We start from the raw sequence: 56,982 nt of genomic DNA, 5'->3' as shown, positions 1-56,982 counted from the left end.
GCTGGGTGCCCAGCTGGGAGCCGTCGATGGCGCCCACGATGATGACCTTGGCACCCTTGGTGACCATGGCGCTGACCTGGTTCTGCTGTTCGGACACGCCGCCGTTGGCGAACTGCACGTCAGGCTTGAAGCCAGCCTCGCTGAGGCCCTCATTGAACAGCTTCTCCGCGAGGACCCAGTTTTCACTGGTCTTCTGCGGAAGTGCGACGCCAATGGAGGCGCCCTCTTCGAATCCGCCAGCACCCTCGGTCCCGCCGCCCGTGCCGGTTTCCGAACGGCCGCAGCCCGTCAGCGCCAGTGCTGCGATGGCAGCTACCGCTGCGGCCTTTCCTGCTTTACCAAACATACGCATTGTTGGTTCTCTTTCTCTTTTGTGGTGAAACGCTATTCAGGCTGTAAGGCTCAGGCTTCCCGGGCGATTGCTTCCTTGGTGGAGGTGGTCTCGTCCGGCTGGAGGGGGTTGCTGGGGCCGCCACCGGAGGGGCGGTTGAAGTTTTGGGTGAGCAGGCCGATGATCGACTTCTTGCCCTGGCTCTTGTTGTAAACGTCAAAGGCGACGGCGATCAGGAGCACCAGGCCTTTGATGATCTGGGTGAGGTCCGCGCCAATGCCCAGGAGCTGCAGGCCGTTGTTCAGGACTGCCATGACCAGGCCACCGATAATGGATCCGACCACGGTGCCCACACCGCCGGTGACAGCTGCACCGCCGATGAAGACTGCGGCGATGGCGTCAAGTTCCCAGCCGACGCCGTCGAACGGTCCGGATGCGGTGGACCGGCCCACGAAGATCATGCCCGCCAGGCCGGCCAGGATGGACATGTTCATCATGACCAGGAAGTTGACCTTCTTGGACTGGACGCCGGACAGTTCGGCCGCGTGACGGTTGCCACCCACTGCGTAGACGTGGCGGCCCAGGACGGTGCGGGAGGAGATGAAGCCGTAGATCAGGACCAGGACTGCCAGGATGAGGCCGGGGATCGGGAACGACGTGCCGGGCCGACCGGTGGCGAAGAGGTATGTGGCGTAGAGGATGGCGGCCGCGATCAGGACCAGTTTCAGTGCGGTGACCCACATTTCCGGGACCTCCGCGCCGAGGGCCTTGGCGCGTGCACGGGACCGGAGTTCGCCCCAGACCACAAATGCAGCGGCGGCGATGCCCAGCAGGAGGGTGAGGTTGTTGAACCCGGTGTTCGGGCCGACTTCGGGAAGGTAGCCTGCCCCGAGGTACTGGAAATCGCTCGGGACCGGGATGGTGTTGGACTTGCCGACGAACTGGTTGAAGCCGCGGAAGAGGAGCATGCCGGCGAGCGTGACGATGAATGCGGGTATCCCCACGTAGGCGACCCACCACCCTTGCCAGGCGCCGATCAGCGCCCCGAGCGCCAGGCCCAGGAGCACGCCGGCGTACCAGGGGATGCCCCAGTCCCTGATGGCCAGGGCAACGGTGACCCCTACGAAGGCTGCAATGGAGCCCACGGAGAGGTCGATATGCCCGGCGATGATGACCAGGACCATGCCGATGGCCAGGATCAGGATGTAGGAGTTGCCGTTGAAGAGGTTGATGACGTTGCCGGGGGTGAGGGTCCGGCCGTCGGTGGCGATTTGGAAGAAGACGATCAGTGCCACAAGGGCGAAGATCATGCCGAACTGGCGGGTGTTGCCGCCAAACAGCTTTTTGAGGGCGTTCATGGTGTCAGTCCTTGTGTCCGGAAGGTTCTGGGATGATCCAGAGGGTCAGGCGGCTTCGGCTTTTCGTGCGGAGGTCATTAGTTTCATCAGGCTTTCCTGGCTGGCCTCGTCTTTGTTGAGGACGCCGGTGATGGCGCCTTCGAAGATGGTGTAGATGCGGTCGGACAGGCCCAGGAGTTCGGGGAGCTCCGAAGAGATGACGATGACCCCCTTCCCCTGGTTGGCGAGCTGCTGGATGATGCCGTAGATCTCGTACTTGGCGCCAACGTCGATGCCGCGGGTGGGTTCATCCAGGATCAGCAGGTCCGGATCGGTGAACATCCACTTCGACAGGACCACCTTCTGCTGGTTGCCGCCGGAGAGCTTGGCAACCCCTTCCTCCACGGACGGGGTCTTGGTGCGCAGCGACTTGCGGTACTGCTCAGCCACCGTGAATTCCTGGTTGGGATCCACCACGAAGTTGCGGCTGATCTTCTTCAAGTTGGCAGCCACCGTGGTGGTTTTGATGTCGTCCAGCAGGTTCAGCCCCAGGGACTTGCGGTCCTCCGTGACGTAGCCCAGCCCGGCGTCAATGGCCTGGCGGACGGACTTCAGGGTGATTTCCTTGCCGTCCTTGTAGATCTGGCCGCTGATGAACCGGCCGTAGGAGCGGCCGAAGACGGAGCGGGCAAGCTCGGTGCGGCCCGCGCCCATGAGCCCGGCGAACCCGACGATTTCGCCCCGGCGGACGAAGAAGCTGGAGTTCTTGCAGACCAGCCGGTCCTGCACGTTGGGATGCCCCACGGTCCAGTTCTTGACCTCGAAGAACACCTCGCCGATCTTGGGCGTGTGGTCCGGGAACCGGGATTCGAGCGCGCGGCCCACCATGCCCTTGATGATGCGGTCCTCATCCACGCCGTCGGCCTTCACGTTCAGCGTTTCGATGGACTTGCCGTCACGGATGATGGTGATCTCGTCGGCAATCTGCTCAATCTCGTTGAGCTTGTGGGAGATGATGATGCTGGTGATGCCCTTGCCCTTCAGGCCCAGCATCAGGTCCAGCAGGTGCTGGGAGTCAGACTCGTTCAGCGCTGCAGTGGGCTCGTCCAGGATAAGGATCTTCACGGACTTGTTCAGGGCCTTGGCGATTTCCACCAGCTGCTGCTTGCCGACGCCGATTTCCTTGATGGGGGTGTCGGGGTCCTCGCGCAGGCCCACCCGGGCCAGGAGGTCCAGGGACCGGAGCCGTGCTTCCGCCCAGTCAATGACGCCGCGCTTGGTGGGTTCGTTGCCCAGGAAGATGTTCTCCATGATGGACAGTTCCGGGATCAGCGCCAGCTCCTGGTGGATGATCACGATGCCGGCGTGCTCGCTGGCCCGGATGTCCCGGAACTGCTGGACCTGCCCCTGGTAGACGATGTCGCCGTCGTAACTGCCGTAGGGATATACCCCCGAAAGGACCTTCATCAGGGTTGACTTGCCGGCGCCGTTCTCACCGCAGATCGCGTGGATCTCTCCCGCTTTAACCCGCAGGCTTACGTTATCCAACGCCTTCACGCCGGGGAATTCCTTGGTGATGGACCGCATCTCCAGGATGATCGGTTCGTTTTGCCTGGCCTGGGACGTCATAAGCCCTAACCCTCCAATGCAATGACTTCTTTGTCCGGCCGGCAAAGCGCAGGGCCGTCTGATGAAAAAGTAAACTGGATCACAGCTGTTGTCGTCAAGTCTTGAACGCAATTGCCGGATAACGAAACGGTCTAGCTTTTCCTGATTCCGGCATGCTGGAACACCAGCGCCGCCGCCCCAAGCGCTTCGGCACGGTCCCCGAGGGAGGACATGGTCAGGGTGGTGGTTTCGCCGATCACCGGCACCGCGTGCCGCACGAGGCCGCGGCGGATCGGATCCAGCAGCAGGTCGCCGAGGCCCGCCAGGGGCCCGCCCACTACGATCACTTCCGGGTTGATCAAGTTGGCAACATTGCCCAGGGCGCGGCCCACGGACAGACCTGCGTCGTCCACGACGCGCAGCGTCGCGGGGTCCCGGTTCAAGGCCTTCCGGACGATGTCTGCAGGCGTCAGGGGCCGGTCCTCCCCGCGGCTAAGGAGCTCGATCATGGTGGTGGTGGAGGCGATGGTTTCCAGGCAGCCACGGTTCCCGCAGCGGCAGACAAGGCCCTGCTCGTGAATGGTCGCGTGGCCTATCTCGCCGGTGATCCCAACGTTCCCGTAGTAGGGGGCGCCGTTGAGGATCAACCCTGCGCCAATGCCCGAACCGATCTTCAGGAACATCAGGTTGCTGACCCCTGTGTGCTGCCCCCAGGTCACCTCCGACCACGCGCCCAGATTCGCGTCGTTGTCAACAAGTACGGGTATTCTCAAGGTTTCCTCAATGTGCTGGAGGATGTTGATACCCACCCATTCGGGAAGGATGGCCCCCTGCGCCACGGTTCCGGTCCGGCGGTCGATGGGTCCAGGAATTCCGACGCCGGCACCCACCACGGCGGACCGTTCAATGCCGCTGTCCTGCAACAGTTTGTCCAGCAGGACGACGGCGGCCTGGATCCCCTCCTCTGCCTGGTGGCCGAGGGGAAGCATCACCGATTCCTCCGCAATGATGTGGTAGCTGAGCGAAGCGAGGACCACCCGCAGATGCCGCCGGCCAAAGTCGATCCCCACCGCCACGGCACCGTTGCTGTTGAGCCTGACGTTCAGCGCCCGGCGGCCGGAACTGGTGATCGGTTCCGTGGATGCGAGGCCCGTGTCCAGCATGATTTTGACGATGTTGGACACCGTTGCGGTGGAGAGGCCCGTCTGCCGGGCAAGCTCTGCCTGGGTGGACGGACCGCCCATCAGGCTCTCGATGATCCGCTGCTGGTTCAACTGCCGCAGGGCAGACTGGGAACCCGGATTTTTTGGCTTGCTCCTCGTTGAGCGCGGGGTTGCGGACATGCTAAGAAGATTGCCCTATCCGCAGTCTTGGCGTCAAGAAGTTAACGCATTACTGCTGCAGGGCCGCATGCGGAGGGCCGGGACGATCCGGCCGCCTAGATTCGCCCTGCGGTGCAAATGGCCCCGCCCTTTGCCCGGCCCCTCTGGCTACGCTGGGAAGAGCGGCCCGTCACGCGGCCGCTCCAACGATGGAAGGTGGTAGCGGTGCTGCTGGCACTCTTGCAGGCAAACTCTGCAGTCCTTGATCCTGAGGCCAACTGTGCCGTCATCCATGCCGCCGCCCGGGAAGCAGCAGCGGCCGGCGCCCGCGTGCTGGTCACCCCGGAGCTTTTCCCGGTGGGGTACGCCCCCCGGAAAGTCCGGTCCGGGCTGGATCCGGCAATCCTCCCCGTGCTTCGCGAAAGGCTCGCCGCCACCGCCCGCCATCACGGCATCGGGCTGGTCTACAGCCTTCCCCGTGTCACGGCCGAGGGGGACTGGCAGATCAGCGCCACCCTGCTGGCTGCGAACGGGGACGTGCTGCTGGAGTACGGGAAAATCCATTTGTTCGGACCCGACGAGCGTGCCGCCTTCAGTCCGGCAGCAGAGCGTCCCGCCGTCGTGGACTTCCAGGGGATCCCCACGTCCATGGTCATCTGCTACGACGTGGAATTCCCGGAAGCCGTGCGCGCCGCGGCGGCCGGCGGTGCCGAGCTGCTGTTGGTGCCCACGGCACTGGCCCATGGGTTCGACGACGTCCCCCAGGTGCTGCTGCGGGCCCGGGCACTTGAAAGCCAGCTGACCGTCGCGTACGCCAACCATTCGGGAGTGGAGGACGGGTGCAGGTTCCTCGGCGGCAGCGTTGTGGCCGGGCCGGACGGGAAGCTGCTGGCCGCAGCGGGGGAAGGGCCGCAATTGCTCTTCACGGAAGTGGATGCGGAAGCGGCGAAGCGTGAGCGGGCCGCCGTGCCCTATCTGGACGAGCGCCGCCCTGACCTCTACCGCGCCTGGGAAGCCTAAGTACCTGTATCGCCGGCTGGCGCTCCGCTGCCTGGCAACGCCGCGAAGTCGGCAAACTGCAGGGCGATCCATAGCTCGGCCCGCGTTCCGGCGTGCGCCAGGTCCACATCCAGGATTTCCGCCAGGGCGTTGATCTGCCGGCGGACGCTGTTCCGGTGCAGTCCTGTGTCCTTGGCTGTCGCGTCCCAGTTGCCGTTCGCGCCCAACCATGCACGGAGGACCTGGAGCTGGGCTTGGCGGCGCTCCGGCTCCTGCCCAAGAACAGGCGCCAGCAGGCGGGAAGCCAGCATCCCGCCTGCCTCACCGCCCAAAAGGCCCGTGACGGACCACGTCAATTCTTCTTCCCGGACGGTGGTCCCGGTGGCCTGGACCCGGGGACGCAATGCCGAAGCGCTGCGGTAGGCGGCGGCAAGGCCTGGCAGTTCCGTGGCCCGGCCCACCACCAGCCGCCAGCCCAACTGCTCCACCTCGGCCAGCAGCTGGTCGTCCACCTTCAGCCGTGTCACGGCGGCAAAGCCGTAGTCCGTAAGTTCCACCATTTTCGTATCGAACAGCCGCCGCCACTGCAGCAGTTCGCGCACAGGACCGTCGGCGGCAGCCGCTGCCTTGGGCCGGGTTCCCTGTACCACCCGGACCAGCCCGTTGCGGGTGCCCCCGACGCTCTGCGCCAGCAGGTCCCTCATGGTGTCCAGCTCCGTGGTGCTGGCCCCTGCAATGCTTTCCGGATGCAGGAGCAACGCCGTGGCCAGCTGGCTGGGAGCCAGGGAACCACTGGTCCGCTGCCGGACCAGGAGTTCCAGCAGGCCCACTACCGAGGAGACCACGTTGTTCTGCGCCGGGGTCAGCGGCTTGTCCGTGCCAAGCAGCAGGCCGCCCAGGGTGGCGTCCCTGGTGCTCCGCAGCGGGTGGCCGAACACCAACGCTGATCCTGGAACATCAAAGGCTTCGGTCTCCACGCGTGGGCCGCTTCCGGTGAGGAGCCTTTTGACCAGCGGCTGGAGCGTGGAAAGTTCGACGGCGGTGCCCGCCCGGGCGCGTACCCTGCCGTCCGCGCCAACCAGGATGGCCCATGCCGGAACCCGCTCTGCCAGGGCCGCCAGCAACTCGTGCTCCGGCCGTGGCGACAGGACCGCCCGCATGAGATGGCGGTTGGTCTCGGCGAGCTGGCGGAACACCTGGGCGTTTCCTGATTCCAGCAGCTTGGAGAACTCGAGTCCCAGCGCAGCGAACGGGATGCTGGCGGGCACCGCCACCAGCGTCAGGCCGTGTTTCCGGCAGGCCGCCACAACATCACCGGGCACAGCGTCGAAGTACGGTTCGAGGCCGAACCCGAGTGCCGCGACTCCCGCCGCGACGAGGCGGCGGACGTAGGCGTCGGCGTCGGCCCCCTCTGCGGATCCCTCGCTGCCGCGGCTCGTGCCGCCGTCGTCACCGGGGCCGCTGCCCCCACGCCTGAAAGGAAGCCCGGCGGTCAGCACGAACTCGCCATCAAGCAGGTACGGCGTAGGGTCCTCAAGTTCACTGGGCTCCACCCACCGCAGGGGAGTGTGGCCGTTGCCGGCATCGTGCAGCATCGCCACCCCGGCCGGCAGCCTGGCCAGGAACTGGTTCAGTGTCACCGCGTCCAGCTGGGCAGGCAGCCCGCCGGAAGCGGACTCGCTCTCTGGTGCATTGCGTCTCATAAGTGAAGACTATAGGGCATTTTGCACAGCTTGAGATGCGGCTCACACCCCTACGCTGGGTGAGGGGAAAACCAGTCCAACCATCCACCGACACGAACGGACGTCAACGATGACTGTGCCTACACTTTCGGGCCAGGTACCTGCCCGCGCGGCCGCCCGCCCCACCCTTGGAGCGCAGCTGCTGCGCCGTAAGCCCATCGCCCAGATGGTCAACGAGGCCGAGTCCGGACAAGGCGGACCCCGCCTTGTCCGCAGCTTCGGCGTCCTGCAGCTGACCATGATCTCCGTGGGCGCGACGCTGGGCACCGGCATCTTGGTTATCCTCGGTGAATCCGTGCCGCTGGCCGGTCCGGCCATCTGGATATCCTTTGCGATCGCCGGGCTGGCCGCGCTGCTGTCAGCGGTGTCGTATGCGGAAATGGCCGGCCTGGTGCCCGTGTCCGGCTCCAGCTATTCCTACACTTACGCCACCATGGGCGAGGGCATGGCGTGGATCTGCGGCTGGTGCCTGGTCCTTGAGTATGCGGTGTCCGTAGCCGCCGTGGCCGTTGGCGCCGGGCAATATGTGAACGAAGCCCTGGCCGTGTTCGGTACAGCACTGCCGGACGCCTTCTCCCAGCCTCCGGGCGACGGCGGCATGGTCAACATCCCCGCCATGGTCATCGTGGTGCTGGCCACCGTCCTGCTGGTCCGCGGCGCCAAGGAAAGTGCCTGGATCAACACCGCCATCGTGGTGGTCAAGGTAGGCATCCTGCTCTTCTTCTGCGCCGTCGCCTTCACCGCCTTCAACGCAGGCAACTTCGAACCGCTGCTGCCGATGGGCGCCGCCGGGGTTTCCGCCGCCGCGTCCCGCGTCTTCTTCTCCTACATCGGCTTCGACGCCGCCTCCACCGCCGGTGAGGAAGCCCGCAATCCCAAGCGGGACCTGCCGCGCGCCATCATGCTCTCCATGCTGATTGTCACCACCATCTACGTGCTGGTGGCAGTGGCCGCAATCGGCGCCCGCCCCTGGGGCTGGTTCGACGGCACCGAGGCGGCCCTGGTGAAGATCCTGGAAGAGACCACCGGCCAGCCGTGGATTGCCCTGGTCTTCGCCGTGGGCGCCGTCCTGGCAATCGCCAGCATTGTCCTGACCGTTCTCTACGGCCAGACCCGCATCCTGCTGTCCATGTCCCGCGACGGCCTCATTCCTGCCGTCTTCGGCCGCGTCTCCCGCCGTACCGGCACCCCCGTGGCCGGAACGCTGCTGGTGGGCATCGCCGTCGCGCTGACCGCCGGACTGGTGCCGCTGGGCGCGCTCGCGGACGCCACCAGCATCGGTACCCTGTTCGCTTTCGCCCTGGTGAATGTGGCGGTCATCTACCTCCGCCGCACGCGGCCAGAACTGGAACGGACCTTCCGGGTTCCGCTGTTCCCGCTCACTCCCATCCTTGGCGCGCTGATGTGCGGCTACCTGATGGCCAACCTCGGCGCAGACACCTGGGTGACCTTTGCCGTGTGGATGCTGGTGGGCCTGGCCGCCTACCTCGCCTACGGACGGCGCAACTCCAGGGTGGCGGCCCTGGATGAGGGGGAATACCGTGAATTGTCCGCCATGTCCCCTAACAAGTCCTGACCGCCCCTAGCCGCTTACCGACGCCCCGAATCAACAAAAGGCAGACCTTCCATGACCATCGCCACTGAACTTCCGGCCTCCGACCCGTCCAGCACCTCCACCCTGACAGAGGACGGCGTCAGCCGGCGCCCGGAAGAGCAAACCGCGCCCATCACCATGCTCAATCCGGACTTCCCGTTCAGCTACGACCACTACCTGGCGCACCCGGACGGGCTGGGATCCGTTCCGGAGGACATGCTGGGCACCGAAGTTGCGGTTATTGGTGCGGGGCTGTCCGGCCTGGTGACGGCATATGAGCTGATGAAGCTGGGCCTCCGCCCAGTGGTCTACGAAGCGGACCAGATCGGCGGGCGGCTCCGCACCGCCGCCTTCCCGGCTGCCCCGGGTGTGGTTGCGGACCTGGGCGGCATGCGGTTCCCGGTCTCCGGCAGGGCGTTCTACCACTACATTGACCTGCTGGGCCTGGAGACGCAGGATTTCCCCAACCCGCTGGCCGAGGCCACCTCCAGCACGGTGATCGAACTTGCGGGCAAGAAGCACTACGCGGAGAAGCCCACCGACCTTCCGCCCTTCTTCCGCGAGGTTGCGGACGCGTGGAAGTCGGCAGTGAACGACGGCGCCAAGTTCGCGCAGATGCAGGACGCCATTCGTGCGCGGGACACGGCCCGGATCAAGGAGCTGTGGAACGAGCTGCTGCCACTGATGGACGAGCAGACGTTCTACGGGTTCATCGCCGCCAGCGAGTCCTTTAAGGAGGCAGGGTTCGCGCACCGCGAGGCATTCGGGCAGGTGGGCTTCGGCACCGGCGGCTGGGATACCGACTTCCCCAACTCCATCCTGGAAATCCTGCGGGTGGTGTACACGGACGCGGACGACCAGCACCGGCTCATCTGCGGGGGAGCCCAACGGCTGCCCGAGGCACTGTGGCAGCACGCGCCGTCGGGCATGAGGCACTGGCCCGAGGGCACCTCGCTGGCGTCACTGCACTCCGGCTCGCCCCGCGGCGCCGTCGGCAAAATCAGCCGCGACCCGGACGGTAACCTGCGGGTCCGCGAACGGTGGGGCCGCGAAGCCAGCTACCCGGCCGTGGTGACAACGTGCCAGTCCTGGCTGCTGTCCACCCGGATCCACACCGAGGAGGCGCTGTTTCCGGCGGAGCTGTGGACTGCCATCGAGCGCTCTCACTACATGCAGTCGTCCAAGACGTTCGTGATGGTGGACCGGCCGTTCTGGAAGGACATCGATCCGGAAACCGGCAACGAGGTCCTGTCCATGACCCTGACCGACCGGCTCAACCGCGCCACCTACCTGCTGGACAACGGCCCGGACCAGCCCGCCGTCATCCTGCTCTCCTACACGTGGAACGACGACGCGCTGAAGTGGCTCGCCCTGGACGCCGACGAGCGGGTGGAACTGATGCTGCACTCGTTGGAGCAGATCTACCCGGGCGTGGACATCGCCAGCCACATCGTGGGCCAGCCAATCACCGTGTCCTGGGAGGCGGACCCCAACTTCATGGGTGCCTTCAAGGCCAACCTGCCGGGGCACTACCGCTACCAGCAGCGGCTGTTCACGCACTTCAAGCAGGACCGGCTGCCCGAGTCCCAGCGCGGCATCTTCCTCGCCGGCGACGACGTCTCCTTTACCGCCGGCTGGGCCGAAGGTGCGGTCACCACGGGCCTGAACGCGGTGTGGGGCGTGGTGAACCACCTGGGCGGTTCGTCGGCGCCGGCCAACCCCGGCCCGGGCGAACTGCTGGACGCCATCGGCCCTATCAACCTGGACTGATTCAGGACTGAAGCTGCCGGTGCTGGGCCGCGAGCTCGACGTACCGGGCAGCGTTGGCGCGCACGCCGTCGTACTCCTCATCAGTGAGTTCACGGCGCACCTTCCCCGGAACGCCCGCCACGAGCGAGCGGGGCGGGACCACGGTTCCTTCCAGGACCACGGCGCCGGCCGCCACGAGCGAGCCGGCGCCGATCACCGCGCCGTTGAGGACCGTGGCGCCCATGCCGATCAGGCAGTCGTCCTCCACTGTGCAGCCGTGCACGACGGCGGCGTGCCCCACACTGACGCGCTCGCCTACCGTGCAGGGGAAACCGGGGTCGGCATGCAGCACCACGTTGTCCTGCAGATTGCTGCCCGCGCCCACCGAGATGGCAGCGGTGTCGGCCCGCACGGAGACGCCGTAGAAGGCGCTGGCGTCAGGGCCCAGGCTGGCGTTGCCGATGATGGACGCCGTAGGAGCAACGAAAGCTGATTCGTGGACTGCCGGGCTGCTGCCGGCGAAAGGGTACAGGGGAGCCATGGCAACACCCTAGGCCACTCCCGGGCGGGCTGGCTTGTGTGCCCCAAGTATGACTCTGTCGTCCGCGCCTAGTTGGGGGAGCTTGGGGTGCGGAGGACCAGGAACTGGTAGTGCTGCGTCCAGGCGCCCCGTCCCGGCCCTGAGTCGTCCCCGGTTCCCTCCGGCCAGGTACGGAAGTGTTCCACCTCGCCGTGTTCGCCGAAGATCCGGCGGACGGAAGCGTCGCTCCGGCGGCTGAAGAACCTGCGCGGCTCCTCGTCGTCTTCCGGGTTCAGGACTTCTTCATCGTCCCCGGACCAGAGTCCGACGGCGATGGGCGAGCCAGGCGCGCAGACCCGCACCAGCTCGCTGGCGACCTCGTGGATAAGGCTGTTGGGCACGTGCAGCAGGGTGCTCATGGTCCAGCCGGCAGCGAAGGAGCCATCCGGGAACGGCAGGCTTCGTCCGCTGGCCACACTGGCGTTCAAACCTTTGGCGGCTGCAAGGCGGACGCTTTCGCCGGACAGGTCCACGCCGCAGTAGTGCAGGCCGGCACGGACAAACTCAAGGCCCTCGACGCCCGTGCCGCATCCGAGTTCGAAGACGGAGTCCCGGTGTTCGTCCTTCAGCAGCCGGATGAACCACTCCCGGCATTCGACACGGTTGGGTGTGGCAGCCCGGGTGTTGCGGACCCTGGCCTGCCGGTCATAGAACAGTGCCAGGTCGGCCTCGTGGTCCGCGTGCTTCGGTGCGTCAGCCATGGCTTCAGCCTAGGGCCGGGCGGCTGGTTCCGGAGCTAGTTGAAAACCACCGTCCGGTTGCCGTCCAGAAGCACCCGGTGTTCAGCGTGCCACTGCACCGCCTGGACCAGGGTGCGGCCCTCGACATCGCGGCCCATCTGCACAAACTGCTCGGGGGTACGGGCGTGGTCCACGCGGATGACTTCCTGCTCGATGATGGGCCCCTCGTCCAGTGCGGCCGTGACGTAGTGGGCGGTGGCGCCGATCAGCTTCACGCCGCGGGCGTGGGCCTGGTGGTACGGCTTGGCACCCTTGAACGAGGGCAGGAACGAGTGGTGGATGTTGATGGCCTTGCCCGTCAGTTCGGTGCACAGCTCATCGGACAGGATCTGCATATAACGGGCCAGGACCGTCAGCGCGACGTCGTGCTCGGCGATCAGGGCCCGCAGCTTGTCCTCGGCCTGGGCCTTGGTGTCCTTGGTCACGGGGATGTAGTGGAACGGGATCCCGTAGAAATCGGCCAGCCCGGCCAGGTCCTGGTGGTTGGAGACGATGGCCGGAATCTCCACCGGCAGGGTGCCGGAACGCTGCTGGAACAGAAGGTCGTTCAGGCAGTGGGCGGACGTGCTGGCCATCACCAGGGTCCGCACCTTCTGGCCCACGGCGTGCAGGCCCCACTGCATGCCGAAGGCCTCAGCCACCGGCTCAAGCGCCGCACGCAGCTCCGCTGCGGATGCCGCCGTCGTCACTTCCACGCGCATAAAGAAGTTCCCGGTGGCGGGGCTGCCGTACTGCTGTGAGTCCAGAATGTTGCAGCCTGCCACCAGCAGGGCACCTGCCACGGCGTGGACGATTCCGGGCCGGTCGGGGCAGGACAGGGTTACTACATACGCTTGGTTCAGCTGCTGTTCACTCACGCGTACAAGCCTACCCGCGCGGCGGGCACCGGTTTTGGTAGGCTGGAAGGGTCGCAACTGGCGTTGGGTGGCTAACCACCAGGGAGCGGCAATCACGAAGACCACGGATCGTACGCCTGGGCCGAGGGTCATGTCTTGCCGGAAGTGGGGCTGCACTTCGTCCAGTGCTGCAGCGCCATGCCCCGCGCTTTCACGCCCGTTCATCAACGCGGTGCGAAGACGCGCCAGCCGGTAGCCTGACCTAAGCAGTGCCCAATCCCTAGCCAGGAGTTCTCCGTGACTACCACAGCCACCTCAACCACAGCCGTCAGCAACCAGCCGCTGGCCGAGCTGGACCCCGAAATCGCCGCAGTCCTGGACCAGGAGCTTGGCCGCCAGCGCGGCACCCTGGAGATGATTGCCTCCGAAAACTTCGCGCCCCGCGCCGTGATGGAAGCCCAGGGCTCCGTCCTCACCAACAAGTACGCCGAAGGCTACCCGGGCCGCCGCTACTACGGCGGCTGCGAGTACGTTGACGTCGCAGAGCAGCTGGCTATCGACCGGGTCAAGGCCCTGTTCGGCGCCGAATACGCCAACGTCCAGCCCCACTCCGGTGCGCAGGCCAACGCGGCAGCCCTCTCCGCCATGATCACCCCCGGCGACAAGATCCTGGGCCTGTCCCTGGCCCACGGCGGCCACCTGACCCACGGCATGAAGCTGAACTTCTCCGGCAAGCTCTACGAAGTAGCGGCCTACCAGGTGGAGGAAGACACCTTCCGCGTCGACATGGACAAGCTCCGCGAACAGGCCATCAAGGAAAAGCCGCAGGTCATCATCGCCGGCTGGTCCGCCTACCCCCGCCACCTTGACTTCGCAGCCTTCCGCTCCATCGCCGATGAAGTGGGCGCACTGCTCTGGACGGACATGGCACACTTCGCCGGCCTGGTTGCCGCCGGCCTGCACCCGAGCCCGGTCCCGCACTCCGACGTCGTCACCTCCACCGTGCACAAGACGCTGGCCGGTCCGCGCTCCGGCGTGATCCTGGCCAAGGAACAGTGGGCCAAGAAGCTGAACTCCAACGTGTTCCCGGGCCAGCAGGGCGGACCGCTGATGCACGTCATCGCCGCCAAGGCCGTGGCCTTCAAGATCGCCGGCACGCAGGAATTCAAGGAGCGCCAGGAGCGTGTCCTTGAAGGCGCCCGGATCATCGCCGACCGCCTGAACCAGGCGGATGTCGCCGAGGCTGGCGTCTCCGTCCTGACCGGCGGCACCGATGTGCACCTGGTCCTGGTGGACCTGCGCAACTCCCAGCTGGACGGCCAGCAGGCCGAGGACCTCCTGCACTCGGTGGGCATCACCGTCAACCGCAACGCCGTGCCGTTCGATCCCCGCCCGCCGATGGTCACCTCCGGCCTCCGGATCGGCACCCCGGCCCTGGCCACCCGTGGATTCGGCGCAGCCGAATTCACCGAGGTTGCCGAGATCATCGCCACCGCCCTGAAGGCCGGCAGCAGCGCCGACGTCGAGGCCCTGCAGACACGCGTCGACAAGCTGGCCGCGGACTTCCCGCTCTACCCGCAGCACGAGCAGTGGTGACCCATGCCTGAAACCACAACTGCACAGATCCTCGACGGCAAGGCTACCGCCGCTGCCATCAAGGCCGAGCTGACCGAACGCGTGGCCGCACTCAAGGCCAAAGGCGTCGTTCCCGGCATCGCCACTGTGCTGGTGGGCGCGGACCCGGCTTCGCAGCTGTACGTCTCCATGAAGCACAAGCAGTCTGTGCAGATCGGGATGAATTCGATCCAGCGCGAGCTTCCGGCAGATGCAACCCAGGCGCAGGTGGAGGCCCTCATTGATGAACTCAATGCGGATCCCGCCTGCCACGGGTACATCGTGCAGCTGCCCCTGCCCAAGCATTTGGACACCGACGCCATCCTGGAGCGCATCGACCCCGCCAAGGACGCCGACGGCCTGCACCCCACCAACCTTGGCCGGCTGGTGCTGAACGTCAACAGCGAGATCACCTCGCCGCTGCCCTGCACCCCCCGGGGCGTCATCGAGCTGTTGGAGCGGAACGGCTACAGCCTTGCGGGCAAGCACGTGGTGGTGGTTGGCCGGGGCGTCACGATCGGCCGGTCCATTGGGCTGCTGCTCACGCGCCGGAATGTCAACGCCACAGTCACCCTGACGCACACCGGCACCACGAACCTGTCCGGGCTGCTGCGGCAGGCCGACGTGATCGTGGGCGCCGCAGGCGTGAAGCACATCGTCAAAGCGTCCGACGTCAAGCCTGGCGCGGCCCTGCTGGACGTCGGCGTCACCCGGGAAACCGATCCCGAAACGGGCAAGAGCAAGGTCCACGGCGACATTGACCCCGCCGCCGCGGAGGTGGCGGGCTGGATTTCGCCGAACCCCGGCGGCGTTGGGCCCATGACCGTGGCGCTCCTGATGACCAACGTGGTGGAAGCCGCGGAACGCCAGGCAGGCATCACAGCCTAGTTCCCTTCCAATGCGCGCGACGGCGGCGCGGCACCTTTCGCACGAAAGGCGCCGCGCCGCCGTCGTCCGTTAATCCCCTCCGGCACGCCGGAACTGCAAGTCCCCTTCCACATCCCCTGGCCCTCCACTAGTCTGCGGAGGGTGCACAACGAAGCCATCCTGCCCGCGGGCGCACGGGCCGGCAGCCCGCCGCCGCGCGGCACAGTCATCGCGGCCGAAAACCTGACCAAGACGTACGGCGACGTGGTGGCGGTGGACGGCATATCGTTCACGGTCCCGGCGGGCGAGTCCTTTGGCCTGCTGGGTCCCAACGGTGCGGGCAAGTCCACCACCATGAAGATGATCGGCGGGGTCACCGGGCGCACCTCCGGCAGCCTCAGCATCATGGGCCTGGACCCGGATTCCTCGGGGCCGGAAGTGCGGGCGCACCTGGGCGTGGTGCCGCAGCAGGACAACCTGGACGAGGAACTGCGCGTCCGGGACAACCTCATCGTGTACGGGCGCTACTTCGGCCTGCCGCTGAGCTACCTGCGCCCCAAAGCCGACGAACTGCTGGAGTTCGCCCAGCTGACGGACAAGGCGAAGTCCAAGGTGGACGCCCTCTCCGGCGGCATGAAACGGCGCCTCACCATCGCCCGCTCGCTCATCAACGAACCACGCATCCTGCTGCTCGACGAACCCACCACAGGCCTGGACCCGCAGGCCCGGCACGTCCTGTGGGACCGGCTGTTCCGGCTCAAGGAGCAGGGCGTCACGCTGATCCTCACCACGCACTACATGGACGAGGCGGAGCAGCTGTGCGACCGGCTCATCGTGGTGGACAAGGGACGCATCATGGCCGAGGGTTCCCCGGCCAGGCTCATCCGGGAGCATTCCACCCGCGAGGTAGTGGAACTGCGGTTCGGATCGGAACGGAACGCCACCATCGGCGCGGAGCTGGACGGCATCGGGGAACGGCTGGAAGTGCTGCCGGACCGGGTGCTGATTTATGCGGACGACGGCGAGGGCGCGCTTGAGCAGGTGGCGGCCCGCGGCCTGCGGCCGCTGACCTCGCTGGTCCGGAGGTCATCACTCGAGGACGTCTTCCTTCGGCTTACAGGCAGGAGCCTCGTTGACTGAGCAGGGGCTGCCAGGCCCTTCCGCGCTGCGGGCGCACGGCCCTGAAGTCGCCGCCGCCAAGGCCCGCCGCTGGGGTGCCTTCTATTTCGCAGAGCAAGTGCTCCGGGTCATGAAGAACTACGGCTGGTCCATCCTGATGTACAGCGTGGGCCAGCCGGTCGCCTACCTCTTTGCCATGGGGGTAGGACTTGCCACGCTGGTGGACGGGCAGGGTGCCGACGCTTTCGGCGGAGTCAGCTACCTGACCTTCATCGCGCCGGCGCTGCTGGTGTCCGCCGCGGTGATGACGGCCGCCAACGAGTTCACCTTCCCGGTGATGGCCGGCTTCAAATGGCGCCGGACCTACTTTGGCCCCCATGCGTCCCCGTTGACGCCGGCCCAGATCGCGGCGGGCCACATCATGGCCGTGACGCTCCGCCTGCTCCTGCAGTCCGCTGTCTACTTCGCCGCCGTCGCGCTGTTTGGCGCCGCCCCGTCCGGCGGCGCGTGGGCAGGCATCCTGGTGGCAACACTCGCCGGGCTGGCCTTCGGGCTGCCGCTGATGGCCTATTCCGCGTCCATCACCGAGGACAAGGGCCAGTTCGCCCTGGTGATGCGGCTGATCGTGATGCCGCTGTTCCTGTTCTCCGGCACCTTCTTTCCGCTGGACACGCTCCCGCTGGCGGTCCGCTGGATCGGCTGGATCTCACCCATCTGGCACGGCACCGAACTGGGGCGCGTGGCCAGCTACGGCTACCAGGAACCGCCGCTGCTGACACTGGTTCACGTGGGGGTCCTGGCGGGCCTCGCCGTGGTGGGCTGGGTCCTGACCCGGCGCCGGTTCGCGGCAAGGATGGGCCAATGAGCCGGACAGCACCTCCGGCAGGGGGACGAAGCGCCACTGAGGAAGCCCTCAACAGGCCTTTCGGCAGGCTCTATTCGGGCAACGCCAGGGCGGTCATCTCGCGCGGGCTGATGGCCACCCGGAGCAGCAACTGGCTGGTGATGCTGTCCGGGTTCTTCGAACCGGTCCTGTTCCTGGTGTCCATGGGTGTGGGGCTGGGAGCCATCGTGGGGACGGTGGAGGGCCCGGGCGGCGGCGAGATCAGCTACGCGGCCTACATCGCACCGGCCCTGCTCGCCGTCTCGGCCATGAACGGGGCGGTGTACGACTCCACGTGGAACGTCTTCTTCAAGATGCACTTTGCCAAGCTGTACCAGGGCATGCTGTACACCTCGCTGGGACCGCTGGATGTTGCCCTGGGCGAGATCTTCCTGGCGCTGCTGAGGGGGATGCTCTACGCCACCGGGTTCACCGCCGTCATGGGGGTGATGGGGCTGATCACCTCGCCCTGGGCGCTCCTGATGGTCCCGGCCTCGGTGCTCATCGCGTTTGGCTTCGCCAGCATGGGGATGGGCATCACCAGCTTCCTGAAGACCTTCCAGCAGATGGACTGGATCAACTTCATCCTGCTCCCCATGTTCCTATTCAGCGCCACGTTCTATCCGCTCAGCGTCTACCCGCAGCCCATCCAGTGGTTCATCCAGGCCATGCCGCTTTGGCACGGGGTGGAACTGCTCCGCCAGATCAGCGTGGGGACCTTCACTGCCGCAACACCCCTGCACATTGGCTACTACCTGGCGATGACCGCCGTCGGCATGCTGCTGACCACGCTGCGCCTGCGGGCCTTGTTCCTCAAGTAGTCCCCGGGCCCAACCAAGCCGCGCCAACTGTCGTTTTGGCGCCCCGTAACGACAGTTGGCGCTAATGGGTTGGGGGAGGGAGGCGCTGTTCGCCGGAGGTGGAAGCGGGCGGGAGCACACCCCGGGGTTTGAGAGAATAGGTTCATGCAATCTCTGGGCAGCTCCAAGTCATCCGCCAAACCCGCCAGGGGCGGTTTCTCCTTGTTCCGCATCAGCGGTCCCGGGCTGATGGTCCTGGTGACGGCGTTCGTTGTGGCCGTCATCTTCGCGGCCAACCAGAACGACGTCGTGGGCTGGGTTGTTGCCGTGATCGCCTTCTTCTGGCTCCTGCTGGCCTGCTTCGTGGTGTTCAGCATCCAGAAGGCTGCCAAGAAGGCCGGAGCCAAGCTGACTGAAGCCCAGAACGCCTTCACTACGGCAGCCGGCCGCGGCCCGTCGTCGTCCGCGGTCAACCATGGCGGGACGCGCGTGGTGTCCGAACGCAGCGAGGCGGACGAGGTCCGCGACCTTAAGCTGGACCACTCGTTCAAGATCGTGCAGGTGCAGGTCCGCGTGGTGGAGGATGAGCGCGCCAAGGGAGCCGCGGCCAACCAGGACACCATTAACCGTGCCCTGGAAACCATCGAGATCACAGCCACCAACGCCCGCGACATGATCAAGTCTTCGGGCGGCAGCGGAGAACCGGTCACCGGCACCATCATCGACTAGAGTGGAGCGGGTGAGCTCGGCATTGAAGAAGGACCACCTTCGCATCGCATCGGTCAACGTCAATGGCCTTCGGGCCGCCTACAAGAACGGCATGGCGGCCTGGCTGGAACCGCGCGAGGTGGATATCCTTTGCCTCCAGGAGGTCCGGGCCCCGGACGCGGTAGTGCGCCAGCTGCTGGGTGATGGCTGGCACATCCTGCACGCTGAGGCGGAAGCCAAGGGCCGCGCAGGGGTGGCCATCGCCTCGCGGGAAGAGCCCCTGGCCACCCGGAACGGCATCGGTGACGACTACTTCGCTACCGCGGGGCGCTGGGTGGAAGCCGATTTCCGGCTGACCGACGCTGCCGGTGAGCGCGTGCAACTGACTGTCGCCAGCGCCTACGTGCACTCCGGCGAGGCGGGCACGCCCAAGCAGGATGACAAGTACCGCTTCCTCGACGCCATGAGCACCCGCCTGCCGGAACTGACCAAGCACAGCGACCACGCCCTGGTGGTGGGGGACCTGAACGTGGCCCACACGCCGTTGGACATCCGGAACTGGAAGGGCAACCTGAAGAAGGCGGGCTTCCTCCCGGAGGAACGCGCCTACTTCGACCGGTTCTTCGGTGAAGACATCGGCTGGTACGACGTCCACCGCACCATGTCCGGTGAGATGGACGGGCCCTACACCTGGTGGTCCTGGCGCGGCAAGGCCTTTGACAATGACGCAGGCTGGCGCATCGACTACCACATGGCGACACCCGCGCTGGCAGCCTCGGCGATCTCCGCCGTCGTGGACCGCGCTGCCTCCTACGACACCCGCTTCTCCGACCATGCACCCCTGGTAGTTGACTACCAGCTCTAAGCCCGCAGCTCCAAGCCCCGAAAGTTTCCTTCCCATGACTAGCCAGACCTCCCCGGCCGCAAAGAAGCGCATCCTCTCCGGTGCCAAGCCCACTGCGGACTCGCTGCACCTCGGCAACTACATCGGTGCCGTCCGCAACTGGGTGGACATGCAGGCGGAGTACGACGCCGTCTTTTTCATTCCCGACCTGCACGCCATCACCGTCGACTTCGATCCCACGGACCTGGCCAGGCGCACCCGGATCGTGGCCGCACAGTACATCGCCGCCGGCATCGATCCGGACAAGAGCATCTTCTTCGTCCAGTCCCACGTGCCCGAGCATGCGCAGCTGGCATGGGCGTTGAACTGCATCACGGGCTTTGGTGAGGCCTCCCGGATGACGCAGTTCAAGGACAAGACCCAGAAGTCCGGTGCGGACGCCGCCACGCTCGGGCTTTTCGCGTACCCCACCCTGATGGCAGCGGACATCCTGCTCTACCAGACGGACTTGGTACCGGTAGGGGAGGACCAGCGCCAGCACCTGGAACTGACCCGCAACCTGGCCCAGCGCTTCAACACACGGTTCGGGACAACGTTCACCGTTCCGGAGGCGACGATCGTCAAGGAAACCGCGAAGATTTACGACCTCCAAAACCCGAGCGCCAAGATGTCCAAGACCGGCGAGTCGCCCAACGGGGCCATCCAGCTGCTTGACGACCCCAAGATCGCGGCCAAGCGCATTAAATCCGCAGTGACGGACGCGGGCACCGAGATCAGGTTCGACCGCGAGGAGAAGCCCGGTGTTTCCAACCTGCTGACCATTTACTCCTCGCTGACCGGCAAGTCCATCGCGGAGCTGGAGGCGGAGTACCAGGGCAAGATGTACGGCCATCTGAAGGTTGACCTCGCCGAAGTGGTGGTCGAGTTCGTCACCCCCCTGCGGGACCGCACCAATGAGCTGATGTCCGACCCGGCAGAGCTGGACCGGCTGCTGGCCCTCGGTGCTGAACGTGCCCGTGAGATTGCCTCGGTCACCCTTGGCCAGGTGTATGAGCGCATGGGCTTCCTGCCCTCCCTGAGCCTTGCGGGAGTCCGCTAGCGCCATGGCATCCAGCGTAGGCGTCATCCTGGGGTTCCCTCCTGACATTGCGGAGGAGCTGCAGCGCTGGCGGGCGTCCTTCGGCGACCCGCTGGCGGATGTTGTGCCTGCCCACATCACCCTGGTGACCACCACGCCCACGCATGACTGGGACGCCACGTGTGAGCACGTGCGCGAGGTGGCGCGCCGGCAGAGCCCGTTCATGGTGACGATCGCCGGCACGGGGACTTTCCGACCCGTTTCACCGGTGGTCTTCATCAACGTGGAGGAAGGGTTCGAGGACTGTGTTGAGCTGCACGGGAAACTCCAGCAGGGCCCGCTCCAGCGGGAACTTCCCTTTGCCTACCATCCGCACGTCACCATAGCCCACGACGTCGCCCCGGAAAGCCTTGATGAGGCGGAAACGGCGCTGAAGAACTACAGGGCCACCTTCCCCGTGGTTAGCATGGGTCTTTACGAGCACGATGCAGACGGCATTTGGCAGCTACGGGAAGAGCTGGACTTTGGGAGCGAAACTGACAACCACGCCGGCACCAGATTCGCGGAAGCCGCCGCGGAAGCCGCAGCCAAAGCAGGCGGAGCAGCAGCCTCTTCCCACTGAACGTGCCCAGCTGAAGCTTGCCGTCATCCAGAAACGGATTGACTGGGGAAGGGCACGCAGGTCCGGCGGAGGCCCCCTGGCCGCACTGATGGCCATGTTCCAGTGGATCCTGGCCCGGCTCAACGTATTTCGGCCGATGCGCGCGCTCCGGCACTACACCCTTCAGCGCGGCCCGCTGATGAGCGCCGGCATCGGCTTCAACATGTTTTTCTCCATCACCGGCCTCCTCACCACCGGCTTCTCCATTGCCGGCCTGGTCCTGCGGGGACAGCCGGCCCTCCTGGAGACGGTGATCAGCAGTGTGGCATCGAGTGCGCCCGGGCTCTTGAAGCTCAACGGCGGCCCCGGGCTGGTGGATCCGCAGGACCTGCTGAACCCGGATGGGCTGGGCTGGACAGCTGTGATCGGCTCGTTGGTCACGGTGGTCACCTCGCTGCGCTGGATTTCCGGTATCCGGGAGGGGCTGCGCGGCGTCCTGCAGCTGGCGCCGCTGACGGTCAACCCCATCCTCCTGAAGCTGCGGGATGCCGGAACGCTGCTGCTGCTGGGTGTTGCGCTGGTGATCAGCGCGGGGGCTTCCCTGGTGTTCGGAGCCGCTGCGGGGTGGGTCTCGGACTTCCTGCGGCTCGATGACGCGCTGGCGGGGCCGTTGACCACCTCCGTCAAGATTGCTGTTCCCCTGGTCCTGGGCTGGGCAACGGCGTTCATCATGTATAAGGTCGCTGCGAGCCTCAAACTGTCCCGCAGGGCACTGCTGGAAGGCACCGTCCTGGCGGCGCTGGGCACCGGCGTGCTTCAGATCTTCAGCACCGAACTGCTGGCAGGCGCCAGCCGCAACCCCATCCTTGCGCCGTTCGCCATCATCATCGGCCTCCTGATCTGGTTCAACCTGGTGAGCCAGGTGTACCTGATCTCTGCAGGTTGGGCTGCCATCCGGGAAGCAGACCTTCGGCACGGCCCCTCAGGTCACGACAAGGGCATGTGGGGTGCACGCCAGGTGCAGCCGGGTAAAGTACCGGTCCAGCCCGGGAAGGCCCCGCTCTACTCCGAGGACGGCAAAGCCGCTACTGCCCGGCGTCGAGGTACTGGTCGGCCCACGCAGCGATAATCCGTGCGGCCCGTGCCGCCTGGCCCTTGCCCGTCAACAGATGGTCGCTGCCCTCCAGGGACACAAAATTGCGCGGGTGGCGGGCCGTCTGGAAGATGGTGCTGGCATTCTCGATTCCCACGGTGTTGTCCGTGGGGGAGTGGAGCACCATCAGTGGCTTGTGCAGCTGCCGGATGCAGTCTGTGAGGTCAGCCCTCTCCAGGTCCTCCACGAAGTGCTTGCGGATCTCCACCCGCTTGCCGCCAAGGTCCACCTCGGCGCTGCCCTCACTCAGGATCTTGTCCAGTGCAGCGTCAAAGACATGCGCAACGTGCTTGGGTGAGAAGGGGGCGCCGACTGTTGCGACGGCGTCGAGCTCCGGAATCTCCCTGGCGGCGGCCAGCACTGCGGCGCCGCCGAAAGAGTGCCCCACCAGCAGGGAAATCGCCTTTCCTTCATTCCGCATGAACTCGGCAGCCTTGACCGTGTCCGCCACCTTATGGCTGAACGAACCCGCGGCCCACTCCCCGCCGGAACCGCCAAGGCCCAGGTTGTCGAAGCGCAGCATGCCTACGCCGCTGTCCGCCAGGGCTTTGCACATGCGGGAAGCCGACGGTGCATCCTTGCCCAGGGTGAAGCCATGCGAGAAGACGCCCCAGCCCTTCACCGGGCCTTCCGGCACATCGATGATGCCGGAGAGGATTTCCCCCGTGGAGCCGGCGAACGAGACTTTTTCGGAGCGGGACACCGCGTCCCCTTTCTGTCGTTGATACGACGACGGCGCCGCTCACCGTACGTTTTCCGTACAAGTGAGCGACGCCGTCGTCCGCTTGATCCCTGGTCAGATCTTGCGGGAAAGAATTGCCTGCTTGACCTCGGCGATCGCCTGCGTCACCTGGATGCCGCGGGGGCATGCCTCGGAGCAGTTGAAGGTGGTGCGGCAGCGCCACACGCCTTCCTTGTCGTTCAGGATTTCCAGGCGCATGTCACCGGCATCATCGCGGGAATCGAAAATGAAGCGGTGTGCGTTCACGATGGCCGCCGGGCCGAAGTACTGGCCGTCGGTCCAGAACACGGGGCAGGAGGACGTGCACGCGGCGCACAGGATGCACTTGGTGGTGTCATCGAAACGCTCTCGGTCCTCGGCGGACTGCAGGCGTTCCCGGGTGGGCTCGTGGCCCTTGTTGATAAGGAACGGCATGACCTCGCGGTAGGACTGGAAGAACGGCTCCATGTCCACGATGAGGTCCTTCTCCACCGGCAGGCCCTTGATGGGTTCCACCGTGATGGGCTTGGACGTGTCCAGGTCCTTCAGCAGGGTCTTGCAGGCCAGGCGGTTGCGTCCGTTAATGCGCATGGCATCGGATCCGCACACGCCGTGGGCGCAGGAGCGGCGGAAGGACAGGCTGCCGTCCATCTCCCATTTGACCTTGTGCAGGGCGTCCAGGACGCGGTCCGTGCCGTACATGGTGAGGTGGAAATCATCCCAGGTCGCTTCTTCGGAGACTTCCGGGTTGTACCGGCGGACGCGCATGTGCACATCGAACGTCGGGATCTCGCCGCCACCGCCGACGCCGGCAGGCAGTTCAATCTTTGAGGCTGGCTCAGCGATTTCAGCGGACATCTTAGTACTTCCTCACCATCGGCTCGTAGCGGGTAAAGACAACCGGCTTGGTGGCGAGGCGGATGCCGGCAATTGCTTCTGCCGATCCGTCAGCCGGAGCGTGGTCGTCCTTGTACGCCATGGAGTGCTTCATGAATTTCTCGTCGTTACGTTCCGGGAAGTCCTCGCGGAAGTGTCCGCCGCGGGATTCCTCGCGGTGCAGCGCGGCCACGGTCATTACCTTGGCCAGTTCCAGCAGGAAGCCGAGCTCAACGGCTTCGAGCAGGTCCAGGTTGAAGCGCTTGCCCTTGTCCTGGACGTTGATGCGCTTGTACCGCTCCTCGAAGGAGGCGATATCCTGCAGCACCTGGTTCAGCGTTTCAGCGGTACGGAACACCTGCATGTTGGCGTCCATGGTGTCCTGCAGTTCCTTGCGGATCTGCGCCACCTTTTCGTTGCCAACGCCGTTGCGGGCAATGTCCAACAGCTCGGTGGTGTATGCCACCGGGTTCTCCGGCAGTTCCACAAAGCTGGCGGTCTTGGCGTACTCGGCAGCGGCGATGCCCGCGCGCTTGCCGAACACGTTGATGTCCAGCAGCGAGTTTGTGCCCAGGCGGTTGGAACCGTGCACGGACACACAGGCCACCTCGCCGGCGGCGAACAGGCCGGGGACAACGGTGTCGTTGTCCTGGAGAACTTCGGTTTCGATGTTCGTCGGAATGCCGCCCATGGCGTAGTGCGCCGTGGGGAACACCGGAACAGGCTCGGTGTAGGGCTCGACGCCAAGGTAGGTGCGGGCGAACTCGGTGATGTCCGGAAGCTTGGCGTCGATGTGGGCCGGCTCCAGGTGGGTCAGGTCCAGCAGCACGTAGTCCTTGTTCGGGCCGCAGCCGCGGCCTTCACGGACTTCGTTGGCCATGGACCGGGCCACGATGTCACGGGGTGCCAGGTCTTTAATGGTGGGGGCGTAGCGCTCCATGAAGCGCTCACCCTCGGAGTTACGCAGGATGGCACCTTCACCGCGGGCAGCCTCGGAGAGGAGGATGCCCAGGCCGGCCAGGCCGGTCGGGTGGAACTGGAAGAACTCCATGTCCTCCAGCGGAATGCCCCGGCGGAAGGCGATGCCCATGCCGTCACCGGTGAGGGTGTGGGCGTTCGAGGTGGTCTTGAAGACCTTGCCGGCGCCGCCGGAAGCGAACACCACGGATTTTGCCTGGAAGACGTGCAGTTCACCGGAGGCGAGGTCGTAGGAGACCACGCCCGCCACGCGCTTCTGCTTGTAGGGGGTGCCGTCCTCGCGGACCGCGTCCTCTTCAACCGTCAGGAGGTCCAGGACGTAGTACTCGTTGTAGAACTCGACGTTGTGCTTGACGCAGTTTTGGTACAGCGTCTGCAGGATCATGTGGCCGGTGCGGTCCGCGGCGTAGCAGGCGCGGCGGACGGGCGCCTTGCCGTGGTCGCGGGTGTGGCCGCCGAAGCGGCGCTGGTCGATGCGGCCTTCGGGCGTGCGGTTGAACGGCAAACCCATCTTTTCCAGGTCAAGCACGGCGTCGATGGCTTCCTTGGCCATGACCTCCGCGGCATCCTGGTCAACCAGGTAGTCGCCACCCTTAACGGTGTCGAACGTGTGCCATTCCCAGTTGTCTTCCTCGACATTGGCAAGGGCTGCACACATGCCACCCTGGGCCGCACCGGTGTGCGAGCGGGTGGGGTAGAGCTTGGTCAGTACTGCTGTGCGGGCACGCTGACCTGATTCGATCGCGGCGCGCATGCCAGCGCCACCGGCACCGACGATGACGACGTCGTACTTATGGACCTGCATACCAGATGCTCTTTCTCTCAAAATTCGCTATGGAACAACGGGGCGGCGTTGCCTGCTCCGCAAAACAAGGCCCGCGGGAAAGCCCGCGGGCCCGGGGTGGTGCCGGTGCTAGGCAGGGCAGAATCCGCCCGGCAGGGGAACGCCGTCCACGACGGGGCACGGATCGAAGGTGAAGATCACCAGGGTGCCCAGGACGATGATGACCACGGTGGCGGAGTACAGGACAGTCTTCAGCCAGCGGCGGGTGGTGTCCTTCTCTGCGTAGTCATTGATGATGGTGCGCACGCCGTTGGTGCCGTGCAGCATGGCCAGCCACAGCATGGCCAGGTCCCAGAACTGCCAGAAGGGATCCGCCCACTTGCCGGCCACGAAGCCGAAGTCGATGGCGTGGATGCCTTCGCCCACCATGAGGTTCACGAAGAGGTGTCCGAAGATGAGGACTACCAGCACCACGCCGGAGAGGCGCATGAACAGCCAGGCGATCATTTCGAAGTTGCCGCGGGTGCCGCCGTTGCGCCGGTACTGGGGGGCGATCCGCCCGCTGCGGGGGCTCTCGATGGTTGCAGACATGGCTTAGTGGCCTCCGAGGGCGAGGGACAGGTGGCGGATGGAGAAGGCGACCATGGTCACGACCCACAGGCCCAGGACTGCCCACAGCATCTGCCGCTGGTACTTGGCACCCTTCTTCCAGAAGTCGACTGCGATGATCCGCAGGCCGTTGAAAGCGTGGAACACGATGGCGGCGACAAGGCCGGTTTCGCCAAGGGCCATCAAGGGGTTCTTGTATGCACCGATCACGGCGGTGTAAGCCTCGGGAGACACACGCACCAAGGAGGTGTCCAAAACGTGGACCAACAAGAAGAAAAAGATCACTACACCGGTAATACGGTGTCCTACCCAGGACCACATGCCTTCACGGCCGCGGTACAAGGTGCCAGCTGGTTTTGTCGGCACTGATAAACCTCCCTGCAACACAGCGGCGCTGGCATGAGATCCACGCGGGGGGAACGCCTGCTGCGAGAGCACTCGTAGCTCAGGCCTAAATCTAGGCTCAGCTAACAGCTTATTCAATTTAGGAACGCCTTGGTGCCCTGTAGTGGCGCGGATTTCTGAAAATTATGAGACAAACGCCACACCGCCCGCCCGGTTCATGGCCACACTGTGTCAGCGCTCCGGTTCGCGCGGGAGGCTCCAACGGCTCGTCAGCTAAAGTAGGCGGTGATGAGTACAGACAAAGTGACAAGCCCGGCATCACCCCTTGACCGCTTCATCGCGGTGATCCCGGCCGGCGGAGTGGGGACCCGCCTCTGGCCTCTGTCACGAGCCGCAGCTCCCAAGTTCCTCCACGACCTCACGGGTTCGGGCAGTACGCTGCTGCGCGCCACCTACGACCGGCTGCACCCGCTGGCCGGAAGCCGGATGCTGGTTGTCACTGGCAAGGCGCACCGCGAGGCAGTGTGCCGCCAGCTTCCCGAGGTCACGGACTCGGATCTGGTGCTCGAGTCCGAGCCCAAGGACTCGGCGGCAGCCATCGGGCTAGCCGCGGCCATCCTGCACGAGCGCGATCCCGGAACCATCATGGGTTCCTTCGCCGCCGACCATGTGATCAGCCCGGACGATCTCTTCCAGGCGGCCGTCCGCGAGGCCATCCACACCGCCGCCGCGGGCAAGATCGTGACCATCGGCATCAAGCCGACGCACCCCTCCACCGGTTTTGGGTACATCCTTTCCGGCCAGGACCTCCACATCGAGGGCGCACCCAGCGCGCAGGACGTGGTGGAGTTCGTGGAAAAGCCGGACGAGGCGGTGGCGCAGCAGTACGTGGACAGCGGCAACTACGTGTGGAACGCCGGCATGTTCGTTGCGCCGGTTGCGCTGCTGCTCAAGCACCTCGAAGCCAACCAGCCGGAACTGTTCCAGGGCCTGCAGGAGATCGCGCGTGCCTGGGACACCCCTAACCGGGACGAGGTCACGTCGCGCATCTGGCCCACCCTGCCGAAAATCGCCATCGACTATGCCGTCGCGGAGCCCGCCGCGGAAGCCGGGGACGTCGCCGTCGTGCCCGGAACCTTCCGCTGGGACGACGTCGGTGACTTCGCCTCCGTGGGCAGGCTCAACTCCGCCAAGGAAGTGGATGACGTCACTGTCCTCGGCGAAGGCGCGCGCGTCTTCACCGAGAACTCCAGCGGCGTGGTGGTTACCGACACCAAGCGCGTGATCGCCCTGATCGGCATCGAGGACGTGGTCATCGTGGACACCCCCGATGCCCTGCTGGTCACCACCATGGCCAACTCGCAGCGGGTCAAGGCAGCCGTTGACGCCCTCAAGGCCAGCGGCGACACGGACGTCCTTTAACCCAAAGTTTGCCTGCAGTTCTTGCCGTCACGGTTGCCCGGGATGTAACGCGGTAACCGTGATGGCCTGTATCGCGTCCATCCTCGCTAGAGTGATGAAGTGCGCAATTACACTACTGAAGCCGAGCCCACCGCCCTGGTGTCGCCCTGGCTCGAACCGCTCCTGCCGGAACTGATTGAATTCCGCCGGGACCTGCACGCGCACCCCGAACTCTCCTTCAAGGAGTACCGGACCACGGACAAACTGGCCGAGCGCCTCGAGGAGGCCGGCCTGAAACCCCGCCGCCTCGAGGGCACCGGGCTCACGGTGGACGTCGGCGACGGTCCCATTGCCACCGCCCTGCGCGGCGACATCGACGCCCTGCCCATCATCGAGGAAACGGGCCTGCCGTTCGCGTCCAAGAACCACGGCGTCACCCACGCGTGCGGCCACGACGTACACACCGCCACCATGCTGGGCATTGCCCTGGTACTGCACCGCATGCACCAGGAGACCCCCCTGGGCGGGACCGTCCGGATCATCTTCCAGCCCGCCGAGGAGACCATGCCGGGCGGTGCCCACGCCTGCATTGAGCAGGGCGTCCTGGAGGGCGTGCCCCGGATCATGGCGCTGCACTGCGACCCGCGCATCGAAGTGGGCAAGATCGGAACGCGCATCGGGGCCATCACCTCGGCATCGGACACCATCCGGATCGAGCTTTCCGGCCGGGGCGGGCACACCTCCCGGCCGCACCTGACGGAAGAGCTGGTGTTCGCCCTGGCCCAGATCGCGGTCAACGTTCCCGCCGTCCTGTCCCGCAGGGTGGATGTCCGCAGTGGAGTGTCCGTCGTCTGGGGCCAGATTTCCGCCGGATCCGCGCCGAATGCGATTCCCGGCACCGGCTACATGGCGGGAACCATGCGCTGCCTGGACCGCGAGGCCTGGCACGAGGCCGGCGAGCTGCTGGACGAGGTGGTCCACCAGGTGGCGGCGCCCTACGGTGTGGACGTCCGGCTTGAACACACCCGGGGTGTGCCCCCGGTGGTGAACTCCGAACACGAAACGGCGATCATTGAGGCAGCCGCGCGCGCGGAAATCGGCGAGAGCGCCGTGGTGCTGACGCCCCAGTCCATGGGCGGGGAGGACTTTGCCTGGTTCCTTGCCGAGCTCCCCGGCGCCATGATGCGCCTGGGCACCAAGACCCCCGGCGGCGAGGAATATGACCTGCACCGCGGCGACTACATCGTGGACGAGCAGGCCCTGGGCCTGGGCATCCGGGTCCTCACTGCGGCCGCCCTGCGCACCATCCGCGACTTCTAAACGCTTTCGGGAAAGCCCGACGCCGGCACGTGCTGAAGTGCCGGCGTCGGGCTTTTTCATGCCTTACCAGCGCCTCGGACCTTGGTAAGTTGTGCACAACTTAGTTGTCCTCTACTGTTGTTGCCATGAGTGAAGCTCCCCGCCTGGACCGCCAGGTCTGTTTTGCGCTCTACTCCGCTTCCCGCGCAGCAACCGCCGTATATCGGCCCGTCCTGGAAGACCTGGGCCTGACCTACCCGCAGTACCTGGCCATGCTGGTTCTCTGGGAGAACGAGCCGCGGGGCGTGAAGGAACTGGGCGATGAGCTCGGCCTTGACTCCGGCACCTTGTCGCCGCTGCTCAAGCGGCTTGAGGCCCTCGGCCTTGTTGAGCGGCGCCGGTCCGGCGAGGATGAGCGCCGGGTGGCCATCCACCTCACGCCCGCGGGGAGGCGCCTGAGCGGAAAGGCCTCCGCCATTCCCCAGCGGCTCGCCGACGCCGCAGGGCTCACGGCCATAGAGCTCGAGCAACTGCGCGAAACCCTGGGCAAGCTCACCGCCGCCCTCCACGCTGCGCTTTGACCGCCTTCCCGGAACCACCCCATGAGTATTGATCCCGACAGAACGGATATATCCATGAAGCCCCTTTACACTGCAGTTGCCCTTGCCTCCGGCGACGGCCGCGACGGCACCGCCCGTACCCGTGACGGCAGGCTGGACGTTTCCCTCGCCAGTCCGGTTGAACTCGGCGGCACCGGCGACGGGACCAATCCCGAGCAGCTCTTTGCCGCCGGGTATGCCGCGTGCTTCCACTCGGCCCTCCGCCTGGTGGCACGCCAGGAACGCGCCGACCTGACGGATTCCGCAGTGGCTGCCAAGGTGCACCTTGGCCGGCTTGACGGCGGGGAGGCCTTCGGCCTGGCCGCCGAACTGGAGGTTGCGCTGCCTGCCCTGGACCGGGATACAGCCGAGGCCCTGGTTGCCAGGGCACATGAGATCTGCCCCTACTCCAATGCCACCCGCGGCAATATCAGCGTGGACATCAAAGTCCTGGAGTACGCGGGATGAGCGCCGCCACCCTTCCTGCCGCCACCCTTCCTGCCGCCACCCGGGAAATCCGCCTCGCCTCCCGCCCGGTGGGCCGTCCCGCAGCAGCAAACTTCCGGCTCGCAGAATCGCCGCTGCCCGCGCTGGGCGACGGGCAGGTCATGGTGCGGAACCTCTTCATCTCTGTTGATCCCTACATGCGCGGCCGCATGAACGACGTCAAGTCCTACTCGCCGCCCTTTGCCCTCGACGAAGCACTCGACGGCGGTGCGGTGGGCGAGGTGATTGCGTCCCGTTCCACGGCGCTCCAGGAGGGCGACGTCGTCGTACATTCGCTCGGCTGGCGGGAATACGCCGTCCTTGACGGGGAAGCCGCGAAGCCGGCCCGCACCGACTTGGCGCCGGCGTCGGCCTTCCTGGGCGCCCTCGGCATGACCGGCCTGACCGCCTACGCGGGACTGCTCAAGGTCGCCGAGTTCAAACCGGGCGACGCCGTGTTTGTCTCGGGTGCGGCAGGAGCCGTCGGCTCGCTGGTGGGCCAGATCGCCAAGGCCATGGGTGCCTCCCGTGTCATCGGTTCTGCGGGTTCCCCGGCCAAGGTAGCCAGGCTCCTGGAGCTTGGCTTCGATGCCGCCTTCGACTACCACGACGGTCCGGTGCGGGACCTGCTTGAAGAGGCGGCCGGCAGCCGGGGCATCGACGTCTACTTCGACAATGTGGGCGGAGAGCACCTTGAAGCTGCCCTGTCCGTGCTGGACGTTGGGGGACGGGTGGCCATGTGCGGCGCCATAGCCCAGTACAACTCCACCCAGCCCACGCCGGCCCCGCATAACCTGGCGCTGGCCATCGGGAAGCAGCTCACCCTCCGCGGCTTCCTGGTGGGCGGCCAGCGGCAGCACTCCGCAGAGTTCGCCGAGAAAATGGCAGGCTGGCTGGCCGACGGCACCGTCCGGTACGACGAGACCATCGTGGACGGGCTGGAAAACGCTCCGCAGGCATTCATGGACCTGCTGGACGGTGCCAACACGGGCAAGATGCTGGTCAGGCTCTAGCACCTCCGCCTGCCCTGCCCAGTAGGGGGTGCCGCGCGGACGCGGCACCCCGTACTGGTTGGTAACAACTTGTAAACAATCTCAAGGAAGTTGCCTTGCCGTGCTATTGGACGTGGCGCAGGCCACTAAAGTGGGTGCCATCAGTGCGCTCCGGCGCAGTGCTGCGAGCCCTCAGTGAAAACAGAATTTCAGTGCAGAAACGGACACTCATTGAATTCGAGCCGTAGCGCCACTCTCTTCATCCTGGAGGAATCTTGATGTCATCACTGCGTGCACACCTCAAGCGCGGTTCCGTTGCCGGCCTGGCCACGGTGGGCGCCACAGCGCTCGTGCTGGCCGGTTGCGGTGCGCCTCCCGAAGCCGGCGGCGGCTCCACTGCCGGCGCCAGCGACTACACGGGCTGCATCGTCTCCGACTCGGGCGGGTTCGACGACCAGTCCTTCAACCAGTCCTCCTACGAGGGGCTGAAGAAGGCCGAGACGGACCTTGGAATCAAGGTCAACCAGGTGGAGTCCAAGACCAACAACGACTTCGAGCCGAACCTGCGGGCCATGGTGACAGCAGGCTGTGACCTCACGCTGACCATCGGCTTCCTGCTCGGCGACGCGACAAAGAAGCAGGCCGAGGCCAACCCGGACAGCCACTTCGCCATCGTCGACTACAGCTACGACCCGCCGATCAGCAACGTCAAGCCGATCATCTACGACACCGCGCAGGCCGCGTTCCTGGCCGGCTACCTTGCCGCCGGCACCACCAAGACCGGAACCGTGGCAACGTTCGGCGGCATCAAGCTTCCCACCGTGACCATCTTCATGGACGGCTACGCGGACGGCGTGAAGTACTACAACGAGCAGAAGGGCAAGGACGTCAAGCTCCTTGGCTGGAACAAGGAAGCCCAGGACGGCAGCTTCACCGGCGACTTCGAAAAGCAGGACGTTGGCAAGCAGCTCACCCAGAACTTCCTGGACCAGGGCGCAGACATCGTGATGCCCGTTGCCGGCCCGGTGGGCAAGGGTGCCGGTTCCGCCCTCAAGGAAGCCAAGGCTGCCGGCAAGGACGTCAAGCTGATCTGGGTCGACTCCGACGGCTACCTCACCGCCCCTGACTACAAGGACATCATGCTGTCCTCGGTCATGAAGACCATGGGTGAGGCCGTGGAAGCCGTGGTTAAGGATGACAAGGAAGGCAAGTTCAGCAACGAGCCCTACGTCGGTACCCTCGCCAACGAAGGCGTCCAGCTGGCACCCTTCCACGATCTTGACTCCCAGGTTCCTGCGGACCTGAAGTCCGAGCTGGAGCAGATCGAGAAGGACATCATCGACGGAAAGCTGAAGGTGGAATCCGCGGCCAGCCCGAAGGCCTGATTCCTGCATGAGCGCCACCGCCCGGCCCGTTACCGACAGGCCGGGCGGTGGCGCTTTTTGCTGGCCGCAATTCGGGCCCGCCGCCCGCTCATCCTCCGGCTGCACCCACTAGGCTGGTGCTGCAGCCTCATATCCCGTCCGGTGGACCACCGGACGCTTCGAGATTGGTCAGAGTTTTGAAACTTGAACTCAGAGGGATCACCAAACGATTTGGCACGCTGCTGGCCAACGACCACATAGACGTGGTGGTTGAGCCGGGACAAATCCACTGCCTGCTCGGCGAGAACGGGGCAGGAAAATCAACCCTGATGAATGTGCTGTACGGGCTGTATGAGCCCACTGACGGGGAAATCCTCGTTGACGGCAAACCCGTAACCTTCCGCGGACCGGGCGACGCCATGGCCGCCGGCATCGGCATGGTGCACCAGCACTTCATGCTGGTCCCTGTTTTCACAGTGGCCGAAAACGTGGCCCTGGGCGCCGAGCCCACCAAGGCCGCGGGCTTCCTGAACCTGGACGAAACCCGCCGCCGGATCAAGGAGATCTCGGACCAGTACGGGTTCGACGTCGACCCCGACGCCCTGGTGGAGGACCTTCCGGTGGGCGTCCAGCAGCGCGTGGAGATCATCAAGGCCCTGGTCAGGAACGCCAAGGTCCTGATCCTTGATGAGCCCACAGCCGTCCTGACGCCGCAGGAGACCGACGAACTCCTGGACATCATGCGCCAGCTGAAGTCCGGTGGTACCTCGATCGTCTTCATCTCGCACAAACTGCGGGAGGTCAAAGAGGTGTCCGACACCATCACGGTGATCCGGCGCGGCAAGGTGGTGGGTTCGGCCGATCCCTCCGCCGCCACCTCGGAGCTGGCCTCCATGATGGTGGGCCGTGCTGTCAGCCTCAACCTGGACAAGGCGCCGGCAAAGCCCCAGGAAAAGACGTTCGTGGTGCGCGACCTCACGGTGATCGCACCGAACGGCCAGCATGTGGTGGACGGACTCGGCTTTGACATCGCCCGGGGCGAGATCCTCGCCCTCGCCGGGGTGCAGGGCAACGGCCAGACCGAGCTGACGGAAGCCATCCTTGGCCTGCAGGAGCGGGTCTCCGGTTCGGTCACCCTCGACGGCAAGGAACTCCTGGGCCGCCCCGTCAAGGAAGTCCTCAAGGCCGGCGTCGGTTTCGTGCCCGAAGACCGCAAGGTGGACGGCCTGGTGGGGACCTTCTCCGTGGCGGAAAACCTCGTCCTGGACCTGTATGACAAACCGCCGTTCGCCAAAGGCATCAGCATGAGCCCGGCAAGGATCCTCGAAAACGCCAAGGCACGGATCGGTGAGTTCGACGTCCGCACCCCCTCCGCGGCCGCGGCCGCCGGGACACTGTCCGGCGGCAACCAGCAGAAGGTGGTGATGGCGCGGGAGCTCTCGCGGCCCCTGCGGCTGTTCATCGCCTCCCAGCCCACCCGGGGCGTGGATGTGGGCTCCATCGAATTCCTGCACCGCCGGATCGTTACCGAGCGCGACCAGGGCACGCCCGTCATGATCATCTCCACCGAACTGGATGAGGTGATGGAGCTGGCGGACCGGATCGCCGTTCTCTACAAGGGCAAGCTGGTGGGCATCGTCCCGGCCGGCACCAGCCGTGAAACCCTGGGCCTCATGATGGCCGGGATCCCGCCGGAGGAGCACGCGCACACTCCACAGGCCGGACCCGCCGCGGCCACAACCACCGCTTCCACTCCAGACGCCGAGGGAGACGACCATGTCTGACAACCATCCCCCCAAGCACGCGGCCGGGGAAGGGCATGGCACCAAGCCTTCCGGCAAGCCCCACCACAAGGCCAGCCAGGCGGAGGAGGAAACCGCCGCCGTCGTCTCCGTTGACACCGCCGGCGGTGCCATGGAGCCCTCCGCCGTACCTGCCACCGCCCAAAGCGGACAGCTTCCGGGCGGCCCCGACACGGTGCTCCGCAGGATCTTCACCGGCAGCGGCATGGTCTCGCTCCTGGCGGTGCTGCTGGCCCTCATCATCGGCGGCCTCCTGATCGCCAGCACCGATGCGCGGGTGGCCGCCACCTCCACCTACTTCCTTGCCCGGCCCACGGACTTCCTCGTCGCCGTCTGGGACGCAGCCACCCGATCCTACGTCGCCCTGTTCCAAGGCTCAGTGTTCAACCCCCGCGGAAACAGCGTGGCCGCCCAGTTCGCGCCGTTCATGGAAACGCTCACCATCGCCACGCCGCTTATCACGGCCGGCCTGGGTGTGGCACTGGCGTTCCGGGCAGGCCTCTTCAACATCGGCGCCCAGGGGCAGATCATCGTGGCGGGCATCCTTGCCGCGTGGGTGGGCTTCGCGCTGCACCTGCCGTTCGGCTTGCACCTCCTCCTGGTGCTGGTGGCAGGGATCGTCGGCGGCGCCCTGTGGGGCGGGCTGGTGGGCGTGCTCAAGGCACGAACCGGTGCCCACGAGGTCATCCTCACCATCATGTTCAACTACATCGCACTGTATTTCCTGCGGTACCTGCTGAACACGCCGGCGTTCCAGCGCCCGGGGGAGTCCAACCCCATTTCCCCCATCCTGGACCCCTCGGCCGTCTATCCGCAGATCTTCGGCACGCAATACCGGCTCCACCTTGGCTTCATCCTGGCCATCGGCGCCACCTTCCTGGTGTGGTGGCTGCTGAACCGCTCTACCGTCGGGTTTGAATTCCGGGCTGTGGGCGCCAACCCCAAGGCGGCCCAGACCGCCGGCATCAACGTTTCCCGATCCACCATCCTCGTGATGGCCATGGCCGGCGCACTGGCCGGAATGTCCGGCGTCGCGCAGGTGGCCGGAACCGAGAAGGTGCTTACCGACGGCGTTGCCGCCACCTACGGTTTCGATGCCATCACCGTCGCGCTGCTGGGACGTTCGACGCCGTGGGGCACCTTTGCAGCCGGCCTGCTGTTCGGCGCCTTCCGCGCCGGGGCCGTCCAGATGCAGATCCAGACCGGCACCCCTATCGACATCGTCCTGGTGGTCCAGTCCCTGATTGTCCTGTTCATCGCGGCGCCGCCGCTGGTCCGCGCGGTCTTCGGACTGAACCCGCGGCGGAAGAAGCCTGCCCGTCCGGCGAAGTCCCGGCAGGCAGCAACTACCGGAGGTGCAGCATGAGCACAACAGTTTCGTCCCCGCGCCCGGGAACACCCCAGCCAGCCGGAACCGACGCCGGTGCCGCCGCCCTTTCCGCCAAGCCGGTGGGCTGGAAGACGCCCGTCCTGCTGGCAGCCTTCGGTCTGATCGCACTGGTCTTCTTCGGCCTCCTGGCCCCCAACCAGACGGCAAGCTTCGGCATCTCCACCGGCGAGGACTTCTTCCAGCTGCCTGCCCTGGCGGTGAACGCGTTCGCCGGCGGCATCGTGCTGTCAGTGCTGATGCTGGGGCTGGCCGCCTACGCGGTCTACCTCAAGACCAAGGACCGGCCCGCGCCGGGCTGGCTGCCGGTGACCTTCATCGTCCTGTTCGTCGCAGCATTCCTTATCTGGGTTGTGGGCGGCGCCCGCACCCCAAGCATCTCGCTGGCCGGGCTGATCGCCGGCTCGGTCACCCTGGCCGTTCCACTCGTGTTCGGCTCGCTCTCAGGCGTCCTCTGCGAACGGGTGGGCGTGGTCAACATCGCCATCGAAGGCCAGCTGCTCGGCGGTGCGTTCACTGCTGCCATTGTGGCCAGCATGACGCAGAACCCGTTCGTGGGGCTCCTGGCTGCCGCGATCGCCGGTGCACTGGTGTCCATGGTGCTGGCACTGTTCAGCATCAAGTACCTGGTGAACCAGATCATCGTCGGCGTCGTCCTGAACGTGCTCGTCTCCGGCGTCACCGGCTTCCTGTTCAGCACTGTCATGCAGGAGGACAGCGAACGGTTCAACTCCCCGCCCGGGCTGGAGGCCATTGAGATTCCGGTCCTCTCCAGCATTCCGGTGATCGGCCCCATCCTGTTCCGGCAGACCCTGGTGGGTTACCTGATGTACATCGCAGTCTTGGTGGTCTGGGTGGGCCTGTTCAAGACCCGGTGGGGCCTGCGGGTCCGGGCTGTAGGTGAACACCCGCAGGCCGCGGACACCCTGGGCATCAACGTGAACGCCACCCGCTTCTGGAACGTCACCCTGGGCGGTGCCGTCGCCGGGATCGGTGGTTCCTTCTTCACCCTGGTGGCCATTGACAGCTTCACCAAGGAGATCTCCGGCGGCCGCGGCTTCATCGCCCTCGCTGCCCTCATCTTCGGCCGGTGGAACCCGATCGGTGCGTTCTTCGCGGCGCTCCTGTTCGGTTTCGCGGACAACCTGCAGAGTATCGTCACCATCATCGGAACCCCGGTTCCCAGCCAATTCATGGCCATGCTGCCGTACCTGGTGACCGTCCTCGCAGTCGCCGGCCTGGTGGGCAAGTCCAGGGGACCGGCAGCCAGTGGCATACCCTACGTCAAGGGATGACCGGCGTGGACCAGGCAACCACGGTGGACTGGCAGGCGCTGGAAGCCGCCGCCGTCGCCGCCATGCGCAACGCTTACGCCCCCTACTCCAAGTTTCCGGTGGGGGCCGCTGCCCTCACCGGTGACGGGAGGATCGTCAGCGGCTGCAACGTGGAGAACGCCAGCTACGGGCTGACCCTCTGCGCCGAGTGCGCCCTGGTAGGCAACCTGCAGATGACCGGCGGCGGACTGCTGCGCGCGTTCTACTGCGTGGACGGCAGCGGCAACATCCTGATGCCCTGCGGCCGCTGCCGGCAGTTGCTCTACGAATTCCGCGCCCCGGACATGGAACTCATGACCACCCGGGGCATCAAGACCATGGACCAGGTGCTGCCCGACGCCTTCGGTCCCGAACACCTGGAGGAAACCCGGTGACTGACAGCAAAGCTGAAGCATTCGACGCCGTTGACATCATCCGCATCAAGCGGGACAAGGGAACCCTGAGCCCCGAACAGATCGACTGGACCATCGATGCCTACACCCGGGGCGCCATCGCCGACGAGCAGATGGCCGCGCTGAACATGGCCATCCTGCTGAACGGCATGAACCGGACGGAGATTGCCCGCTGGACCGCAGCCATGATCGCCTCCGGCGAGACCATGGACTTCTCCAGCCTCCGGCGGCCCGACGGCGGCCTGAAATACACCTCGGACAAGCACTCCACCGGCGGCGTGGGGGACAAGATCACACTGCCCCTGGCCCCGCTGGTTGCGGTGTTCGGGGTGGCAGTGCCGCAGCTGTCCGGCCGCGGCCTCGGCCACACCGGCGGGACGCTGGACAAGCTTGAGTCCATCCCGGGCTGGCGTGCGTCCCTCAGCAACGAGGAAATGATGGCACAGCTGCAGGACGTCGGGGCGGTCATCTGCGCCGCCGGTGCCGGCCTGGCCCCGGCGGACAAGAAGCTGTACGCCCTGCGCGATGTCACCGGAACCGTGGAAGCCATCCCCCTGATCGCCTCGTCCATCATGAGCAAGAAGATCGCCGAGGGCACCGGCTCCCTGGTCCTGGACGTGAAGGTGGGCAGCGGCGCGTTCATGAAGGACGAAGCCTCTGCCCGTGAGCTGGCCGAAACCATGGTGGCGCTGGGCAAGGACGCAGGGGTCAACACGGTCGCCCTGCTCACCAACATGGACACCCCGCTGGGCCTCACGGCAGGAAATGCCATCGAGGTGGAGGAGTCCGTGGAGGTCCTTGCAGGGGGCGGCCCGGACGACGTAGTGGAGCTGACGGTCCGGCTCGCGGAGGAGATGCTCGCCGCCGCAGGGGTGCACGACGCCGACCCCGCGGCCGCCCTCAAGGACGGCCGGGCCATGGACGTGTGGAACCGGATGATCCAGGCGCAGGGCGGAGATCCCCGCGCCAAGCTGCCGGCGGCGCGGGAATCCGAAACGGTGTACGCACCGGCCGACGGGGTCCTCGTGGAACTGGATGCCCTGGCCGTTGGCGTTGCCGCATGGCGCCTGGGAGCAGGACGCGCACGCAAGGAGGACGCGGTACAGGCAGGCGCCGGCGTCAGGATGCACGCCAAGCCGGGCGCAGTGGTCCGGGCCGGGGAACCGCTGATGACCCTGCTTACCGACACCCCAGAGAAATTCACGCGGGCCAAGGAGGTCCTGGAACAGGCTGTGGTTATCGCCCCGGAAGGATCAAGGCCGGCGCAGCGGCTGATCCTGGACCGCATAGCATAGGGGATCATGCAGGCCATCAATGACTTCATCGTCGCCGCAGCCGGGCAGCCCTGGGTGCTCTTCCTGGTGTTGGCGTGCTGCATCATTGACGGCTTCTTCCCGCCCATTCCCAGCGAGTCCGTGGTGGTGGGGCTGTCCGCCGTGGCCGCCACGGCGGACGTCCCCAACCCCTGGCTTTTAGTGCTCGTGGCCGCCCTGGGCGCCTTCTCAGGGGACAACATCGCCTACCTGATCGGGCGCCGTGTCGGCACCACCCGCTGGTCCTGGATGCGGCGTCCGCGCATGCAAAGCGCCTTCCGCTGGGCCGGCGGCGAACTGCGGAAGCGCCCTGCATCACTCATCCTCGTTGCGCGGTTCGTGCCCATTGGCCGGGTCGCGGTGAACCTGACGGCGGGTGCCACGCAGTACCACCACCTTCGCTTCATCGCCCTCACAACCCTTTCAGCCGTCCTCTGGGCGGTGTACTCCGTGGGGATAGGGCTGTTCTTCGGCCAGTGGTTCGAGGAGAACCACCTGCTGGGCGCCGTCATCGCCATCGTGTGCGCCGTGGCGCTCGGCATCGTGGTGGACGTGGTGATCAACCGCCTTCGCCGGCAGACCCCCGTGGTCGAACGCATGCGGGAACCCGAGGCCTGACCGGACGGAATATCACCCCCAGGGACGACGCATCGGGCCCCCGGCCGGGGATAGCGTGGGAAAGGTGTTTCCCGGCCCCGGGCGTAGCGGACGGCGCCCGGGCCATGGGACACTTAGGAACGATTTCCGCTACGGCAGCGTCGCTATAGCTGCGTCATCATTGTCTAGGAGCAAGACCGCGTGGAGTTTATTAATGAGGCCGTGCTCCATGCAGCGGGCCAGTGGTGGATCTACCCGGTCCTGCTCGTGTTTTTCTTCGTGGACGGCTTCGCCATGGTGGTGCCCAGCGAAACCCTCATCGTCGCCCTGGCAGCCTTCGCCCGGCACAGCGGCCAGCCCAACCTCTGGATCCTTGGCACCACCGCGCTGATCGGGGCCATCGCCGGGGACAACATGGCCTTCATGCTGGGACGCCGGATCGGGCTGGACCGGTGGAAATGGATGCGCCGGCCCAAGGTCAGGAAGGCCTTCAGCTGGGCGCGCTATGAGCTGGACAAACGCGGGGCGGTCCTGATCTTCACGGCCCGCTACATCCCCTGGGGCCGTGTGGCCGTCAATTACGTGGCGGGCAGCACCGGCTTCGGCCACCGCAGGTTCTTCCTGTTGGATGCCTTCGCGTGCATCACCTGGGTGGGCTACTCCATCGGGATCGGGCTGCTGGCCAGTTCCTTCCCCTGGCTGCACCACAACCCGCTGCTCAGTGCCGGCATCGCCGTTGTCTTTGCCATCATCCTGGGCATCCTGATCGACCACCTGCTCCGCTGGTGGCACAAGCACCTTGCCCGGAACGACGCCCAAGAGGTGGACGAATGGCTCGACGGCGGGCCCTCCGGTGCCCGCAACGGCAAGCCCGGGTCCGGCGTCCTCGCGCCGTCCGCCGACGGCGGGCCGGCAACACCCTAGCCGCTGGCTTTGCGCCCCCGCCCACCCTAAGGTGGGAACGTGACTGAGCCTATTGTTGACGCTGCCCCTGCCATCGATTTTGACCTGAAGAACCTGCCTAAGGTCTCGCTTCACGACCACCTGGACGGAGGCCTCCGTCCGGCCACCATCATCGAACTTGCCGAGGCAGCCGGGCACACCCTTCCGTCCACCGATCCCGTGGCACTGGGCCAGTGGTTCCGGGAGTCGGCCGATTCCGGTTCCCTGGTCCGTTACCTGGAAACCTTCGACCACACCGTGGCGGTCATGCAGACGCATGAAGGCCTGTACCGGGTGGCCAAGGAATTCGTCGAGGACCTGGCAGACGACGGCGTCGTATACGGCGAAGTGCGATGGGCCCCCGAACAGCACCTCCAGAAGGGTCTCACGCTGGATGAAGCCGTGGAGGCCGTCCAGGAAGGCCTGGAAGCCGGGGTCGAGGCGGTAGGGGACAGCGGCCGCGAGATCCAGGTCGGCCAGCTGATCACGGCCATGCGCCATGCCGACCGCGGCCAGGAGATCGCCGAGCTCGCCGTCCGCCACCGCAACCGCGGTGCCGTGGGCTTCGACATTGCCGGCGCGGAGGACGGCTTCCTGCCGTCCCGTTTCAGGGACGCCTTCACCTACCTGGCCCAGCAGAACTTCCCTGCCACGGTGCACGCCGGTGAAGCTGCCGGACTGGAAAGCATCCAGTCGGCGCTCGTGGACGGCCGCGCGCTCCGCCTGGGCCACGGCGTGCGGATCGCCGAGGACATCATGGTGGAATTCGACGACGACGCCGAGGACACCATTGGCCTGGTCACCCTGGGCGACCTGTCCAGCTGGATTCGCGACCGTGGCATCGCCCTGGAAATCTGCCCTTCCTCGAACCTTCAGACCGGCGCGATTGCGCCCTTCGGCGAAGGTATCGACAGCCACCCCCTGGACATGCTGTACCAGCTGGGCTTCAACGTCACCATCAACACGGACAACCGGCTGATGGGCGGTGTTACCCTCACGGACGAGTTCGAGCTGCTGGTGGAGACGTTCGACTACGACCTCGACGACCTGCTCGAGCTCACCCTGAACGCCGCCGAGGCTTCCTTCCTGCCCCTGGAGGAGAAGGAGGCGCTGGTGGAGTACATCAACGACACCTACGCCAACCTTGGCTGAGCAGCCGGACCACAGCACCCCCGTGGGGGAGCTGTTGTCCGTGATTGCTGCGCTCCGCGAGCACTGCCCCTGGATGGGCTCGCTGACGCATAGCTCGCTCGTGGAGTACCTCCTCGAGGAAGCCTACGAAGTTGCCGAAACCATCGAGGCGGGCCATCCCGACGCCGAGCTCCAGGCCGAGCTGGGTGACGTCCTGCTCCAGGTGGTGCTGCACGCCCGGCTCGCCGAGGAGCGCGGCGCATTTAAGTTCGACGACGTTGCCCGCGGCCTGGCTGCCAAGATGGTCCGGCGGAATCCGCATGTCTTCCGTCCCGACGGCTCGCTGCAGGACACTTTCCCGGCCACGGTGGATGAGATCGTGCGGAAGTGGGATGCGGTGAAGCGGGCGGAGCGGCCAGCGCGCACCAGCCACTTCGAAGGGATCCCGCACGCCCTGCCCGCACTGGCCCGGGCGCAGAAGTCGGTGGACCGCGCAGCCCGCGCGGACGCACCCCTGCCGGCAGGGACGCCCGTCCCCGCAACTGAGGAAGAGCTCGGGGAGCTGCTCCTCGCCGTCGTACGCTCCGCACATGACGCCGGATTCGACGCCGAACGTGCCCTGCGCGGGGCTGTTCGGCGCTACCAGCAGGAGAAATCCCCGTCCCAACACCATCATGACGTCCGCGGCCCGGACCGGTTTCCGTAACCCGCACCACTCTCGACTACGCTGGTCCGTGACGAGTACGTCGAGTCTTTCTGCAAGATCCCCCGTTAATCGCCCATAAGGAGCAAATTCATGGCGCTTATCGATGCCATCCACGCCCGCGAGATCCTCGATTCCCGTGGCAACCCGACCGTAGAAGTTGAGGTCCTGCTCTCCGACGGCCAGATTGGCCGGGCAGCAGTACCTTCCGGCGCTTCCACCGGCGAGCACGAGGCCGTCGAACTGCGTGACGGCGACAAGGGCCGCTACCTTGGCAAGGGCGTCCAGAAAGCTGTCGACGCGATCATCGACCAGATCGCACCGGCGCTGACCGGTTTCGACGCGACCGACCAGCGCTCCATCGACCAGGCCATGCTGGACCTGGACGGCACCCCGAACAAGGGCAAGCTGGGCGCCAACGCCATCCTGGGCGTTTCCCTGGCCGTGGCCAACGCAGCCGCCGCCTCCGCCGACCTGCCGCTCTACAAGTACCTGGGCGGCCCCAACGCGCACGTCCTGCCCGTGCCGCTGATGAACATCCTGAACGGCGGCTCCCACGCGGACTCCGACGTCGACATCCAGGAATTCATGATCGCTCCCATCGGCGCCGAAACCTTCTCGGAAGGCCTGCGCTGGGGCGTTGAGGTGTACCACAACCTCAAGTCCGTCCTGAAGGAAAAGGGCCTGTCCACCGGCCTGGGCGACGAGGGCGGCTTCGCCCCGAACCTGCCCTCCAACCGTGCCGCGCTGGACCTGATCCAGGAAGCCATCAAGAACGCCGGCTACACCCCGGGCAAGGACATCGCCCTGGCCCTGGACGTGGCATCCTCCGAGTTCTTCAAGGACGGCGCCTACCAGTTCGAGGGCAAGTCCCTGAGCTCGGCCGAGATGAGCGCCTACTACACCGAACTCGTGTCCGACTACCCGCTGGTGTCCATCGAGGACCCGCTGGACGAGAACGACTGGGACGGCTGGAAGACCCTCACCGACGCCATCGGCGACAAGGTCCAGCTGGTGGGTGACGACCTCTTCGTCACCAACCCCTCCATCCTGCAGCGCGGCATCGACACCCGCACCGCCAACTCGCTGCTGGTGAAGGTCAACCAGATCGGCTCCCTGACCGAGACGCTGGACGCCGTCAGCCTGGCGCAGCGCTCCGGTTACACCACCATCACCTCGCACCGCTCCGGCGAGACCGAGGACACCACCATCGCCGACATCTCGGTGGCAACCAACGCCGGCCAGATCAAGACCGGCGCGCCGGCCCGCTCCGAGCGCGTTGCCAAGTACAACCAGCTGCTGCGCATCGAAGAGGAACTCGACGACGCCGCACGCTACGCAGGCCGCAGCGCGTTCCCGCGTTTCAAGGGCTAGTAGCCGCATAAAGCAATAAACGGTGGCTATGGTTGAAAAGACCATAGCCACCGTTGTTGTTTCAGCAGCATCCGTCAGCCCGGTTGTTGTCCAGCGCCGTTTTGTTGTTCAGCACAGACAGTGGCGGCCGCAGGCAGGCCGCGATCAGGAGTGTCATGGCTACCCGCCGTCCCAAAGTCCCCAAGGTCAGCCCCGCCCGTCCAGGAAGCGAAACCTCCGACGGCGCCGACGTCATCCAGGCGGATTTCGGCTCGGCCAAGGACAACCCGGGCCCGGCAGGAAGCCCCGGCGCCGACAGCAAGCCCCCGAAGGCACCAGCCGGACAGGCACCGGCCACGGGCGCACCCGCAGGGCGTGCCAGGCCGGGAAAGGGCAGCAGCGCAACCAACGGTGCCGCGAACCAACCCGCGGAAGAGGAGCAGCACCCTGTTCCGGCGAAGGCCTTTTCCGGCCGGATGCTGGCACTGGCCGTGGTGATGGTTGCGATCACCATCATGCTGGCGCCCACGGTGAAGATCTTCTTCGACAAGAAGTCGGAAATCGACGCGCTGAATGCCGATATCGCCGCGCGCGAGGCTGAAGGCGACCGGCTCCGCCAGCAGGTCTCCCGCTGGCAGGACCCCAACTACGTGAAACAGCAGGCCCGGGACCGCATTAACATGGTTATGCCGGGCGAAACCGGCTACTGGGTTTTCGGCAGCGATTTGCCCGCGGGAGAAGCCAGCAGCCACACCGGTGCAGCAGCACAAGACCCCGCCGATCTGCCGTGGGTGGATTCCCTGTGGGAGTCCATCGAGCGCGCGGCCACAGACTGAACCGCAAAAGGAAGGACGGCCCGCGACAGTGGAACACAACACGGCAGCCGCCCGGGACGACTCCCGCCAACCATCAGCACACGATCTTGAAGTATTGAGCCGGCAGCTGGGACGTCCGGTCCGCGATGTGGTGGAAATCCCTGCCCGCTGCGTGTGCGGCAATCCGCTGGTGGCGGCAACGGCTCCGCGGCTGAGCAACGGCACCCCGTTCCCCACCACCTTCTACCTGACGCATCCCGTGATCACCTCCGCGGTGTCCCGGCTTGAGGCGGCGGGGGTCATGAACACCATGAACGAGCAGCTGGCCGGCGACCCGGAACTGGCAGCCGCCTACCGGTCTGCGCATGAAGCCTACCTTGCCGCGCGGGACGCGATTGGCCGGCGTTCCGGCATCGGCGCTGTCCCGGAAATCGACGGAGTCTCCGCCGGGGGCATGCCCACCCGCGTCAAGTGCCTGCATGTCCTGGTGGGGCAATCGCTCGCTGCCGGACCGGGCGTGAATCCGCTGGGGGATGAGGCGCTGCAACAGATCCGCGAATGGTGGACGGCGGACAGGTGCTACTGCGAGGGGGCCTGGGACACCACCGGTGAAGCTCCTTCCCGGGACCTCAGCCGGCACGGTCCGCAGGGCCTGCCGGACATCGTGGGCCGCCCCGCCCCTGTGCGGAAGTCGGCCAATCCTGCCGAGGCTGCCCAGTGACCCGGGTAGCCGCCATTGACTGTGGCACCAATTCGATCCGCCTGCTGATCGCCGACGTACACCGCAGCAACGGCACCACCAGCCTCACCGACGTGGTGCGCGAGATGCGCGTAGTCCGGCTGGGGGAGGGCGTGGACGCCACCGGTGAACTCGCCCCCGCAGCACTGGAGCGCACGTTCGCCGCCACTGCCGATTACGCACAGCTGATCCGGGACCACGGCGCTGAGTCCGTCCGGTTCGTTGCAACCTCCGCCAGCCGGGATGCCCGGAACCGGGACGTCTTCGTGGATGGAATCCGCAACCTCCTGGGCGTGGAACCGGAAGTGATCTCCGGCGACGAGGAAGCTGCGTTGTCCTTTGCCGGTGCCAGCAGTGTCCTGCCCATCCTGGACGGCCACCAGGTTCTGGTGGTGGACCTGGGCGGCGGCAGCACCGAGTTCGTCCTCGGCACCGCACAGGGCGTCACCGCGGCGAAGTCGGTGGACGTCGGCTGCGTCCGGCTGACCGAACGGCACCTGCGGAACGATCCGCCCAGCGCGGAACAGATCGCGGCGGCGGAAGCTGACGTGGACGCAGCCATGGCCCTCGCCGGACAGCACGTTCCGCTGGAACAGGCAACCGCCGTCGTCGGTGTTGCCGGCTCCATCACCACCATCACCGCCCACGCCCTCCGGCTGCCCGAATACAAGCCGGACGTCATCCACGGCGCGGAACTGCCCATTGACACCGTCCGCGCCGCCTCGACGGACCTCCTGGAGATGGTCCGGTCGGAGCGCGCCGGACTGCCCTACATGCACCCGGGACGCGTGGATGTTATCGGAGCAGGGGGACTGGTGTGGCGCAGGATCCTGGAACGCCTGGGCGAACTCACCGGCGGCAGGATCACCACGGCGACGGCCAGCGAGCACGACATCCTTGACGGCATCGCCCTGAGCATCGGCTGAACCCGGATGCGATCCATCACCCACCCCGTATTGCGCCGGACCGGAGCGGCGGCGCTTGCCTTGGTCCTCGCCGCCTGCTGCCTCGCTGCCGGTCTTATCACGGCTCCGGCGGCCCAAGCGGACGAGTGGCGGGACAAGCAGTACTGGCTCGCAGACTCCGGCATTACCAAGGCCTGGGAAGTGTCCAAGGGTGCCGGCGTCAAGGTGGCCGTCATCGACAGCGGCGTGGACGCGCAGCATCCGGACCTCAAGGGCGCGGTGGCAGGCGGCTACGACGCGTCCGGCTCCGGCCAGCCGAACGGCCAGAAGAGCGTCGGGTCGAAGCCCGAACACGGCACCCTGGTGGCCACTATGCTTGCCGGCCGGGGACACCAGCCCGCCGACAAAACGGCCACCCCCACGCCCGGCCCCGCTGCGCCGCCACCGGACGGCATCATCGGTGTGGCCCCCGAGGCCCAGATCCTGTCTGTGTCCACATGGCTTGGCTCACCGAACCCCTCCGGCAAAAGCGACCAGGACCAGATTCCGGAAGCGGTCCGCTGGGCCGTGGACAACGGAGCGAAAGTCATCAACATCTCGCTCGGCAGCACCGCCCCGCAATGGCCGCAAAGCTGGGACGCCGCCTTCCTATACGCCGAGCAGAAGGACGTGGTGATCGTCGCGGCAGCCGGCAACCGGATCGGCGGCAACACCCAGGTGGGAGCCCCGGCCACCATCCCGGGCGTCCTCACTGTCGCCGGCCTGGACCGCTCGGGGACTGCCAGCGTCGACGCGTCCTCGCAAGGCATCAGCATCGGCGTGGCAGCACCGGCCCAGAACCTGCTGGGCGGCCTCCCGGGCGGGGGGTATGCCGAATGGGCAGGGACCTCCGGATCCACACCCATCGTTGCCGGCGTGGCGGCACTGATCCGCTCCAAGTGGCCTTCCATGAGCGCCGAGCAGGTCATCAACCGCATCGTCTCCACCGCAAAGGATGCCGGACCGCCGGGCAAGGACCCCCTCTACGGCTATGGCATCCTCAACGCCGAAGCGGCGCTGAAGGATAACGTGCCCGAAGCGAAGAACAATCCCCTGGGAACCATCGCCGAGTGGATCAGGGTGCACCGGCGCGGCAACCTTGCCACCCCCACCCCGGTCCCCACGGCAGAGGCGCCGGTTGCTGCGCCGGCACTTCCGGAGGCAACCGTCCCGGCTGCAGAGGCGCCGTCGAAGCGTGATACTGCCATTGGAGGTGCGGTCGTCATCGGATTTGCCCTGCTGTTCGCGGCCATCATCGCTGCGGCCGCGATCCAGCTGCGCCGGGCGGCGCGGGACCCGGCGCTAGCGGGCGAGGAACCGGAAACAGGTGTGCTGGAAAAGGTGCATCCGGTGCGGAAAACCTAGCTTTACGGGCGCTTCGAGCAGTTAGTGAAGATTTTCACAAACTGCGCTATCCTTAAACTATGGCAACCACCCCAGAGCTCCAGGACCGTCCCAGGGTACTCGTCGTCGGCGGCGGGTACGTCGGCCTGTACGTAGCACTCAAACTGCAGAAGAAGATCGCGAATGCCGGTGGCATCGTCACCCTCGTGGATCCACTGCCTTACATGACCTACCAGCCGTTCCTCCCCGAGGTGGCGGGCGGCAACATTGAAGCCCGCCACGCGGTGGTATCCCACCGCAAGCACCTCAAGCAGACGGAACTGATCCAGGGCCGCGTCACCTCGATCGACCACGCCAACCGCACTGCGGTCATCGCTCCGTCCGACGGCGGCGAAAACTTCGAGGTCCCCTACTTCGACGTCGTCCTGGCGGCAGGTGCCATCACCCGTACCTTCCCCATCAAGGGCCTCGCGGACAAGGGCATCGGCCTGAAGACCATCGAGGAAGCCGTTGCGCTGCGCAACAAGGTCCTGGAGCGCATCGAGGTTGCCTCCACCATGACCGATCCTGCCGCGCGCGCCAAGGCCCTTACCTTCGTGGTGGTTGGCGGTGGTTTCGCCGGCATCGAGTGCATCACCGAAATGGAGGACCTGGCCCGCGCCGCGGTCCGGAACAACCCGCGGATCAAGCAGGAAGAAGTCCGTTTTGTCCTGGTGGAAGCCATGGGCCGCATCATGCCCGAGGTCACTGCCAAGCAGGCCGAATGGGTCGTTGAGCACCTGCGCAGCCGCGGCATCGAGGTCCTGCTGAACACCTCGCTGGACAGCGCCGAAGGCACCCTCAAGCTCATCAACCTCCCGGACAAGTCCCCTGCCCAGGAGTTTGAAGCCGGCACCCTCGTGTGGACGGCCGGCGTCCAGGCCAACCCGATGGTCCGCTCCACCGACTTTCCGCTGGAGCCCCGTGGCCGCGTCCGCGTCCTCCCGGACCTCCGCGTTGCCGGAGACGAAGGCATTGTGGACAACGCGTGGGCTGCGGGCGACATCGCCGCCGTGCCCGACCTCACGGGCAAGGGCCTGCCTGACGGTACCTGCGTTCCGAACGCACAGCATGCGCTCCGCCAGGCCAAGCGCCTGGCCAAGAACCTCTGGGCTTCGCGCTGGGAAAAGCAGCTGAAGGACTACAAGCACAAGAACCTCGGCGCCGTTGCAGGCTTTGGCGAGTGGAAGGGCGTAGCCAACATCAACCTGGTTGGCAGCATTGGGCTCAAGGGCGGGCTCGCCTGGTTGGCCCACCGCGGCTACCACGGGCTGGCCATGCCCACGTTTGAGCGCAAGTTCCGGGTGATCTTCAACTGGATCATCAGCTTCTTCGTCGGCCGTGACACCACCCAGCTGATGGACCTGGACAACCCGCGCGGTGCTTTCGTTGCCGCAGCCACCCCGGCGCCCAAACCGGCTGCTGCAGCCGCACCCGCGGCGACAGCCCCGCCGGCAGCCAGTGGTACCGGCTCCACAGCGGTGCAATCCAAGGAATCTGTGACGGCACAGGCCAAGTAGCACACGCAGTGCCCGACGGCGGCTGTCCCCTTCCCGGGGCGGCCGCCTTTTGCGTCCCGGCGGCCATTCAGCGGACAGGCACCCATTCCTGACCCCGGTCCTGCTGCCGGTGCTGCCTGCCTCCTAGACTGGGCTCATGACTGCCGAAGTGAAGCTGCAGGAGCTGCTGGCCGGTATGCACCCCGTTCAGCGCGAGGGGGAATACGTCTACGTCCTGTGGCCGCACGGACGGCCCCTGGCAGCAGGCATCGAGGCGGCAGTACGCGAGGCTGAAGGCCTGACAGTGGTGCTGCCGCGTGCTGACGCGGACCGGCAGGGGCTCAGCTATGACTTTGTGGGAGCCTGGATCACGCTGCAGGTCCATTCGGCCCTCGAGGCGGTGGGCCTCACCGCAGCAGTCAGCAGGGCCCTTACGGACGCCCGCATCAGCTGCAACGTCCTGGCCGGTTTCCATCACGACCACCTGCTGGTGCCGGTAGCGGATGCGCCGCGGGCACTTGAAGTCCTGGCTGAACTCGCTGCCCGGAGCCGGGATGCCCCGCGCCGGGAGCTGGTGCTGCGCAGCGAGAACCCTGCAGACCGGGACGCCATCCTGGCCCTGACGGCCGACGCTTTCGCAATTTCGCCGGCCACAGGCCTGCCGGCAGGAGGGGAGCCGGTGGAAGTGGGGGTGCTTCGCGCACTCTTTGACGCCGAGGAGTACATCCCGGACCTCAGCGTAGTGGCCGTCCAGGACGGGGAAATCGTGGGCCATGTCATCAGCACCCGCGGGTGGGTGGGGGATCAGGCGCTCCTCGGCCTTGGCCCCATCGGTGTCACTCCGCGGCTGCAACGGCAGGGCATCGGTTCGGCACTCATGCGCGAGACAATCGACAGGGCCAATGCCGCTGGGGAGCGCGGCATCGTCCTGCTTGGAAGCCCGGACTACTACTCCAGGTTTGGCTTTGTCCCGGCGTCCAGTTTTGGTGTCCAGGCGCCCGAACCGGAGTGGGGCGACTACTTCCAGCTCCTGCCGCTCGCCCTGTGGTCCGGCGGTGTCCACGGTATGTTCCGGTACGCCGGACCGTTCTCACTCACGTGACGGGATACCATGGACCCGGCGCCCCAGTAGCCCAATTGGCAGAGGCATCGGACTTAAAATCCGCGTGTTGTGGGTTCGAGTCCCACCTGGGGTACAGAGAAGCAGGAGACTTCAGAGTCTCCGCGAGGAAGCCGCCCGCATCTTATGGGCGGCTTCCGCCGTTTAATTCCACATATGCAACGACTGTTATAAGGATGTGACCTCAGTCACTTATCTTCGCCTGTGATTTGCATTAGCTTGAAGCTAAATCAGGAATCCCTGATTTTTCGTGTCGAAGGCCGTTCGCACCTTTAGATCGAGGAGCTCGTAAATGACTTTATTCCCCCAGGCGGGAGCCCGCGCTGCCAAGCTGACAGCGCTTGGCATCGGCGTTGCCTTCATGGCAACGGCTTGCGGCGGTCCGTCCACACCCACGGCGACCGAAACCACCACTGGAGCAGCAGCGGCCGGAATCGCATGCCCGGCACCGGGCGCAACCGGCGAAACCAGCGCGCCGGCCACGGGCGGCGCTGGCGGTGGTTCGGTGCCCCCGTCCACTGGCACAACCGAGACTCCTTTGAAACTCGGCTCGCTGTTGCCCACCACCGGTTCGCTGTCTTACCTCGGGCCACCAGAAATTGCCGGCGTTAATCTTGGCGTGAAGGAAGTCAACGACGCCGGTGGTGTCCTGGGCAAACCTGTGGAAGTAATCCACCGCGATTCAGGTGACACCAAGACGGACATCGCCACCCAGTCGACAAATGCCTTGCTGGGGCAGGGTGTCAACGCCATCATCGGTGCCGCCTCGTCAGGTGTCTCCAAGACCGTCATCAACCAGATCACAGGTGCCGGGGTCATCCAGTTCTCGCCGGCTAACACTTCGCCGGACTTCACCACCTGGGACGACAAAGGACTGTACTGGCGCACGGCACCATCCGATGTCCTTCAAGGCAAGGTCCTTGGCAACTACATGGCTACCTGTGGCGCCCAGACAGTGGGCATGATCGTCCTCAACGATGCGTACGGCACGGGCCTGGCAAAGAACATCAAGGCCGCGTTCGAGTCCGCAGGCGGCAAGGTTGTGGCCGAGGAGCTGTTCAACGAGGGTGACACCCAGTTCAGCAGCCAGGTGGACAAGGTTATCGCGGCCAAGCCCGACGCAATTGCCCTGATCACCTTTGACCAGGCCAAGAGCATCGTTCCCCTTATGACAGGCAAGGGGATCGATCCCACCACGATGTTCCTGGTGGACGGCAACACCGCAGACTACAGCAAGGACTTCCAACCTGGCACCTTGCAGGGTGCACACGGCACCTTCCCGGGGACATTTGCAAACGAAGCGTTTACAAAGAAGCTCCTGGAGATTGATCCCGCACTGAAGGACTTCACCTACGGCGGTGAGTCATACGATGCTGTCAACCTGATCGCCCTCGCTTCTGAAGCCGCAGGGAGCACCAGCGGCGTCGAAATCGCAAAGCAGCTCAAGGCGGTCTCGGAGTCGGGTGAGAAGTGCAGCGACTTCCCCTCCTGTGTTACTTTGCTGCGTGAGGGCAAGGACATCGACTACGACGGCCAGTCGGGTCCGATCACCTTCTCCGACGCCGGTGACCCGACCGAGGCTTACATCGGTATCTACGAGTACACCGCGGACAATAAGCTCCAAGCCGTACAGTCGGAATTTGGCAAGCTCTAGTAATCGTCAGTACACACGAAGGAGCCCCCGTCCTGCCGGACGGGGGCTCCTTCGTGTGTACTGCCGGCCGCTACTCGACGGTGTCGGCCAGGGTACCGAGATAGAGCTGGATGACCTTGGGATCCTTCATCAGTTCACGGCCAGTGCCGGTGTAGGCATCCCGGCCCTGGTCCAGGACGTAGCCGCGGTCGCAGATCTGGAGGCAACGGCGCGCGTTCTGCTCCACCATGATCACTGACACCCCTGCACGGTTGATCTCATGCACGCGGAGGAACGTTTCGTCCTGCTTGACGGGGGAGAGGCCCGCGGACGGCTCATCCAGGAGCAGCACGGCCGGGTCCATCATTAGGGCACGGCCCATGGCCACCATCTGCCGCTCGCCCCCGGACAGGGAACCTGCCCGCTGGGCACGCCGCTTGCCCAGTTCGGGGAAGAGGCTGGTGACAAAGTCGAACCGCTCCGCAAAGTCCTTGGGCCGTTGGAACATGCCCATCTGGAGGTTCTCCTCGATGGTCAGCGTGGCGAACACATTGTTGGTCTGCGGGACGAATCCGACACCACGCGTCACCAGTTTGTTGGCCTTCAGCCCGGTGATGTCCTGGCCCCGGACCACGACGGTACCCGAATGGACTTTTACCAGACCAAACATGGCCTTCAGGAGCGTGGACTTGCCGGCGCCGTTTGGACCGATGATGCCGATCAGCTCACCCTTGCGGGCCTCGATGCTGCAGCCGTTGAGGATGTTGACCCCGGGCAGGTAACCCGCCACAACGTCGGTGACTTTAACGACGGACCCGCCATCTTCCACCGGCTGTGCGGCGGCTGCCGCGCTGGTGCTGCTCATTGAGTGTCCTTCCCCGTGCTGCCTGTCTCCGTGCTACCGTGCCGGCCCTGCGGCTCCGTGCCGCTGGGCCGGTTCCCGCCCCGGCGGGCCTCCTCGGCTTCATTGGACACAACGTCCAGCGAGATGATGCCGGCATTTTCGGTTCCGACGATGGATTCCTCGTCGGCCTCAAGCTCGGCTGCCAGTTCCTTGAGGCCCTCGGAGTCGCCAAGGTCGACGTCGTGGTGGGCGCCAAGGTAGGCATCGATGACGGCGGGGTCCTTCATCACTTCGCCGGGCGGGCCCTCTGCCACCACTTTTCCCTCCGCCATGACCACTACCCAATCGGCAATGTGCCTGACCATATGCATGTCGTGTTCCACGAACAGGACGGTCATGCCCTCGGCCTTGAGGTTTTTGATGTGGTCCAGCAGCGATTGGGTCAGCGCCGGGTTGACGCCGGCCATGGGCTCGTCCAGCATCACGAGCTTGGGCTGCACCATGAGGGACCGGGCCATCTCCAGGAGCTTGCGCTGGCCGCCGGAGAGGGACGCTGCGTAATCGTCCTTTTTGACGTCAAGCTTGAACTTCTCAAGGAGCACGTTTGCCTGGGCCGTGATCTCCTTCTCCCGGCCGCCCCAGATGCCCTTGAACAACGCCCTGGAAAGGCGCTCGCCGGACTGGTTGGCCGCGCCGAGCCGCATGTTCTCCATGACCGTCAGCTTGCCCATAACCTTGGTCAGCTGGAAGGTCCGCACCATACCCATCCGTGCAACCTTGTAGGGTGACATCCCTGCAATGCTCTTGCCCTCGAACTGCCACTTTCCGCTGTTGGGGGTATCGAACCCGGTCAGCAGGTTGAAGAGCGTGGTCTTACCGGCGCCGTTGGGGCCAATCAGGGCAGTGATTTTGTGCCGGGGGATTTCCAAGTACTCGACGTCGACGGCGTTAATGCCGCCAAAGCTGCGGGTGACATTCTCTGCGACAAGAATGGGGTCGCGCTTTTTGCAGCCCGGGCCCGTTTCGCCGGCCGGAATAGGACGGTCGTCGGTCATATAGTCAGGCTCGTTTGTGCCCGTGGTTGCAGGTATTTCGCTGTGCATGCTCATGCGAACGCCAGCTCCTTCTTGTTTCCAAACACGCCCTGCGGCCTGAATATCATCAGGAGCATCAGGGCGACGCCAACCAGGATGTAACGCAGCTGGCCGGCCTGGACCGTGTTAAGCCAGTTGACAGCACCCGACTCGATCAGGCCATACAGGATGCCCTGGGTCAGGGACAGGACCACCCAAAAGATCATGGCGCCGATCACCGGCCCAAGGACGGTACCAAGGCCGCCGAGCAGGAGGCAGGTATACAGGAAGAACGTCAATTCCGTGCCGTAGTTCGCCGGCTGGACTGCCCCGCGGGGGAGCGTGAAGACCATGCCGGCAAGGGCGCCGAGCACACCGCCGATGATCAGTGCCTGCATTTTGTGGGCGTAGACGTTCTTGCCCAGCGAGCGGACCGCGTTCTCGTCTTCGCGGATGCCCTTCAGGACGCGGCCCCACGGGCTGCGCATCAGCAGCCATACCAGGGTGCAGCACAGTGCGACCAGAGCCCAGGCGACAACCCGGATAAAGAAGTCGCGATTGTTCATGCTGAAGTAGTCACCCTCCGGGAAGGGGTTCATGGCGTAAAAGCCGCCTTCGAATGCCGCCAGTCCGTTGGCCGACCCCGTGATGGAGGTGAGCTGGTTGGTGGTCACGATATACCGGACAATCTCCGCCGATGCGATGGTGACGATTGCGAGGTAGTCAGCCCGCAGCCTCAACGTGGGGATGCCGAGCAGCAGGGCGAAAATCGAGGAGGCAATGATGGCGATCAGCAGCCCAACGAAGAACGGCACCCCGAAGGTAAGGGTGGAGATGGCGAACCCGTACGCCCCCACCGCCATGAAGCCGGCCTGGCCGAAGTTCAACAGCCCTGAATATCCGAAGTGCACAGCGAGTCCGAGGGCGGCCAAAGCGTAGGCGGCGGTCGTCGGACTGAAGATTTCACTGGCAGCGCTGGCAAGAATGAATCCAAAATCCACGTCTGTCTCCTAACCCACGCGCTCGCGCCGGCCCAGGATGCCCTGCGGCCGGAACAAGAGGACAACGATCATGATGAACAGGGCTCCCACGAACTTGAGGTCGGCGGCGAGGCCGAACACTGTGGTGAGCTCGACGAAGATTCCGACGATGACGGATCCCACCAGTGCACCGAATACGGTTCCGAGCCCGCCAAGGGTGACGCCCGCGAAAATCAGCAGGAGGATGGCGGATCCCATATCGAAGGTGACGCCCGGCCGGTAGTAGGCCCAGAGTATGCCGCCCAGGGCAGCCAGCATCCCGCCTGTGATCCACACCAGCCGGATGACGGCGTCCACGTCAATGCCGGAGGCAGCAGCCAGGGCGGGATTGTCCGCCACAGCGCGGGTGGCCTTGCCCAGCCGCGTCTTCAGTAGGACGATGCCGAGAATCGTGATCACCACCGCACTGATGCCCAGGGACCAGAGGTTGTTGGGCGAGATGGATACCGGCCCCAACTGGATTTCCGGGCTCTGGGCAAAGGGAAGCTGTTGCGTGGCGCCGCCAAAGTAGAACTGGATGACGTAGCGCACGGCCAGCGCGAGGCCGATGCTGACAATCATCATGGGCACCAGGCCGGTCCCGCGGCGTCGCAGCGGCCGCCACAGGCCCCGGTCCTGGGCATACCCGAAGAGGGCGCCGCCCAGCAGGGCCAGGATCAGTGCCAGCCAGAAGGGCAGCCCGGCCGCATTGAATGCAAACACCAGCACGGCGCCCAGGGTCACCATCTCACCATGGGCAAAGTTGGTGAGCCCGGTGGTTCCGAAGATCAGTGACAGTCCCACGGAAGCCAGCGCCAGGAGCAGGCCGAAGCTCAAACCTGCCACCAGGCGGTTGAGCAGGTTCTGCCCGAAGTTCTGTTCCTGGACCACGATGCCTTTGCCGAAGGCAAAGATCACTGACAGGTTCGAGGTCTGGCTGAAAGTGACCTCACGCGGGTTATCCTGGCCCTCGGCGAGGGTGATGCCCTCAGGCAGGGTGGATTCGTCCAGTTCCACGGTGTAGGTGCCCTGCTCGGGCACGCCGATGTTCCAGGAGCCGTTCGCTGACGACTTGGCCGTGCCGGTGAAGTCGCCCTTCCTGGCAGTGATGGTCACATCCGCCAGGGGTGCGCGGGTGTCGTCGCGGAGGAAACCGCTGATGTTGTTCTGGAAGGTCTGGTTCGACGGGGATGGTGTCGGTGACGGGGAAGCGGCCTGGGTTGCCGGTGCCGCGAGGAGGAGGATCGCCAGGATGGTTGCACTGATGGCTCCCATGATTCCCGGCAAGCCCCGCCGTCGTTTGGCCGGCTGGCCGTGGGGTGTACTTCTCAAGGTGAAAAACCTCCACTTGGGGGCGGTCTCGGCTGCGCCATTGCAACCGCTGCGAACGGGCGCAGGGCGGGGAGGCGCCATCTCGCCCGGCACCCTCACGCATGTGTGAGTTCCGTCACCCTGCTTGGCTTATGCTACAGCGCGCAGGATGCCGCAAATGCCGAGGTCCAGGCCTTGTTGGTAGCGATCAGGTAACAACTCGGGCAACAGGGGCGGGCCGGACGGGGGGAACGCGCTGAGAAACCTTTGTTGAGCCACGGTATTTTCGAGGCCCGCCGGATGCAGCCCGGCAATGACAGCGGAGCCGCCTGCGTCACGGTTGCGTTGCATAGCAGCCCGTTCGGGAACTTTCAGGGGCGTATTGGCGTGGTAATTGGTAGCGTAAACCTTAAGGTTCACATCACACCCACACGGAGGAATCCAGCAATGGCACTTGGCGGCAACCCGATCTTCAACGGAAAGAATTTCCGTGGAGCCACCCAGGCACCGCCTGTCCCGCAGGCTCCCTACGGACAAGCTCCGTACGGTCAGGCACCTTACGGCCAGGCACCTTACGGCCAGCAGGGCTGGAACACCCAGCCGCAGGGCATGACGGACGAGCAACTGCAGCAGATGTACAGCAGGCCTTCCGCCGGCCCCGCTGACACCGGACGGATGACGTTCGACGA

Annotated in this window: 54 protein-coding genes, 1 tRNA gene and 1 riboswitch (2 of these 56 running past the window's edge); of the genes, 38 read left to right on the top strand and 17 right to left on the bottom strand. The window is 65.6% G+C overall.

Annotated features, from left to right (window positions below):
* The 4 genes from AC5RT3_RS07310 to AC5RT3_RS07295 form a co-directional block, all read right to left on the bottom strand.
* A protein-coding gene (locus AC5RT3_RS07310; protein WP_494123871.1) for a substrate-binding domain-containing protein crosses the window boundary here: on the bottom strand, positions 1-352 show its 5' portion. It extends 746 nt beyond the left edge of the window; the window shows 352 of its 1,098 coding nt (coding positions 1-352); it begins with the start codon at positions 350-352; the stop codon falls past the left edge of the window.
* A 50-nt stretch (positions 353-402) separates the two neighbouring features.
* Entirely contained in the window at positions 403-1,689 is a 1,287-nt protein-coding gene (mmsB, locus tag AC5RT3_RS07305; RefSeq protein WP_494010685.1) for a multiple monosaccharide ABC transporter permease, read from the bottom strand.
* A 45-nt stretch (positions 1,690-1,734) separates the two neighbouring features.
* A complete protein-coding gene (mmsA, locus tag AC5RT3_RS07300) occupies positions 1,735-3,297 on the bottom strand; it encodes a multiple monosaccharide ABC transporter ATP-binding protein (RefSeq protein ID WP_494123870.1) in 1,563 nt (520 codons plus the stop codon).
* A gap of 131 nt (positions 3,298-3,428) precedes the next feature.
* Positions 3,429-4,619: an ROK family transcriptional regulator gene (locus AC5RT3_RS07295; RefSeq protein ID WP_494123869.1), complete on the bottom strand. Its 1,191-nt coding sequence runs from the start codon at positions 4,617-4,619 to the stop codon at positions 3,429-3,431.
* Between the two features lie 204 nt (positions 4,620-4,823).
* Here AC5RT3_RS07295 and AC5RT3_RS07290 point away from each other — a divergent pair, with 204 nt between their 5' ends.
* Complete coding sequence (locus tag AC5RT3_RS07290; protein WP_494123868.1) at positions 4,824-5,618, top strand: nitrilase-related carbon-nitrogen hydrolase; 795 nt, start codon at positions 4,824-4,826, stop codon at positions 5,616-5,618.
* Here the strand turns inward: AC5RT3_RS07290 and AC5RT3_RS07285 are convergent.
* Positions 5,615-7,300 carry a PucR family transcriptional regulator gene (locus AC5RT3_RS07285; RefSeq protein WP_494123867.1) on the bottom strand — a complete coding sequence of 562 codons (1,686 nt, stop codon included), beginning with the start codon at positions 7,298-7,300 and terminating at the stop codon, positions 5,615-5,617. The two genes, AC5RT3_RS07290 and AC5RT3_RS07285, sit on opposite strands and share 4 nt — an antisense overlap.
* 109 nt (positions 7,301-7,409) lie before the next feature.
* Between AC5RT3_RS07285 and AC5RT3_RS07280 the strand changes: the two genes are divergently transcribed.
* On the top strand, positions 7,410-8,915 hold the full coding sequence (locus AC5RT3_RS07280; RefSeq protein WP_494051371.1) for an amino acid permease: 1,506 nt from the start codon (positions 7,410-7,412) through the stop codon (positions 8,913-8,915).
* A gap of 51 nt (positions 8,916-8,966) precedes the next feature.
* Positions 8,967-10,703: a flavin monoamine oxidase family protein gene (locus AC5RT3_RS07275; RefSeq protein ID WP_494123866.1), complete on the top strand. Its 1,737-nt coding sequence runs from the start codon at positions 8,967-8,969 to the stop codon at positions 10,701-10,703.
* Position 10,704: 1 nt separating this feature from the next.
* Here AC5RT3_RS07275 and AC5RT3_RS07270 read toward each other — a convergent pair whose 3' ends face one another.
* The 3 genes from AC5RT3_RS07270 to purU form a co-directional block, all read right to left on the bottom strand.
* The gene (locus tag AC5RT3_RS07270) at positions 10,705-11,223 is read right to left on the bottom strand and encodes a gamma carbonic anhydrase family protein (RefSeq protein WP_494123865.1); all 519 of its coding nucleotides are present in this window, start codon (positions 11,221-11,223) and stop codon (positions 10,705-10,707) included.
* Positions 11,224-11,291: 68 nt separating this feature from the next.
* The gene (locus AC5RT3_RS07265; protein WP_494123864.1) at positions 11,292-11,963 is read right to left on the bottom strand and encodes a class I SAM-dependent methyltransferase; all 672 of its coding nucleotides are present in this window, start codon (positions 11,961-11,963) and stop codon (positions 11,292-11,294) included.
* Between the two features lie 35 nt (positions 11,964-11,998).
* Positions 11,999-12,859 carry a formyltetrahydrofolate deformylase gene (gene purU / locus AC5RT3_RS07260; RefSeq protein WP_494123863.1) on the bottom strand — a complete coding sequence of 287 codons (861 nt, stop codon included), beginning with the start codon at positions 12,857-12,859 and terminating at the stop codon, positions 11,999-12,001.
* Between the two features lie 43 nt (positions 12,860-12,902).
* Positions 12,903-12,988, top strand: a riboswitch (ZMP/ZTP riboswitch).
* 147 nt (positions 12,989-13,135) lie between these two features.
* Between purU and glyA the strand changes: the two genes are divergently transcribed.
* The 10 genes from glyA (at position 13,136) to AC5RT3_RS07210 (ending at position 22,481) form a co-directional block, all read left to right on the top strand.
* Complete coding sequence (gene glyA, locus AC5RT3_RS07255) at positions 13,136-14,434, top strand: serine hydroxymethyltransferase (protein ID WP_494123862.1); 1,299 nt, start codon at positions 13,136-13,138, stop codon at positions 14,432-14,434.
* A 3-nt stretch (positions 14,435-14,437) separates the two neighbouring features.
* Complete coding sequence (locus AC5RT3_RS07250; RefSeq protein ID WP_494123861.1) at positions 14,438-15,340, top strand: bifunctional methylenetetrahydrofolate dehydrogenase/methenyltetrahydrofolate cyclohydrolase; 903 nt, start codon at positions 14,438-14,440, stop codon at positions 15,338-15,340.
* 141 nt (positions 15,341-15,481) lie between these two features.
* The gene (locus AC5RT3_RS07245; RefSeq protein WP_494010673.1) at positions 15,482-16,459 is read left to right on the top strand and encodes an ABC transporter ATP-binding protein; all 978 of its coding nucleotides are present in this window, start codon (positions 15,482-15,484) and stop codon (positions 16,457-16,459) included.
* A complete protein-coding gene (locus tag AC5RT3_RS07240; RefSeq protein WP_494123860.1) occupies positions 16,452-17,303 on the top strand; it encodes an ABC transporter permease in 852 nt (283 codons plus the stop codon). The genes AC5RT3_RS07245 and AC5RT3_RS07240 overlap by 8 nt, the downstream gene beginning before the upstream one ends.
* Entirely contained in the window at positions 17,300-18,142 is an 843-nt protein-coding gene (locus AC5RT3_RS07235; RefSeq protein ID WP_494051378.1) for an ABC transporter permease, read from the top strand. Before AC5RT3_RS07240 ends, AC5RT3_RS07235 begins: the two co-directional genes overlap by 4 nt.
* Before the next feature lie 144 nt (positions 18,143-18,286).
* Entirely contained in the window at positions 18,287-18,850 is a 564-nt protein-coding gene (locus AC5RT3_RS07230) for a hypothetical protein (protein ID WP_494123859.1), read from the top strand.
* Positions 18,851-18,860: 10 nt separating this feature from the next.
* Complete coding sequence (locus AC5RT3_RS07225; protein ID WP_494123858.1) at positions 18,861-19,694, top strand: exodeoxyribonuclease III; 834 nt, start codon at positions 18,861-18,863, stop codon at positions 19,692-19,694.
* Positions 19,695-19,728: 34 nt separating this feature from the next.
* Positions 19,729-20,772, top strand: a complete 1,044-nt coding sequence (trpS, locus tag AC5RT3_RS07220) for a tryptophan--tRNA ligase (protein ID WP_494123857.1) — start codon at positions 19,729-19,731, stop codon at positions 20,770-20,772.
* Positions 20,773-20,776: 4 nt separating this feature from the next.
* Positions 20,777-21,373, top strand: a complete 597-nt coding sequence (locus AC5RT3_RS07215) for a 2'-5' RNA ligase family protein (RefSeq protein WP_494123856.1) — start codon at positions 20,777-20,779, stop codon at positions 21,371-21,373.
* A gap of 94 nt (positions 21,374-21,467) precedes the next feature.
* Entirely contained in the window at positions 21,468-22,481 is a 1,014-nt protein-coding gene (locus AC5RT3_RS07210) for a YihY/virulence factor BrkB family protein (protein WP_494123855.1), read from the top strand.
* Here AC5RT3_RS07210 and AC5RT3_RS07205 read toward each other — a convergent pair.
* From AC5RT3_RS07205 to sdhC, 5 genes are all read right to left on the bottom strand, one after another.
* Complete coding sequence (locus AC5RT3_RS07205) at positions 22,438-23,208, bottom strand: alpha/beta hydrolase family protein (protein WP_494010665.1); 771 nt, start codon at positions 23,206-23,208, stop codon at positions 22,438-22,440. The genes AC5RT3_RS07210 and AC5RT3_RS07205 overlap by 44 nt on opposite strands.
* 93 nt (positions 23,209-23,301) lie before the next feature.
* Positions 23,302-24,084, bottom strand: coding sequence for a succinate dehydrogenase iron-sulfur subunit (locus tag AC5RT3_RS07200; protein WP_494051383.1), 783 nt, complete (start codon positions 24,082-24,084; stop codon positions 23,302-23,304).
* A 1-nt stretch (position 24,085) separates the two neighbouring features.
* A complete protein-coding gene (gene sdhA / locus AC5RT3_RS07195) occupies positions 24,086-25,885 on the bottom strand; it encodes a succinate dehydrogenase flavoprotein subunit (protein ID WP_494123854.1) in 1,800 nt (599 codons plus the stop codon).
* A 108-nt stretch (positions 25,886-25,993) separates the two neighbouring features.
* Positions 25,994-26,455 (bottom strand): succinate dehydrogenase hydrophobic membrane anchor subunit, encoded by a 462-nt coding sequence (locus AC5RT3_RS07190; protein WP_494010662.1) that lies wholly within the window; start codon positions 26,453-26,455, stop codon positions 25,994-25,996.
* A gap of 3 nt (positions 26,456-26,458) precedes the next feature.
* Positions 26,459-26,839, bottom strand: coding sequence for a succinate dehydrogenase, cytochrome b556 subunit (gene sdhC / locus AC5RT3_RS07185; protein ID WP_015936418.1), 381 nt, complete (start codon positions 26,837-26,839; stop codon positions 26,459-26,461).
* 267 nt (positions 26,840-27,106) lie between these two features.
* Here sdhC and AC5RT3_RS07180 point away from each other — a divergent pair, with 267 nt between their 5' ends.
* From AC5RT3_RS07180 to AC5RT3_RS07065, 24 genes are all read left to right on the top strand, one after another.
* Entirely contained in the window at positions 27,107-28,240 is a 1,134-nt protein-coding gene (locus AC5RT3_RS07180) for a mannose-1-phosphate guanylyltransferase (protein ID WP_494123853.1), read from the top strand.
* 99 nt (positions 28,241-28,339) lie between these two features.
* Complete coding sequence (locus tag AC5RT3_RS07175; RefSeq protein WP_494010660.1) at positions 28,340-29,539, top strand: amidohydrolase; 1,200 nt, start codon at positions 28,340-28,342, stop codon at positions 29,537-29,539.
* Between the two features lie 125 nt (positions 29,540-29,664).
* Entirely contained in the window at positions 29,665-30,099 is a 435-nt protein-coding gene (locus AC5RT3_RS07170; RefSeq protein ID WP_494123852.1) for a MarR family winged helix-turn-helix transcriptional regulator, read from the top strand.
* Positions 30,100-30,153: 54 nt separating this feature from the next.
* The gene (locus AC5RT3_RS07165; protein WP_494123851.1) at positions 30,154-30,585 is read left to right on the top strand and encodes an organic hydroperoxide resistance protein; all 432 of its coding nucleotides are present in this window, start codon (positions 30,154-30,156) and stop codon (positions 30,583-30,585) included.
* Positions 30,582-31,616 (top strand): NADP-dependent oxidoreductase, encoded by a 1,035-nt coding sequence (locus tag AC5RT3_RS07160; protein WP_494123850.1) that lies wholly within the window; start codon positions 30,582-30,584, stop codon positions 31,614-31,616. Before AC5RT3_RS07165 ends, AC5RT3_RS07160 begins: the two co-directional genes overlap by 4 nt.
* A gap of 257 nt (positions 31,617-31,873) precedes the next feature.
* Positions 31,874-32,980 carry a BMP family lipoprotein gene (locus tag AC5RT3_RS07155; RefSeq protein WP_494051389.1) on the top strand — a complete coding sequence of 369 codons (1,107 nt, stop codon included), beginning with the start codon at positions 31,874-31,876 and terminating at the stop codon, positions 32,978-32,980.
* A 176-nt stretch (positions 32,981-33,156) separates the two neighbouring features.
* Positions 33,157-34,743, top strand: a complete 1,587-nt coding sequence (locus AC5RT3_RS07150) for an ABC transporter ATP-binding protein (protein ID WP_494123849.1) — start codon at positions 33,157-33,159, stop codon at positions 34,741-34,743.
* Positions 34,736-36,127 (top strand): ABC transporter permease, encoded by a 1,392-nt coding sequence (locus AC5RT3_RS07145; protein ID WP_494123848.1) that lies wholly within the window; start codon positions 34,736-34,738, stop codon positions 36,125-36,127. The genes AC5RT3_RS07150 and AC5RT3_RS07145 overlap by 8 nt, the downstream gene beginning before the upstream one ends.
* Complete coding sequence (locus AC5RT3_RS07140; RefSeq protein ID WP_494103444.1) at positions 36,124-37,443, top strand: ABC transporter permease; 1,320 nt, start codon at positions 36,124-36,126, stop codon at positions 37,441-37,443. Before AC5RT3_RS07145 ends, AC5RT3_RS07140 begins: the two co-directional genes overlap by 4 nt.
* Positions 37,440-37,856 (top strand): cytidine deaminase, encoded by a 417-nt coding sequence (locus AC5RT3_RS07135; RefSeq protein ID WP_494051393.1) that lies wholly within the window; start codon positions 37,440-37,442, stop codon positions 37,854-37,856. The genes AC5RT3_RS07140 and AC5RT3_RS07135 overlap by 4 nt, the downstream gene beginning before the upstream one ends.
* The gene (locus AC5RT3_RS07130; protein ID WP_494123847.1) at positions 37,853-39,169 is read left to right on the top strand and encodes a thymidine phosphorylase; all 1,317 of its coding nucleotides are present in this window, start codon (positions 37,853-37,855) and stop codon (positions 39,167-39,169) included. Before AC5RT3_RS07135 ends, AC5RT3_RS07130 begins: the two co-directional genes overlap by 4 nt.
* Positions 39,170-39,175: 6 nt before the next feature.
* Entirely contained in the window at positions 39,176-39,805 is a 630-nt protein-coding gene (locus tag AC5RT3_RS07125; RefSeq protein ID WP_494123846.1) for a DedA family protein, read from the top strand.
* Between the two features lie 180 nt (positions 39,806-39,985).
* On the top strand, positions 39,986-40,708 hold the full coding sequence (locus tag AC5RT3_RS07120; protein ID WP_494010650.1) for a DedA family protein: 723 nt from the start codon (positions 39,986-39,988) through the stop codon (positions 40,706-40,708).
* 39 nt (positions 40,709-40,747) lie between these two features.
* Positions 40,748-41,878, top strand: a complete 1,131-nt coding sequence (locus tag AC5RT3_RS07115) for an adenosine deaminase (RefSeq protein ID WP_494123845.1) — start codon at positions 40,748-40,750, stop codon at positions 41,876-41,878.
* 73 nt (positions 41,879-41,951) lie between these two features.
* Positions 41,952-42,563 carry a MazG nucleotide pyrophosphohydrolase domain-containing protein gene (locus AC5RT3_RS07110; protein ID WP_494123910.1) on the top strand — a complete coding sequence of 204 codons (612 nt, stop codon included), beginning with the start codon at positions 41,952-41,954 and terminating at the stop codon, positions 42,561-42,563.
* A 90-nt stretch (positions 42,564-42,653) separates the two neighbouring features.
* Positions 42,654-43,934: a phosphopyruvate hydratase gene (gene eno / locus AC5RT3_RS07105; RefSeq protein WP_494010648.1), complete on the top strand. Its 1,281-nt coding sequence runs from the start codon at positions 42,654-42,656 to the stop codon at positions 43,932-43,934.
* A 155-nt stretch (positions 43,935-44,089) separates the two neighbouring features.
* Entirely contained in the window at positions 44,090-44,749 is a 660-nt protein-coding gene (locus tag AC5RT3_RS07100) for an FtsB family cell division protein (RefSeq protein ID WP_494123844.1), read from the top strand.
* A gap of 28 nt (positions 44,750-44,777) precedes the next feature.
* Complete coding sequence (locus AC5RT3_RS07095) at positions 44,778-45,449, top strand: DUF501 domain-containing protein (protein WP_494010646.1); 672 nt, start codon at positions 44,778-44,780, stop codon at positions 45,447-45,449.
* A complete protein-coding gene (locus AC5RT3_RS07090; RefSeq protein WP_494051401.1) occupies positions 45,446-46,393 on the top strand; it encodes a Ppx/GppA phosphatase family protein in 948 nt (315 codons plus the stop codon). Before AC5RT3_RS07095 ends, AC5RT3_RS07090 begins: the two co-directional genes overlap by 4 nt.
* Before the next feature lie 6 nt (positions 46,394-46,399).
* The gene (locus tag AC5RT3_RS07085; RefSeq protein ID WP_494123843.1) at positions 46,400-47,776 is read left to right on the top strand and encodes a S8 family serine peptidase; all 1,377 of its coding nucleotides are present in this window, start codon (positions 46,400-46,402) and stop codon (positions 47,774-47,776) included.
* Positions 47,777-47,835: 59 nt separating this feature from the next.
* Positions 47,836-49,314: an NAD(P)/FAD-dependent oxidoreductase gene (locus tag AC5RT3_RS07080; RefSeq protein WP_494123842.1), complete on the top strand. Its 1,479-nt coding sequence runs from the start codon at positions 47,836-47,838 to the stop codon at positions 49,312-49,314.
* Between the two features lie 136 nt (positions 49,315-49,450).
* On the top strand, positions 49,451-50,395 hold the full coding sequence (locus tag AC5RT3_RS07075) for an N-acetyltransferase (protein ID WP_494123841.1): 945 nt from the start codon (positions 49,451-49,453) through the stop codon (positions 50,393-50,395).
* Between the two features lie 20 nt (positions 50,396-50,415).
* A tRNA-Leu gene (locus AC5RT3_RS07070) sits at positions 50,416-50,489 on the top strand.
* A 216-nt stretch (positions 50,490-50,705) separates the two neighbouring features.
* Entirely contained in the window at positions 50,706-52,067 is a 1,362-nt protein-coding gene (locus AC5RT3_RS07065; protein WP_494051405.1) for an ABC transporter substrate-binding protein, read from the top strand.
* 70 nt (positions 52,068-52,137) lie between these two features.
* Here the strand turns inward: AC5RT3_RS07065 and AC5RT3_RS07060 are convergent, their stop codons facing one another.
* The 4 genes from AC5RT3_RS07060 to AC5RT3_RS07045 are packed head-to-tail and all read right to left on the bottom strand — an operon-like array spanning position 52,138 to position 56,257.
* Positions 52,138-52,911: an ABC transporter ATP-binding protein gene (locus tag AC5RT3_RS07060; protein ID WP_494010640.1), complete on the bottom strand. Its 774-nt coding sequence runs from the start codon at positions 52,909-52,911 to the stop codon at positions 52,138-52,140.
* Positions 52,908-53,999 carry an ABC transporter ATP-binding protein gene (locus tag AC5RT3_RS07055; protein ID WP_494123840.1) on the bottom strand — a complete coding sequence of 364 codons (1,092 nt, stop codon included), beginning with the start codon at positions 53,997-53,999 and terminating at the stop codon, positions 52,908-52,910. Before AC5RT3_RS07055 ends, AC5RT3_RS07060 begins: the two co-directional genes overlap by 4 nt.
* A complete protein-coding gene (locus tag AC5RT3_RS07050; RefSeq protein ID WP_494123839.1) occupies positions 53,996-54,964 on the bottom strand; it encodes a branched-chain amino acid ABC transporter permease in 969 nt (322 codons plus the stop codon). Before AC5RT3_RS07050 ends, AC5RT3_RS07055 begins: the two co-directional genes overlap by 4 nt.
* Before the next feature lie 9 nt (positions 54,965-54,973).
* Positions 54,974-56,257 carry a branched-chain amino acid ABC transporter permease gene (locus AC5RT3_RS07045; RefSeq protein ID WP_494051409.1) on the bottom strand — a complete coding sequence of 428 codons (1,284 nt, stop codon included), beginning with the start codon at positions 56,255-56,257 and terminating at the stop codon, positions 54,974-54,976.
* A gap of 483 nt (positions 56,258-56,740) precedes the next feature.
* Here AC5RT3_RS07045 and AC5RT3_RS07040 point away from each other — a divergent pair, with 483 nt between their 5' ends.
* Positions 56,741-56,982 carry the beginning of a Bax inhibitor-1/YccA family protein gene (locus AC5RT3_RS07040; RefSeq protein ID WP_494123838.1) on the top strand. It continues 646 nt past the right edge of the window, so only the first 242 of its 888 coding nucleotides appear in the window; its start codon is at positions 56,741-56,743; its stop codon lies off the right edge, out of view.

It is taken from the genome of Arthrobacter sp. Y3221159 (assembly GCF_059089885.1).
Note: the sequence above shows the minus strand (reverse complement) of the source record. Positions and strands in the feature narration are given on the sequence as shown.

What these genes read in the sequence shown, in the direction of transcription:
- mmsB (WP_494010685.1), bottom strand. Translation starts at nt 1,689, where the DNA reads ATGAACGCCCTCAAAAAGCTGTTTGGCGGCAACACCCGCCAGTTCGGC.
- mmsA (WP_494123870.1), bottom strand. Translation starts at nt 3,297, where the DNA reads ATGACGTCCCAGGCCAGGCAAAACGAACCGATCATCCTGGAGATGCGG.
- AC5RT3_RS07295 (WP_494123869.1), bottom strand. Translation starts at nt 4,619, where the DNA reads ATGTCCGCAACCCCGCGCTCAACGAGGAGCAAGCCAAAAAATCCGGGT.
- AC5RT3_RS07285 (WP_494123867.1), bottom strand. Translation starts at nt 7,300, where the DNA reads ATGAGACGCAATGCACCAGAGAGCGAGTCCGCTTCCGGCGGGCTGCCT.
- AC5RT3_RS07280 (WP_494051371.1), top strand. Translation starts at nt 7,410, where the DNA reads ATGACTGTGCCTACACTTTCGGGCCAGGTACCTGCCCGCGCGGCCGCC.
- AC5RT3_RS07275 (WP_494123866.1), top strand. Translation starts at nt 8,967, where the DNA reads ATGACCATCGCCACTGAACTTCCGGCCTCCGACCCGTCCAGCACCTCC.
- AC5RT3_RS07270 (WP_494123865.1), bottom strand. Translation starts at nt 11,223, where the DNA reads ATGGCTCCCCTGTACCCTTTCGCCGGCAGCAGCCCGGCAGTCCACGAA.
- AC5RT3_RS07265 (WP_494123864.1), bottom strand. Translation starts at nt 11,963, where the DNA reads ATGGCTGACGCACCGAAGCACGCGGACCACGAGGCCGACCTGGCACTG.
- AC5RT3_RS07250 (WP_494123861.1), top strand. Translation starts at nt 14,438, where the DNA reads ATGCCTGAAACCACAACTGCACAGATCCTCGACGGCAAGGCTACCGCC.
- AC5RT3_RS07235 (WP_494051378.1), top strand. Translation starts at nt 17,300, where the DNA reads ATGAGCCGGACAGCACCTCCGGCAGGGGGACGAAGCGCCACTGAGGAA.
- AC5RT3_RS07230 (WP_494123859.1), top strand. Translation starts at nt 18,287, where the DNA reads ATGCAATCTCTGGGCAGCTCCAAGTCATCCGCCAAACCCGCCAGGGGC.
- trpS (WP_494123857.1), top strand. Translation starts at nt 19,729, where the DNA reads ATGACTAGCCAGACCTCCCCGGCCGCAAAGAAGCGCATCCTCTCCGGT.
- AC5RT3_RS07215 (WP_494123856.1), top strand. Translation starts at nt 20,777, where the DNA reads ATGGCATCCAGCGTAGGCGTCATCCTGGGGTTCCCTCCTGACATTGCG.
- AC5RT3_RS07210 (WP_494123855.1), top strand. Translation starts at nt 21,468, where the DNA reads ATGTTCCAGTGGATCCTGGCCCGGCTCAACGTATTTCGGCCGATGCGC.
- AC5RT3_RS07200 (WP_494051383.1), bottom strand. Translation starts at nt 24,084, where the DNA reads ATGTCCGCTGAAATCGCTGAGCCAGCCTCAAAGATTGAACTGCCTGCC.
- sdhA (WP_494123854.1), bottom strand. Translation starts at nt 25,885, where the DNA reads ATGCAGGTCCATAAGTACGACGTCGTCATCGTCGGTGCCGGTGGCGCT.
- AC5RT3_RS07190 (WP_494010662.1), bottom strand. Translation starts at nt 26,455, where the DNA reads ATGTCTGCAACCATCGAGAGCCCCCGCAGCGGGCGGATCGCCCCCCAG.
- AC5RT3_RS07180 (WP_494123853.1), top strand. Translation starts at nt 27,107, where the DNA reads ATGAGTACAGACAAAGTGACAAGCCCGGCATCACCCCTTGACCGCTTC.
- AC5RT3_RS07170 (WP_494123852.1), top strand. Translation starts at nt 29,665, where the DNA reads ATGAGTGAAGCTCCCCGCCTGGACCGCCAGGTCTGTTTTGCGCTCTAC.
- AC5RT3_RS07165 (WP_494123851.1), top strand. Translation starts at nt 30,154, where the DNA reads ATGAAGCCCCTTTACACTGCAGTTGCCCTTGCCTCCGGCGACGGCCGC.
- AC5RT3_RS07160 (WP_494123850.1), top strand. Translation starts at nt 30,582, where the DNA reads ATGAGCGCCGCCACCCTTCCTGCCGCCACCCTTCCTGCCGCCACCCGG.
- AC5RT3_RS07155 (WP_494051389.1), top strand. Translation starts at nt 31,874, where the DNA reads ATGTCATCACTGCGTGCACACCTCAAGCGCGGTTCCGTTGCCGGCCTG.
- AC5RT3_RS07145 (WP_494123848.1), top strand. Translation starts at nt 34,736, where the DNA reads ATGTCTGACAACCATCCCCCCAAGCACGCGGCCGGGGAAGGGCATGGC.
- AC5RT3_RS07140 (WP_494103444.1), top strand. Translation starts at nt 36,124, where the DNA reads ATGAGCACAACAGTTTCGTCCCCGCGCCCGGGAACACCCCAGCCAGCC.
- AC5RT3_RS07135 (WP_494051393.1), top strand. Translation starts at nt 37,440, where the DNA reads ATGACCGGCGTGGACCAGGCAACCACGGTGGACTGGCAGGCGCTGGAA.
- AC5RT3_RS07125 (WP_494123846.1), top strand. Translation starts at nt 39,176, where the DNA reads ATGCAGGCCATCAATGACTTCATCGTCGCCGCAGCCGGGCAGCCCTGG.
- AC5RT3_RS07110 (WP_494123910.1), top strand. Translation starts at nt 41,952, where the DNA reads ATGGGCTCGCTGACGCATAGCTCGCTCGTGGAGTACCTCCTCGAGGAA.
- eno (WP_494010648.1), top strand. Translation starts at nt 42,654, where the DNA reads ATGGCGCTTATCGATGCCATCCACGCCCGCGAGATCCTCGATTCCCGT.
- AC5RT3_RS07100 (WP_494123844.1), top strand. Translation starts at nt 44,090, where the DNA reads ATGGCTACCCGCCGTCCCAAAGTCCCCAAGGTCAGCCCCGCCCGTCCA.
- AC5RT3_RS07085 (WP_494123843.1), top strand. Translation starts at nt 46,400, where the DNA reads ATGCGATCCATCACCCACCCCGTATTGCGCCGGACCGGAGCGGCGGCG.
- AC5RT3_RS07080 (WP_494123842.1), top strand. Translation starts at nt 47,836, where the DNA reads ATGGCAACCACCCCAGAGCTCCAGGACCGTCCCAGGGTACTCGTCGTC.
- AC5RT3_RS07075 (WP_494123841.1), top strand. Translation starts at nt 49,451, where the DNA reads ATGACTGCCGAAGTGAAGCTGCAGGAGCTGCTGGCCGGTATGCACCCC.
- AC5RT3_RS07065 (WP_494051405.1), top strand. Translation starts at nt 50,706, where the DNA reads ATGACTTTATTCCCCCAGGCGGGAGCCCGCGCTGCCAAGCTGACAGCG.
- AC5RT3_RS07060 (WP_494010640.1), bottom strand. Translation starts at nt 52,911, where the DNA reads ATGAGCAGCACCAGCGCGGCAGCCGCCGCACAGCCGGTGGAAGATGGC.
- AC5RT3_RS07055 (WP_494123840.1), bottom strand. Translation starts at nt 53,999, where the DNA reads ATGAGCATGCACAGCGAAATACCTGCAACCACGGGCACAAACGAGCCT.
- AC5RT3_RS07045 (WP_494051409.1), bottom strand. Translation starts at nt 56,257, where the DNA reads ATGGGAGCCATCAGTGCAACCATCCTGGCGATCCTCCTCCTCGCGGCA.